The sequence below is a fragment of the Janthinobacterium sp. NKUCC06_STL genome, from assembly GCF_019345455.1.
Taxonomy (GTDB): domain Bacteria; phylum Pseudomonadota; class Gammaproteobacteria; order Burkholderiales; family Burkholderiaceae_D; genus Janthinobacterium; species Janthinobacterium rivuli.
The window spans coordinates 1-56,446 of the sequence record NZ_JAHKQY010000003.1 but is presented as its reverse complement, the minus strand read 5'-3'; the positions used below and the strand labels follow the sequence as shown (position 1 = coordinate 56,446).

The 56,446-nt window shown below is 63.1% G+C and carries 52 protein-coding genes, 1 tRNA gene and 1 rRNA gene (1 of these 54 cut by a window edge); 22 read left to right on the top strand and 32 right to left on the bottom strand.

Annotated features, from left to right (window positions below; genetic code table 11):
- The 7 genes from KO539_RS12780 to KO539_RS12750 all read right to left on the bottom strand — a co-directional run.
- A protein-coding gene (locus KO539_RS12780) for a heavy metal translocating P-type ATPase (protein ID WP_219309920.1) crosses the window boundary here: on the bottom strand, positions 1-2,247 show its 5' portion. It extends 192 nt beyond the left edge of the window; only the first 2,247 of its 2,439 coding nucleotides appear in the window; it begins with the start codon at positions 2,245-2,247; the stop codon falls past the left edge of the window.
- Positions 2,248-2,269: 22 nt separating this feature from the next.
- Complete coding sequence (locus KO539_RS12775) at positions 2,270-3,025, bottom strand: sulfite exporter TauE/SafE family protein (protein ID WP_219309918.1); 756 nt, start codon at positions 3,023-3,025, stop codon at positions 2,270-2,272.
- Positions 3,026-3,034: 9 nt separating this feature from the next.
- Positions 3,035-4,483 carry an oxygen-independent coproporphyrinogen III oxidase gene (hemN, locus tag KO539_RS12770; protein ID WP_099403893.1) on the bottom strand — a complete coding sequence of 483 codons (1,449 nt, stop codon included), beginning with the start codon at positions 4,481-4,483 and terminating at the stop codon, positions 3,035-3,037.
- A 24-nt stretch (positions 4,484-4,507) separates the two neighbouring features.
- Complete coding sequence (locus tag KO539_RS12765) at positions 4,508-6,175, bottom strand: PAS domain-containing methyl-accepting chemotaxis protein (protein ID WP_219309916.1); 1,668 nt, start codon at positions 6,173-6,175, stop codon at positions 4,508-4,510.
- Between the two features lie 195 nt (positions 6,176-6,370).
- On the bottom strand, positions 6,371-8,482 hold the full coding sequence (locus KO539_RS12760) for an EAL domain-containing protein (protein WP_257626281.1): 2,112 nt from the start codon (positions 8,480-8,482) through the stop codon (positions 6,371-6,373).
- A gap of 41 nt (positions 8,483-8,523) precedes the next feature.
- Positions 8,524-8,955, bottom strand: a complete 432-nt coding sequence (yiaA, locus tag KO539_RS12755) for an inner membrane protein YiaA (protein WP_100874997.1) — start codon at positions 8,953-8,955, stop codon at positions 8,524-8,526.
- An 84-nt stretch (positions 8,956-9,039) separates the two neighbouring features.
- Positions 9,040-9,987 carry a DUF808 domain-containing protein gene (locus KO539_RS12750; RefSeq protein WP_219309914.1) on the bottom strand — a complete coding sequence of 316 codons (948 nt, stop codon included), beginning with the start codon at positions 9,985-9,987 and terminating at the stop codon, positions 9,040-9,042.
- A gap of 177 nt (positions 9,988-10,164) precedes the next feature.
- On the opposite strand from KO539_RS12750, the gene KO539_RS12745 reads away from it, so the two are divergent.
- The 3 genes from KO539_RS12745 to KO539_RS12735 all read left to right on the top strand — a co-directional run bounded on the left by KO539_RS12745 (position 10,165) and on the right by KO539_RS12735 (position 13,027).
- Positions 10,165-10,806 (top strand): LysE family transporter, encoded by a 642-nt coding sequence (locus KO539_RS12745; protein WP_219309912.1) that lies wholly within the window; start codon positions 10,165-10,167, stop codon positions 10,804-10,806.
- A gap of 107 nt (positions 10,807-10,913) precedes the next feature.
- Positions 10,914-12,413: a FecR family protein gene (locus tag KO539_RS12740; RefSeq protein ID WP_219309910.1), complete on the top strand. Its 1,500-nt coding sequence runs from the start codon at positions 10,914-10,916 to the stop codon at positions 12,411-12,413.
- 317 nt (positions 12,414-12,730) lie between these two features.
- The gene (locus tag KO539_RS12735) at positions 12,731-13,027 is read left to right on the top strand and encodes a DUF493 family protein (RefSeq protein ID WP_099403898.1); all 297 of its coding nucleotides are present in this window, start codon (positions 12,731-12,733) and stop codon (positions 13,025-13,027) included.
- Here the strand turns inward: KO539_RS12735 and KO539_RS12730 are convergent.
- Positions 13,020-14,225 (bottom strand): multidrug effflux MFS transporter, encoded by a 1,206-nt coding sequence (locus KO539_RS12730; protein ID WP_219309908.1) that lies wholly within the window; start codon positions 14,223-14,225, stop codon positions 13,020-13,022. The genes KO539_RS12735 and KO539_RS12730 overlap by 8 nt on opposite strands.
- 115 nt (positions 14,226-14,340) lie before the next feature.
- Here KO539_RS12730 and KO539_RS12725 point away from each other — a divergent pair, with 115 nt between their 5' ends.
- The 6 genes from KO539_RS12725 to ung all read left to right on the top strand — a co-directional run bounded on the left by KO539_RS12725 (position 14,341) and on the right by ung (position 19,076).
- Positions 14,341-15,813, top strand: a complete 1,473-nt coding sequence (locus KO539_RS12725; protein ID WP_219309906.1) for a PLP-dependent aminotransferase family protein — start codon at positions 14,341-14,343, stop codon at positions 15,811-15,813.
- Between the two features lie 75 nt (positions 15,814-15,888).
- On the top strand, positions 15,889-16,593 hold the full coding sequence (lipB, locus tag KO539_RS12720) for a lipoyl(octanoyl) transferase LipB (RefSeq protein WP_219309905.1): 705 nt from the start codon (positions 15,889-15,891) through the stop codon (positions 16,591-16,593).
- A 37-nt stretch (positions 16,594-16,630) separates the two neighbouring features.
- Positions 16,631-17,647: a lipoyl synthase gene (gene lipA, locus KO539_RS12715; protein ID WP_034782748.1), complete on the top strand. Its 1,017-nt coding sequence runs from the start codon at positions 16,631-16,633 to the stop codon at positions 17,645-17,647.
- A 120-nt stretch (positions 17,648-17,767) separates the two neighbouring features.
- Positions 17,768-18,037, top strand: coding sequence for a type II toxin-antitoxin system Phd/YefM family antitoxin (locus KO539_RS12710; protein ID WP_100874988.1), 270 nt, complete (start codon positions 17,768-17,770; stop codon positions 18,035-18,037).
- On the top strand, positions 18,018-18,323 hold the full coding sequence (locus KO539_RS12705) for a Txe/YoeB family addiction module toxin (protein ID WP_099377619.1): 306 nt from the start codon (positions 18,018-18,020) through the stop codon (positions 18,321-18,323). The genes KO539_RS12710 and KO539_RS12705 overlap by 20 nt, the downstream gene beginning before the upstream one ends.
- Positions 18,324-18,413: 90 nt before the next feature.
- Entirely contained in the window at positions 18,414-19,076 is a 663-nt protein-coding gene (gene ung / locus KO539_RS12700) for a uracil-DNA glycosylase (protein ID WP_219309903.1), read from the top strand.
- A 68-nt stretch (positions 19,077-19,144) separates the two neighbouring features.
- Here the strand turns inward: ung and KO539_RS12695 are convergent, their stop codons facing one another.
- Together KO539_RS12695 and KO539_RS12690 are read right to left on the bottom strand one after the other, a co-directional pair.
- The gene (locus tag KO539_RS12695; protein ID WP_219309901.1) at positions 19,145-21,298 is read right to left on the bottom strand and encodes a TonB-dependent receptor; all 2,154 of its coding nucleotides are present in this window, start codon (positions 21,296-21,298) and stop codon (positions 19,145-19,147) included.
- Between the two features lie 98 nt (positions 21,299-21,396).
- The gene (locus KO539_RS12690; RefSeq protein WP_219309899.1) at positions 21,397-21,741 is read right to left on the bottom strand and encodes a hypothetical protein; all 345 of its coding nucleotides are present in this window, start codon (positions 21,739-21,741) and stop codon (positions 21,397-21,399) included.
- A gap of 150 nt (positions 21,742-21,891) precedes the next feature.
- On the opposite strand from KO539_RS12690, the gene KO539_RS12685 reads away from it, so the two are divergent.
- The gene (locus KO539_RS12685; RefSeq protein WP_219309897.1) at positions 21,892-23,049 is read left to right on the top strand and encodes a PepSY domain-containing protein; all 1,158 of its coding nucleotides are present in this window, start codon (positions 21,892-21,894) and stop codon (positions 23,047-23,049) included.
- 84 nt (positions 23,050-23,133) lie between these two features.
- Entirely contained in the window at positions 23,134-23,556 is a 423-nt protein-coding gene (locus KO539_RS12680) for a PaaI family thioesterase (protein WP_034752471.1), read from the top strand.
- Between the two features lie 2 nt (positions 23,557-23,558).
- Here KO539_RS12680 and KO539_RS12675 read toward each other — a convergent pair whose 3' ends face one another.
- From KO539_RS12675 to KO539_RS12645, 7 genes are all read right to left on the bottom strand, one after another.
- Entirely contained in the window at positions 23,559-24,254 is a 696-nt protein-coding gene (locus tag KO539_RS12675; RefSeq protein ID WP_219309895.1) for an anti-sigma factor domain-containing protein, read from the bottom strand.
- Positions 24,251-24,841 (bottom strand): sigma-70 family RNA polymerase sigma factor, encoded by a 591-nt coding sequence (locus KO539_RS12670; protein WP_099377611.1) that lies wholly within the window; start codon positions 24,839-24,841, stop codon positions 24,251-24,253. The genes KO539_RS12675 and KO539_RS12670 overlap by 4 nt, the downstream gene beginning before the upstream one ends.
- 85 nt (positions 24,842-24,926) lie before the next feature.
- On the bottom strand, positions 24,927-25,448 hold the full coding sequence (locus tag KO539_RS12665; RefSeq protein ID WP_219309893.1) for a peroxiredoxin: 522 nt from the start codon (positions 25,446-25,448) through the stop codon (positions 24,927-24,929).
- A gap of 82 nt (positions 25,449-25,530) precedes the next feature.
- Positions 25,531-26,214, bottom strand: coding sequence for a BON domain-containing protein (locus tag KO539_RS12660; RefSeq protein WP_219309891.1), 684 nt, complete (start codon positions 26,212-26,214; stop codon positions 25,531-25,533).
- Positions 26,207-26,803 carry a phosphoheptose isomerase gene (locus tag KO539_RS12655; RefSeq protein WP_034752465.1) on the bottom strand — a complete coding sequence of 199 codons (597 nt, stop codon included), beginning with the start codon at positions 26,801-26,803 and terminating at the stop codon, positions 26,207-26,209. The genes KO539_RS12660 and KO539_RS12655 overlap by 8 nt, the downstream gene beginning before the upstream one ends.
- A 57-nt stretch (positions 26,804-26,860) precedes the next feature.
- The gene (locus KO539_RS12650; protein WP_099403908.1) at positions 26,861-27,220 is read right to left on the bottom strand and encodes a YraN family protein; all 360 of its coding nucleotides are present in this window, start codon (positions 27,218-27,220) and stop codon (positions 26,861-26,863) included.
- A gap of 9 nt (positions 27,221-27,229) precedes the next feature.
- On the bottom strand, positions 27,230-28,441 hold the full coding sequence (locus KO539_RS12645; RefSeq protein ID WP_219309889.1) for a penicillin-binding protein activator: 1,212 nt from the start codon (positions 28,439-28,441) through the stop codon (positions 27,230-27,232).
- Positions 28,442-28,606: 165 nt separating this feature from the next.
- Between KO539_RS12645 and rsmI the strand changes: the two genes are divergently transcribed.
- A complete protein-coding gene (gene rsmI, locus KO539_RS12640; RefSeq protein ID WP_034782777.1) occupies positions 28,607-29,515 on the top strand; it encodes a 16S rRNA (cytidine(1402)-2'-O)-methyltransferase in 909 nt (302 codons plus the stop codon).
- Positions 29,516-29,554: 39 nt separating this feature from the next.
- Here rsmI and KO539_RS12635 read toward each other — a convergent pair whose 3' ends face one another.
- Entirely contained in the window at positions 29,555-30,154 is a 600-nt protein-coding gene (locus KO539_RS12635) for a hypothetical protein (RefSeq protein ID WP_219309887.1), read from the bottom strand.
- A gap of 205 nt (positions 30,155-30,359) precedes the next feature.
- Here KO539_RS12635 and KO539_RS12630 point away from each other — a divergent pair.
- Positions 30,360-30,436, top strand: a tRNA-Pro gene (locus KO539_RS12630).
- A gap of 173 nt (positions 30,437-30,609) precedes the next feature.
- On the opposite strand, the gene KO539_RS12625 is transcribed toward KO539_RS12630, so the two are convergent.
- The 11 genes from KO539_RS12625 to KO539_RS12575 all read right to left on the bottom strand — a co-directional run bounded on the left by KO539_RS12625 (position 30,610) and on the right by KO539_RS12575 (position 43,368).
- A complete protein-coding gene (locus KO539_RS12625; RefSeq protein WP_219309885.1) occupies positions 30,610-31,533 on the bottom strand; it encodes a hydroxymethylglutaryl-CoA lyase in 924 nt (307 codons plus the stop codon).
- A gap of 1 nt (position 31,534) precedes the next feature.
- Entirely contained in the window at positions 31,535-32,467 is a 933-nt protein-coding gene (locus KO539_RS12620) for a glyoxylate/hydroxypyruvate reductase A (protein ID WP_219309883.1), read from the bottom strand.
- A gap of 10 nt (positions 32,468-32,477) precedes the next feature.
- Positions 32,478-34,505 carry an acetyl/propionyl/methylcrotonyl-CoA carboxylase subunit alpha gene (locus tag KO539_RS12615; protein ID WP_219309881.1) on the bottom strand — a complete coding sequence of 676 codons (2,028 nt, stop codon included), beginning with the start codon at positions 34,503-34,505 and terminating at the stop codon, positions 32,478-32,480.
- A 160-nt stretch (positions 34,506-34,665) separates the two neighbouring features.
- A complete protein-coding gene (gene bioB / locus KO539_RS12610; RefSeq protein ID WP_046681747.1) occupies positions 34,666-35,712 on the bottom strand; it encodes a biotin synthase BioB in 1,047 nt (348 codons plus the stop codon).
- A 32-nt stretch (positions 35,713-35,744) separates the two neighbouring features.
- Positions 35,745-36,536, bottom strand: a complete 792-nt coding sequence (gene bioD, locus KO539_RS12605; RefSeq protein WP_219309879.1) for a dethiobiotin synthase — start codon at positions 36,534-36,536, stop codon at positions 35,745-35,747.
- Positions 36,526-37,722, bottom strand: a complete 1,197-nt coding sequence (bioF, locus tag KO539_RS12600) for an 8-amino-7-oxononanoate synthase (RefSeq protein ID WP_219309877.1) — start codon at positions 37,720-37,722, stop codon at positions 36,526-36,528. Before bioF ends, bioD begins: the two co-directional genes overlap by 11 nt.
- A gap of 1 nt (position 37,723) precedes the next feature.
- Entirely contained in the window at positions 37,724-39,052 is a 1,329-nt protein-coding gene (gene bioA, locus KO539_RS12595) for an adenosylmethionine--8-amino-7-oxononanoate transaminase (protein ID WP_219309875.1), read from the bottom strand.
- A 31-nt stretch (positions 39,053-39,083) separates the two neighbouring features.
- Positions 39,084-39,872 carry an enoyl-CoA hydratase/isomerase family protein gene (locus tag KO539_RS12590; protein WP_219309873.1) on the bottom strand — a complete coding sequence of 263 codons (789 nt, stop codon included), beginning with the start codon at positions 39,870-39,872 and terminating at the stop codon, positions 39,084-39,086.
- Positions 39,873-39,884: 12 nt separating this feature from the next.
- The gene (locus KO539_RS12585; RefSeq protein ID WP_219309871.1) at positions 39,885-41,507 is read right to left on the bottom strand and encodes a carboxyl transferase domain-containing protein; all 1,623 of its coding nucleotides are present in this window, start codon (positions 41,505-41,507) and stop codon (positions 39,885-39,887) included.
- Positions 41,508-41,547: 40 nt separating this feature from the next.
- Positions 41,548-41,994 (bottom strand): YchJ family protein, encoded by a 447-nt coding sequence (locus tag KO539_RS12580; RefSeq protein ID WP_219309869.1) that lies wholly within the window; start codon positions 41,992-41,994, stop codon positions 41,548-41,550.
- An 87-nt stretch (positions 41,995-42,081) separates the two neighbouring features.
- Positions 42,082-43,368 (bottom strand): D-amino acid dehydrogenase, encoded by a 1,287-nt coding sequence (locus KO539_RS12575; protein ID WP_219309867.1) that lies wholly within the window; start codon positions 43,366-43,368, stop codon positions 42,082-42,084.
- A gap of 347 nt (positions 43,369-43,715) precedes the next feature.
- Between KO539_RS12575 and KO539_RS12570 the strand changes: the two genes are divergently transcribed.
- On the top strand, positions 43,716-44,456 hold the full coding sequence (locus KO539_RS12570; protein WP_035823211.1) for a GntR family transcriptional regulator: 741 nt from the start codon (positions 43,716-43,718) through the stop codon (positions 44,454-44,456).
- Positions 44,457-44,458: 2 nt separating this feature from the next.
- On the opposite strand, the gene KO539_RS12565 is transcribed toward KO539_RS12570, so the two are convergent.
- Positions 44,459-45,592: a nuclear transport factor 2 family protein gene (locus KO539_RS12565; protein WP_219309865.1), complete on the bottom strand. Its 1,134-nt coding sequence runs from the start codon at positions 45,590-45,592 to the stop codon at positions 44,459-44,461.
- Between the two features lie 142 nt (positions 45,593-45,734).
- Entirely contained in the window at positions 45,735-46,793 is a 1,059-nt protein-coding gene (locus tag KO539_RS12560; protein WP_219309863.1) for a helix-turn-helix transcriptional regulator, read from the bottom strand.
- A 187-nt stretch (positions 46,794-46,980) separates the two neighbouring features.
- On the opposite strand from KO539_RS12560, the gene KO539_RS12555 reads away from it, so the two are divergent.
- The 7 genes from KO539_RS12555 to KO539_RS12525 all read left to right on the top strand — a co-directional run bounded on the left by KO539_RS12555 (position 46,981) and on the right by KO539_RS12525 (position 54,450).
- Complete coding sequence (locus KO539_RS12555; RefSeq protein WP_035823205.1) at positions 46,981-47,862, top strand: N-acetylmuramic acid 6-phosphate etherase; 882 nt, start codon at positions 46,981-46,983, stop codon at positions 47,860-47,862.
- A gap of 45 nt (positions 47,863-47,907) precedes the next feature.
- Positions 47,908-49,218: an MFS transporter gene (locus KO539_RS12550; RefSeq protein ID WP_219309861.1), complete on the top strand. Its 1,311-nt coding sequence runs from the start codon at positions 47,908-47,910 to the stop codon at positions 49,216-49,218.
- A gap of 91 nt (positions 49,219-49,309) precedes the next feature.
- Complete coding sequence (locus KO539_RS12545; protein WP_257626279.1) at positions 49,310-50,971, top strand: glycoside hydrolase family 10 protein; 1,662 nt, start codon at positions 49,310-49,312, stop codon at positions 50,969-50,971.
- A gap of 92 nt (positions 50,972-51,063) precedes the next feature.
- Positions 51,064-52,044 carry an N-acetylglucosamine kinase gene (locus KO539_RS12540; protein ID WP_257626278.1) on the top strand — a complete coding sequence of 327 codons (981 nt, stop codon included), beginning with the start codon at positions 51,064-51,066 and terminating at the stop codon, positions 52,042-52,044.
- On the top strand, positions 52,041-52,850 hold the full coding sequence (locus KO539_RS12535) for an N-acetylmuramoyl-L-alanine amidase (protein ID WP_219309857.1): 810 nt from the start codon (positions 52,041-52,043) through the stop codon (positions 52,848-52,850). The genes KO539_RS12540 and KO539_RS12535 overlap by 4 nt, the downstream gene beginning before the upstream one ends.
- 83 nt (positions 52,851-52,933) lie before the next feature.
- Positions 52,934-53,836, top strand: a complete 903-nt coding sequence (locus tag KO539_RS12530) for a LysR family transcriptional regulator (RefSeq protein ID WP_219309855.1) — start codon at positions 52,934-52,936, stop codon at positions 53,834-53,836.
- On the top strand, positions 53,836-54,450 hold the full coding sequence (locus KO539_RS12525; RefSeq protein WP_219309853.1) for a M15 family metallopeptidase: 615 nt from the start codon (positions 53,836-53,838) through the stop codon (positions 54,448-54,450). Before KO539_RS12530 ends, KO539_RS12525 begins: the two co-directional genes overlap by 1 nt.
- Here KO539_RS12525 and KO539_RS12520 read toward each other — a convergent pair whose 3' ends face one another.
- On the bottom strand, positions 54,451-55,830 hold the full coding sequence (locus KO539_RS12520; protein WP_219309851.1) for a sodium-dependent transporter: 1,380 nt from the start codon (positions 55,828-55,830) through the stop codon (positions 54,451-54,453).
- Between the two features lie 523 nt (positions 55,831-56,353).
- Here KO539_RS12520 and KO539_RS12515 point away from each other — a divergent pair.
- Positions 56,354-56,446: ribosomal RNA gene (locus tag KO539_RS12515) — 16S ribosomal RNA — on the top strand; the annotation flags it as partial.

Genomic DNA, 56,446 nt, shown 5'->3' with positions numbered 1-56,446 from the left:
CACGGACACCAATTGGTTTGAGAGCAGCACCGTGTCCGCATGCGCCTGCGCCAGGGCGGCGCCGGAACCCATGGCGAACGACACGTCGGCGCCGCTCAGCACGGCCGCGTCGTTGATGCCGTCGCCGACCATCGCCACGACGGCGCCAGTCGCCTGCAACTGCTGCACGAAATCGAGCTTTTCATCGGGCAGGCATTCGCCGCACGCCGTGTTGATGCCCAGTTCCGTCGCCACGCTTTGCGTCAGCGCTTCCTGGTCGCCACTGAGCAGCACGACTTGCTTGCCGCGCCGGTGGAAATACGCGACCACGTCGCGCGCTTCCGGGCGCAGCGCGTCGCTGAGTAAAAAGCGCGTCAGCCAGCGCCCTTGCGTGCCCAGGTACAGCGGCGTCATGCCCTGCATGCCAACGGCCGTGTCGCCCAGCGGCGGACCGGCGATGGCGGCGACAAAGGCCGCGTTGCCCAGGCGGTAGCGCACGCCGTCGACGACGCCTTCGAGGCCCTGGCCCTGCACTTCCTGCAATTGTTCCGCATGCATGCGCGGCTGCTGTCCTGGCAACCCTTCTGCCGCCGTCAGGATCGCCTGCGCCAGCGGATGGGCGCTGCCCGCTTCCAGCGCGGCGGCCACTTGCAGGCACGCGTCCTCGCTCAGGCTGCCGAGTCCCTCGATTTGCCGCAGCACGGGCCGGCCCAGGGTCAGTGTCCCCGTCTTGTCGAAAACGATGTGGGTGGCGCGGTGCAGGGTTTCCAGCACATGCGGCTGGACGATCAGCACGCCGCGCCGCAGCAGGCTGTCGGTGGCGGCCGCCAGCGCCGTCGGCGTGGCCAGCGACAGCGCGCACGGGCAGGATACGACCAGCACGGCAATTGCCACGGGCCAGGCCTGCGCCGGGTCGTGCCAGCTCCAGAAGGCGAACACGGCGACGGCGAACAGCAGCAGGCCCAGCACGAACCAGGAGGCCACTTTATCGGCCCACTGCGCGATCTGCGGCTTGCCGCTGCCGGCCCGCTCGATCAGTTTCAATAAATCGGACAGGGTGCTTTCGCGCGCCGGTTTGAGCACGCGCAAGATGAGCGCCGCGCTGGCGTTGATCGCCCCGCCCGGCACCTGTTCGCCCGTTTTCCTGCGCTGGGCCGCGCTTTCACCCGTCAGCAGCGACAGGTCCAGCGCACTGCTCCCCTCGACGATGACGCTGTCGGCGGCGATCGCCTCGCCCGGTTTGACCAGAATCACGTCACCGACGGCCAGGCTGCCGGCCGGCACCAGGGTGGTGGCGCGGTTGTCGGGAAAGCCCGCCATCAAGGAAGCGGAGGCGGGCAAGGCGTGCTGCAGGCGTTCGAGCGCCGAGGCGGCCTTGCGGCGCGCCTGCAACTCGAAATAGCGGCTGCACAGCAAGAGAAAAATGAACATCGTGGCCGAGTCGTAATACACCTCGCCGCGGCCCGTAAAGGTCGCCACCACGCTGCCGAAGAAGGCCGCCAGGATGCCCAGCGCGACGGGCACGTCCATGCCCAGGGTGCGTGCGCGCAAGCTGGCCCAGGCGCCCTGGAAAAACGGCATGGCGGAGTAGCAGATGGCGGGCAAGGTCAAGAGCAAACTGGCCCAGCGCATGAGGCTGGCCATATTGTCGTCCAGGGTGCCATCCTCGGCCAGGTAGGACGGCGCCACGTACATCATCACCTGCATCATCGACAGGCCGGCGACGAACAGCTGGCGGCCCAGCGTTTTGCTGGCTTTTTGCAGGCGCTCGCCATGGCGCACGGCGTCATACGGATAGGCCGTGTAGCCCACTTGCCGCACGGCTTGCAGGATGTCGCCCGGTTCGCATTCGGCGCGGCTCCAGCGCACATACAGGCGCTCCGTGGCGACGTTCAGGCTGGCTGCCTGCACGCCGGGCAGGCGAGTTAATTGACGCTCGATCAGCCAGACGCAGGCGGCGCAGCGGATGCCTTCGACGGACAGGGTCGCTTCGCAGCTGCTGGCGTCGCGCGCGAATTGCGCGTCGTCATTGCTGTACAGGCGCAACTCGGGCGGCACCATGGTCGCATCGGCTGCATTGACGGCGTATTCGTCGCGGTCGCGGTAGTACGCGCTCTGGCCGATGTCGACGATGGTTTGCGCCACGGCTTCGCAGCCGGGGCAGCACATGGCGCGCGGCACGTCGTCGATGGTGACGAGCCAGCTGGAACCGGCGGGGACGGGCAAGCCGCAATGGAAGCAGGCGGAGGGTTGTAGAACAGCATTCATAGGTGTGTTTTCATGCGTCTTTTCATGGATGGCCCGTGACGCACAGGGCGTCGAGCCAGCCCAGCGAGACGCCATTCGCGGCGCGCAGCAGGCCCAGCAAGCCAAAGCCCAGCACCAGCAAGCCGCTGGCGATGCGCACGGGACGGCGCTGCATCTGCGCGCGCAGCCGTGTACCGAGCAAGCCCATGCCCAGCAAAGTGGGCAAGGTGCCCAGGCCGAAGGCGGCCATCGTGGCCGCGCCGTGCAGGGCCGAGCCTTGCATCATGGCCGTCAGCAGCGCGCTGTAGACCATGCCGCACGGCACCCAGCCCCACAGGCCGCCGACTGCCAGCGCTTTTAACGGCGTATCCATCGGCATCAGCGGTTTCAGCAGGGGACGCACGCGGCGCCAGACGACGTTGCCGGCCGCTTCCAGATGGGCCAGGCCGCGCCAGGCATCCATCAGGTACAGGCCCAAAGCAACCAGCATCAGGTTGGCCAGCCAGTAGCCGGCCACTTGCAGGGACGCCAGGTGCAGCATGCCCGCGCCCGCCAGGCTGCCGGCCATGGCGCCGGCCAGCATGTAGCTGCCTATGCGCCCGCCGTTGTAGGCCAGCACGCGCAGCACGTTCGATTGCACTGCGGGCCGTGCCACGGCGATGGCGATCACGGGCCGTGTTGGGGCCGGTGCGCCGCCGCCCAGCGACAAGGCGCCGACGATGCCGCCGCACATGCCGATGCAGTGCACGCTGCCGGCCAGGCCGACCAGGAACATGGGCACGAGGCTGAGGGCGTTCATCGGGCGGTGTTACACCGTTTTCGAGTAGCGCAGCGGCTGCACCGCGTCCGGCGCCGTGTTGGCGCGCGCCAGGGTCAGGTAGCGGTCGAAGACCATGCAGATATTGCGGATCAACAAGCGCCCTTTCGGCGTCACCGTCAGCCAGTCTTCCTCGATGACGAGCAAGCCATCGCGCGCCAGTTCGCGCAGCTTCTCCAGTTCGGCGGCGAAATAGCTGCGGAAGGTGACGGGGTGCGCTTGCTCGATGCTGGCGATCGACAGTTCGAAATTGCACATCAGCATCTGGATGATGATACGGCGCAATAAATCGTCCGTATCGAGCTTGATGCCGCGCGCGATCGGCAGCACGCCTTCGTCGAGTTTTTCGTAGTATGCGTCCAGCGTCTTTTCATTCTGGCTGTAGACGGCACCGACGGAGCTGATGGCCGACACGCCGCAGGCGATCAGGTCCGCTTCCGCGCGCGTCGAGTATCCCTGGAAGTTGCGGTGCAAGCGGCCCTGGCGCTGCGCCACGGCCAGGTCGTCCGTCGGCTTGGCGAAATGGTCCATGCCGATGTAGACATAGCCAGCGGCCGTCAGGCGCGCGATGCACAGGCCCAGCATGGCCAGCTTGGTGGCGCTGTCGGGCATGTCGGCGTCGAGGATGCGGCGCTGCGGCTTGAACAGATGCGGCATGTGCGCGTAATGGTACAGGGCGATGCGGTCGGGGCTGGCGTTGATCACCTTGCGCAGGGTTTCCGTCATCGTTTCCAGGTTTTGCTTCGGCAAGCCATAGATCAGATCGATGCTGATCGAGCGGAAACCGGCGTCGCGCGCGGCCTGCATGATGGCCACCGTTTCCGCTTCCGGCTGGATGCGGTTGACGGCTTTTTGCACGTCGGCGTCGAAATCCTGCACGCCCAGGCTGATGCGATTAAAACCTTGCGCGCGCAGCGAAAACACGCGCTCGCGCGAGACGGTGCGCGGGTCGATCTCGATCGAATATTCGCCGTCTTCGTCGGACGCGAACTCGAAATGCTGGCGCAGGTGTGCCATCAGTTCGTCCATTTGCTTTTCGCTCAGGTAAGTCGGCGTGCCGCCGCCGAAGTGCAATTGCTCGATCTGGTTCATGCCGGCAAACAGCTTGCCCTGCATGGCGATTTCCTGTTTTAAATAGCTGAGATAGGTGGCCGCCTTGCTGCGGTCCTTCGTGATGATCTTGTTGCAGGCGCAGTAGTAGCACAGGGTGTCGCAGAACGGCACGTGCACGTACAGCGACAGCGGACGGCGGCCGCCGCGCATGCGCAGGGCGGCCAGGGCTTCGAGGAAGTTGCCATAGCCAAATTCCGCATTGAAACGGTCGGCGGTCGGGTAGGACGTGTAGCGCGGGCCGGACTGGCTCATCTTGCCGATGATGACCGGGTCGAATTCGACGACGGCGTCCAGGTCGGCGGAAGCACTGCTGAGTAGTGTAGGCATGATGTGTATGAAGTCTTGAAAGGTTTAGGCGGCCAGGCGTTTCATGGCGGGTTTGCCGGCGTTCGCGGCGCCCGCGGCGCCCGATTTGCCGCCAGGCATGGCGACGCGGCGCGGTGGCGGCATCTTGCCGAAATTGAACAGGCTCACGGCTTGCGACAGGCTGGCCGCTTCTTCCGCCAGGCGCGTGGCGGCCGCGGCGGCTTCTTCCACCAGGGCCGCGTTCTGCTGCGTCACCTGGTCCATGTGGGCGATGGCCTGGTTGACCTGGTCGACGCCGATGCTCTGTTCGCGCGAGGCGATCGAGATTTCCTGCATGATGGCCGTCACCTGCTTGACGGAGCTGACCACCTGCTCCATGGTGGCGCCGGCGCGGTTCACCTGCAGCATGCCGGCGCCCACCTTGCCGACGGAAATTTCAATCAGTTGCTTGATGTCCTTGGCAGCCACCGACGAGCGCTGCGCCAGGTTGCGCACTTCGCCCGCCACGACGGCAAAACCCCTGCCCTGCTCGCCGGCGCGCGCCGCTTCCACGGCTGCGTTCAAGGCGAGGATGTTGGTCTGGAAGGCGATGCCTTCGATCAGGCCGATGATATCGACGATTTTTTTCGACGAAGTGTTGATGTCGTCCATGGTGGTGATCACTTCGGAGACGATCTCGCCGCCCTGCACGGCCACTTTCGAGGCGGCCACGGCCAGTTCATTCGCTTGCACGGAGTTGTCCGCGTTCTGTTTCACGGTCGACGAGAATTCCTCGATGCTCGAGGCCGTCTCTTCCAGGCTGGCCGCCTGCGATTCCGTGCGGCCCGACAAATCCATATTGCCGACGGCGATCTGCCTGGTGGCCACGGCCATGGTTTCCACGTTGATGCGCACGTCGCGGATGGTGGCGATCAGGTTGCTGTTCATCTGTTGCAGCGCGCGCAGCAATTGCCCCATTTCATCCGTACTGTCCGTTTCAAAACTGCCCGACAGGTCGCCGGCGGCAATCGCCCGCGCGCCGTTCAGGGCCTTGCCCAGCGGTTTCAGCACGGACGTGCGCAAGGTGTACCAGAGGAAAACGTTGATCAGGAAGCCGAACAGGGTGGCGCCGAAGATGGCGTAATTGGTGATCTTGCCGCCGCTGGCGAACAGGCTGATGACGCACACCAGCAGTTGCAGACAGTTGACGATGGACGTGGCGGCCCAGATGCGCAGGTTGAGCGACATGTGCGTCAGCTTGTGCAGCAGATGCGCTAGGCCCGGGCGCACGATCTGCCCGTTCTTGATGACGATGTTGCCGCCTTCCTTGTTGCGGATGGCCGCGTAGGCTTCCTCGGCCGCCTTGACCTGCTCCTTGTCCGCCTTGACGCGCACGGACATGTAGCCGATGGTCTTGCCCGCTTCGCGGATCGGTGTGACGTTGGCGCGCACCCAGTAAAAGTCGCCGTTCTTGCAGCGGTTCTTGACCAGGCCCGTCCACGGCGTGCCGGCCTGGATCGAGGACCACAGGTCGGCAAATGCTTCGGCCGGCATGTCCGGGTGGCGCACGATGTTCTGGGGCGAACCGAGCAGCTCGGCTTCGCTGAAGCCGCTGACCTGGCTGAAGTACGGGTTCACATAGACGATATTGCCGTTCATATCCGTTTTCGACACGATGGCCTGATCGTCCAGGACGAGGACTTCACGGTTAGTCACTGGCAAATTTTGTCGCATGGTCGCGGCTTCCTGATCAGTTAAATAGGCAATTGGTAAGTAAGACTTGCACGATTGCAAGAATGGAGATCAGTGTAAGGAGTCGCCTGCGCAAATTTATTGATGTAGATCAAAATCCTCCAGATTGGTCGTGCTTGCACACATTTAGCGATAGCAATGCGGCATTGTTTTAAAGCTACTGGTTGCCGGTGGTGGCTAATCCACGCCCGCCGTCAGCGGGCGCAGGCTGCCCACGGCGTAGCCTTGCGCGTAGTCGATGCCCAGTTCGCGGATGACGGCCAGGGTGGCATCGTCTTCCACGTATTCGGCCACCGTTTTCAAGCCCATCACGTGGCCCACTTCATTGATGGCCTTGACCATGGCGCGGTTGATGGCATTGCTGGCGATGTCGCGCACGAAGACACCGTCGATCTTCAGGTAATCGACGGGCAGCGCCTTCAGGTAGCCGAACGAGGAAAAGCCGCTGCCGAAGTCGTCGAGCGAGAAGCGGCAACCCATGGCCTTGAGCTTGCGCATGAACACTTGCGCCTTGGGCAGGTTGGCGATGACGGCCGTTTCCGTGATTTCAAAGCAGATTTGTTCGGGCGCGATGGCGAATTGCACGAACTGCTCGGTGATGTAGTCGTGCAAGCCGGCATCGGCCAGCGACATGCCCGACAGGTTGACGGAATACAGGGCCGGTGCGCGGCGCCGGCTTTCCGCCATCGCTTCGACCGGCGGCAGGCTGTCGCGCACGCTTTCGATATGCGCGCAGACGGCGCGGATGACCCAGCGGTCGATGGACAGCATCATGTCGTAGCGTTCGGCGGCGGGGATAAAGGCGCCCGGCAAGATCAGGTCGCCCTGGCTGTTGCGGATGCGGATCAGCACTTCGTCGTGGTGTTCCTGGCTGTCGCGCAGGTGCACGATGGGCATGGCGTACAGGCGGAAATAATCGTGCGCGAACGCTTCGTTCAGGCGTGAGATCCACAGCATTTCGCCATGCCGCTGCGCCAGCATGACGTCGGACTCCTGGTAGACGTGGATGCGGTTACGGCCTTGCTCCTTGGCCAGGTAGCAGGCCTGGTCGGCCGCGCTCAGCAGCTCGCTCATGGACTTTCTGTCCTGGCTGATTTCGACCATGCCGATGCTCACGCCCAGCTCGAAGCTGCGGCTATCCCAGGCGAAACGGAAATCGCGGATGGACTGGCGCAGCTGTTCGCCGATGACGCGCGCGTGATCGAGCGGACAGTGCGGCAGCAGCACGCCCAGTTCGTCGCCGCCGAGGCGCGCCAGGATGTCGCTGTCGCGCATTTGGGCCTGCAGCATTTTCGCCAGCAACTGCAGCAGCACGTCGCCGGCGCCATGGCCGCAGGTATCGTTGATGACCTTGAACTGATCCAGATCCAGGTACAGCAGCGCATGCACATGGCCTTCTTCCTTGGCTGTGTGCAGGGCGCCAGCGACCAGATGCTCGAATTCGCGCCGGTTGATCAGACCCGTCAGGGTGTCGTGCGTGGCGTGCCACGACAGTTGCTGGCTCAGCTTGCGCTCGTGGCTGACGTCGCGGAACACGACGACGGCGCCGAGGATGTCGCCATTGCGCGCCCAGATGGGCGCGGCCGAGTCTTCCACGGCGATGCGCCGCCCGTCGCGTGTGACCAGCTGCGCATGCGTGGAAATGCCGATGGCCTGGCGCTGGCGCAAGCACTTGAGGGCCACGTGGTCGAGCGGCGCACCCGTGTGTTCATCGACGAGGTTCAGGGTTTCCCAGATGTCCATGCCCTGGGCCAGCTCGTTGCTCCAGCCCGTCAATTGTTCGGCCACCCGGTTCAGGTAGCGCGTCTTGCCGAACGGATCGGTGGTGATCACGCCGTCGCCGATGGAGCTGAGCGTCACTTCGGCCAGTTCCCTACTCTCGGCAATCATCAGCTCGCGCGCCATGTGCTCGGTGATATCCCAGATGATGCCCAGGGTGCGGTCGGGCTGGCCTTCTGCATCCGTGAAGATGTGCGCCTTGGCCGCCAGCCAGTGTTCGCTGCCGTCGGGCCAGATGACGCGGTATTGCAGGTCGTAGCCGCCGCGCCGGCGCACGCCATCCTGCAACACCTCGAGTACCTTGCCCTGGTCTTCCGCATGGACGAAGCCGAGAAAGCTGCGGAACGGCTGCGTCAGCGCATGTTCTTCCAGGCCCAGCAAGGCGGCGCCCTTGGCCGACCAGCTGACCGTGCCGTCGATCACCTGGCCGTCGACGATGCGCGAATCCCAGATGGCCATGTGCGCTGCTTCCAGCGCCATCTGTAAACGTTTCTGCTGGTCGCCCATCATCCTCTCCCGACATGGATACAGAATAGATGCGCCGCTGCTGTTTAAGTTCCCGGCGCGTCGGCGGACGTGGCCGGCGTTGCGCGCGCCACATCGCGCACATTCTTTTGCACGGCCACGGCGGAAAACAGGCTCAGCAGGAATGCCATGGCATAGAAACCCTTCTCGCTATTGTGCAGGGTGGCGTTCCACAGGCCCACCGTCAGTAACAGCAAGGCCAGCAGCACGGAAATCCAGCACAGGCCGAAATACATGCCCGTCACGGCGATGCCTTCCGTGCGGTCGCGCACGGATTTTTGCAGCGAGACGGCGGCGAACAGGCCATACATCAGGAGCGTAAAGTAATAGCCCTTCTCGTTGAGGGCCATGCCGGCGTTCCACAGGCCGGTCAAATAGGTGATGGCGCCGATCAGCAGTGCCGCCCAGGAGGCACCGATGAAGGCGCTGCTGGGACGTTGGATGGGGGAAGTCTGCATAGGGTCTCCATGGGCAGCGGACGCCGCCGGCATGGCCGGGGCGGCAGGCACGGATGCGCCTGCCGCCCCATCAGACCAGAAAGTTTATTTGCCTGGCTTGATCATGCGCAATAAAGCTGACACGGCCGTAACGCCGGCCAGCACCAGGCCACCGGCGATGAGGCCGGCCACCGCGTTGATCAGGCTGGGCGTGACGGCGGCCAGCACGGGGCCGATGCCGGCCACGCCGCCGATGGCTTCTTCAGCATGGTGCAGCATGCCGCTGGCCCACGGCCAGCCATGCGTCAGAATGCCGCCGCCGACCATGAACATGGCCAGGGTGCCCACGACGGAGAGAAATTTCATCAGTTTCGGCGCCGCCGACACAAGCATGCGGCCAAAGCCGCGCACGCCATCCATCAGCGCGCCTGCGCCCTTGCGCGCCGCCAGATAAAAGCCCGCGTCGTCGAGTTTGACGATGCCGGCCACCAGACCGTACACGCCCACCGTCATGATGAGCGCGATGCCGACGACGACGGCCACCTGCTCGGCGAAGGTGGCCGCGGCCACCGTACCGAGGGCGATGACGATGATTTCCGCGGATAAAATGAAATCGGTGCGGATGGCGCCCTTGATCTTGTCCTTTTCCAGCGCGACGAGGTCGACCTGCGGGTCGCGCAGTGCCTGCGCCAGCTCGGCCTTGTGGCTGTCGTCCGGGTGCAGGTATTTGTGTGCGATCTTCTCAAAACCCTCGAAGCACAGGTAGGCGCCGCCCACCATCAGCAGCGGCGTGATGGCCCACGGCGCAAACGCGCTGATGGCCAGCGCGGCGGGCACGAGGATGGCCTTGTTCTTCAGCGAACCGACGGCGACGGCCCATACCACGGGCAATTCGCGCTCGGCGCGCACGCCGGCCACTTGCTGCGCGTTCAGGGCCAGGTCGTCACCGAGTACGCCGGCCGTCTTCTTGGCGGCCACCTTGGTCATCAGGGAAACGTCATCGAGGATGCTGGCGATGTCGTCGAGCAGGGCCAGCAGGCTGGAGCCGGCCATCTCAGCGCGCTCCCACAGTGGTGGCAGGCAATTGTGGAGCGAGGAAAGTGTTGTTTTTCATGATGTTATTCTTGGTTGTACGGCAAGGGATGACTGCGATCTTACCCCAGGGTGGGCCGGCAGGGCCGCACTGAGCGGGTTAAAATTGCTCATCGTCCCCCTTTTTTGGGAAACCGCATGCACTTCGCCACCTGGATCACCTTTGTCATCGCCGCCTCCATCATCGCCGTCTCGCCCGGCTCGGGCGCCGTGCTGTCGATGTCGCACGGCCTGTCGTACGGGGTGAAAAAGGCCAGCGCCACGATTCTCGGCCTGCAGCTGGGGTTGCTGGTGGTGCTGGGCATCGCCGGCGCCGGCGTCGGTTCCTTGCTGCTGGCCTCGGAAGTGGCCTTCAATATCGTCAAGACGGTGGGCGCGCTGTATTTGATCTACCTGGGCCTGTCGCAGTGGCGCGCCAAGGTGGCGGTGACGGGCGACCTGCATGCCGACGCCGTGGTGCCGTCCTGGCGCCGGCGCGTGCTGACGGGGTTTCTCACCAATGTGACGAATCCGAAAGGCATCATCTTCATGGTGGCGGTGTTGCCGCAATTCATCAGCCCTGATGCACCGCTGCTGCCGCAATTGCTGATCCTGGCCGTCACCATGTGCACGATCGACCAGATCGTCATGCACAGCTACGCCTTTTTAGCTTCCTCGATGCAGCGCTTTTTCCGCGATGCCAGCGCTGTGAAAAAGCAGAACCGCTTCTTTGGCGGCTTGCTGATGGCCGTCGGCGCCGCTCTGTTCTTCGTCAAGCGCGGCGGCCAGGCGGCGGCGTGAGCCAGATCAACATGCAAACATTTGTAAGCCCGCTTGCGGTACTTGCCCGATAGGACTGTAATCGGCATGTTGTCTTCCTTTCATCTGCGTCCTGCCTGGAGCGCGCCATGCGTCCGACCCTGCCCCTGCTGAAAACCATCTGCGCCGTACTGTTGTCGTCGGCATGTACGCTTGCCCTGGCGCAAGACCCGTCCGCCCGCGTGGGCCGCATTTCCACCGTCGAAGGGCAGGTGCTGGTGCGCGCCGGCGATGGCGAGGCGCAAAACGCCCTGCTGAACTGGCCCGTCACGACGGATAACCGCTTGAGTACCATGCGCGGCGCGCTGGCGGAGTTTCGCGTGGGCGCGGCCGCCGTGCGTCTCGATGGCGATTCGGAGCTGGAAGTGAGCGAGCTCGATGACGACAGTTTCAAATTGCACCTCAGTTATGGCGCGGTCAGCGTGCGCGTGCGCAATCCCGACGCGCTGCGCGGCTTCGAGCTGACCACGGCCCAGGCCCGTGTGATCCTGAGCCAGCCAGGCTGGGTGCGCATCGAGGCGGGGCGCCAGAGCGGCGCCAGCGTCGTCAGCGTGCTCGATGGCGCGGCCGACGTGGAGGGCGCGACGGGCAGCGTGACCTTGCGTGCCGGCCAGCGCGCCGAACTGACGGACGAGGAATTGCGCACGGGCGCCTTGCAGCGGATCGCGTTTGACAACTGGCCCGAAGCCTTGCCCGCCGCCGCGCCGGCCTTGCGCTATGTCACGGACGATACGACCGGCTATGAAGAGCTGGACCGCTATGGCGCCTGGCAGGAAGACGCGCAATACGGCCCCCTGTGGCTGCCCAGCGCGGTGCCGGCCGGTTGGGCGCCGTACAGCGACGGGCGCTGGACGTGGATCGCGCCGTGGGGCTGGACCTGGGTCGACAATGCACCGTGGGGCTATGCGCCCTCGCACTACGGCCGCTGGGTACGGCTGGGCCAGCGCTGGGGCTGGGCGCCTGGCCGCGAGCGCGGCCGCGTGCCCTGGGCGCCGGCCTTGGTGGGCTGGGTTGGCGGAAATCACGCGATGAACCGCGGCCAGCGTCCCGACGTGGGCTGGTTTCCCCTGTCGCCGCACGAGCGTTACGTGCCCGGCTACCGCGCCAGCGCAGACTATGAACGCCACATCAACCGCGGGGCCGAGGGGCGCCGTCCCGTGGCGGGCGAACGCGAACGCCGCAACCGCACCATCCTGCCGGCGCCCGTGCTGCAAAGCATGCCCTTGAGCACGCCGCCTGCGCCGGCCGGCAACTGGCAGCGTCCCCCTGAGGCGCCGCGCCAGCAAGATGGTTTTCGCCGCGACAGGGCCAACCGCCCCGGTCGCCTGCAGACGGACGATGGCCAGACGCAGATGGCGCCGCCGCCCATGCAGCCGAACCGCCCGCCCGTGCCGGCACAGCCACCGCGGCCGCAACAGCCCCTGATGCCGGCGATGCCCGCCTTGCCACCTGTGCAAGACCCGGTGGCGCACCCCGCCTGGCGTGGCGAGCAGCGGCCCCGCGCCGAGCGCGCCAATCCGCCGCGTGAGCGCCACATTGAACGCGGCGCGCCCGGTCGCGCTGGCCGGATGCAGGAAATGGAACGCTGAACGGGCCGCTGGCGCTGGCCGTCTATCCGTCCGGTCATGGATTATCGACGTTCAAGCCGCCAAACCGACAGTTCGTCACATTTCAGCGGTCAAGCCGCGGTGTTTTGTCTACAGTGGCGTCATTGCAAGACAGCGCAAGGCCTTCACGGCTGACAGCACCGATTTTCCGGCTATTTTGTCCAAACGAAATAGTTTTCGCCAGCTTACAAAGCTGGCTTTTTTTTTCCGCGCCCCTGGCGCCATGGCAAGGGGCGCAGGCGCTGCCAAAGTTGGCTACAATACGCCTTTGGCACTGACCGGCACTGATTGGAATCCCCATGCAAACCACCCCTCCCAGCGAACACATTATTCCTCCCAGCGAATCGCTGATCGAATACCCGAGCGACTTTCCCATCAAGATCATGGGCCCGACGCATGTCGACTTCGCGCCGACCATGCTGGAGCTGGTGATCAGCCACGATCCGACCTTCCACGCTGGCCGCATGGAAGAGCGTCCTTCGGGCAAGGGCAATTACACGGGCCTGACCGTCACCGTGCGCGCCATCAGTCGCGAGCAGCTCGACGCCCTGTACATGGCGCTGTCGGGCCACCCGATGGTCAAGATCGTCATGTAAGGCTGGCTGCCGCCACGCTGGCCCGGCTCTTCGTGAGCAGCCAGACGGCGGCAAAGGCGCCACTCGCCGCCGCCGTCACCCACAGCAGCGGCTTTTCGCTGCCGTCCGTGATGGCGGCGATGACGGCGCCGCAAATAGCCGTGATGAGCATTTGCACGAAGAAGAACAGGCCCGAGGCGCTGCCCGCCTGGTCGCCATACGGCTGCAGCACGGCCAGCTGGCAGGCGGGAATCGCCATGCCCACCGACACCATCACCAGCAGCATCGGCGCCACCAGCGACGCCACGTGCTGTGGCGCCAACGTCCCCGCCAGCAACAGGCTGGCCGCGCCCGTTACATTCAGCAGCACCGCCACGCCCAGCATGTAATCGGCGCCCAGGCGCGGTCCCAGCGCGCGAAACAGGCTCGACCCCGCGATATAACCGCTGACCGTCAGCGCGAACACCAGCGCATACGAGTGCGGCGACAGGTGCATGCCCCTTTGCAACAGCACGGACGATTCCGCAATGAACGGGAAGTACGTGCAATACACGCAGCCGATGGCCAGCGCATAGCGCAGGAAGTACCGGTCGCCCAGCAGGCGGCGGTACAGCGCCAGGGTATTTCTTTGTGGCACGATGCTGGCTGGCTTGGTTTCCGGCACGTACGCGGCGATCAGCCCCAGCGACAGCGCGCCTAGCAGGCACAGCACGCCAAACACGGCGCGCCAGCCGAACGCCGCGTCGAGCACGCTGCCGGCCAGCGGCGCGAGGATCGGCGACAAACCCATCACCATCGAGATTTTCCCCAGCATGCGCGCCTGCGTGGCGGCGTCAAAACGGTCGCGCACCATGACCCGGCCGATGATGGTGCCGCTGCAGCCGCCGAACGCCTGCAGCACGCGCGCGGCGATCAGCACGTGCACATCGGTGGTCACGCTGCAGACGATGCTGGCGAGTACATAAATGGCTGTGCCGGCCAGCAGCACGGGGCGGCGTCCGTAGCGGTCGGCCAGCGGCCCGCAAGCGAGCATCGAGGCGGCCGAGCCGGCCATGAACAGGCTCAGGGTCAGTTGCAACTGGGCATCGCTGGCATGCAGGGCATCGGCCATGGCCGGCAGCGACGGCAGATAAATGTCGATGCTGATGCGCGACAGGCAGACCAGCAGCAGCACGATGGCGCCCCAGGCCCACAGGGGAAGTGTTGTTCGTTGATTCATGTTTTTCGGTATGCAAGAGATGGCAGACGCACCAGAACGGTGAGAGTAGGATGTTTGTGGTGTAATGCGAAGTGCCAGTCATCAGAAAATTCATTGGACCACTTGGACGATTATTATGCCGCGAGGAAAATCACCGCACGCCCTGGACTTGCCTCGTCCCACCAGCTGGCTCGACAAGGCGGGCGTCAACAAGCAGGATGGCGCGTATGAAGCGCTGCGCTCGGCCATCCTGACGAAGATGCTGCCGGCGGGCAGCCGTTTGCCGTCCAGCCGCACCCTGGCGGAACGGTGGGAGTTGTCGCGGGGCACCATCGAAACCGTGTTTGACCGCCTGCACGCGGAAGCCTACGTGACGCGCGTGCCCGGTTCCGGCACGCGCGTGTGCGCCGTCGTGCCGGAACGCTTTTTGATGGCAGGATTGGCAGATGCCACCCCGGTCGGGCCATTTTCCGAGCCGGTTCCCGTGTCCGATACGGGCGTGCGCGACGGCTTGCCGTTTGTCGCGCGGCGCGCCGATGCCAGCCTGTTTCCCATGGCGGCCTGGTCCAAGTGCGCCACGCGGGCGCTGGCCGACGCCACGCCGGAGCAGCTGTGCAGCGCCGATCCGGCTGGCTTGCCCCAGCTGCGCCAGCAGATCGCCGATTTCCTCGCCAAGTACCGCGGCATCCGCTGCGACCCGCAAGACATCGTCGTCACGACCGGCATCCGCCACGCGATCGACTTGCTGGCGCGCAGCATCGTGCGCGATGGCGATAAAGTCTGCCTGGAAGAACCGGGCTATCCGGCCGCGCGTGCCCTGTTCGCCCTGGCGGGCGCCGTGCCGGTCGACATTGCCGTCGACGCCGAGGGCATCGATTGCGCCGCGCTGGCCGCGCACGCCGACGCCCGCCTCGCGTACGTGACGCCGGCGCACCAGTCGCCGCTGGGCGTGACCATGTCCGTCACGCGCCGCCTGGCGTTATTGGAGTGGGCGAACGACAGCGGCGCCTGGGTGGTGGAAGACGATTACGACAGCGAATTCAATTACCAGAGCGCGCCGCTGGCGGCCCTGAAGGCGCTGGACCAGTACCAGCGCGTGATTTACTGTGGCAGTTTTAATAAAACCCTGTTTGCCGGCCTGCGCGTGGGTTTCATGGTGCTGCCGCCCGCCTTGCGCCCACCGTTGCTGCGCATGCTGCAGTTGACGGGCAGGTCCGTGGGCGTGACGGAGCAGCTGGCGCTGGCCGCCTGGATGGAGGATGGCGCCTTCGTGCGCCATTTGCGTCAGGCGCGGCTGGCCTACAAGGAGCGGCGCGATCTGCTGCTGGCCTGCCTCGAGCAGACCGCGCCCGGCCGCTACACCATTTCCGGCCAGCAGGCGGGCTTTCATTGCGTGCTGTGGCTGCCGCCGGACAGCGACGAGCGGGCGTTTTGCGCGCGCGCCGCGCAAGACGGGCTGGCGCTGCAGCCGCTCGGCGACTTTTGCCACAGCGCAAAATTGGCGCCGGCCGTGCTGCTCGGCTACACGGCCCTGAATGGAGCCCAGATACGCCATGCTGCACAAAAATTGGGCAGATTGCTGTGGTTGCCAGAGTCCGCCCCGGAATGAAACGGCGGCCTGGCTTATAATCACGGCTTCGCCGCAGCGTCCGCAGGGCGCCGGCAGCTGATTACAGAATCTGTCATGACCACCACCCGCACCGAAACGGCGCTGATCCGCGAGTTGGGCCGCGTCGATTACGAACCGACCTTTGCCGCCATGCGCGCCTTTACCGACGCGCGCACGACGGACACGCGCGACGAACTGTGGATCGTCGAGCATCCGCCCGTATTTACGTTGGGCCTGGCGGCCGACCGCGGCCATTTGCTGGCCGGCGCGGAAAACGTGCCCGTGGTGCAGACGGACCGGGGCGGCGAAGTCACCTTCCACGGCCCAGGCCAGGTGGTGATTTACCTGCTGATGGACTTGCGCCGCAACAAGCCGGGCGGCAAGCTGTATGCGCGCCAGTTCGTGCATAAAATCGAGCAAGCCATCATCAACGTGCTGGCGGCGTATAATCTTGCTGGCGAACGCATCGATGGTGCGCCTGGCATCTATATCGCCGGCGGACCAAGCAAGGGTGCGAAGATCGCCGCGCTGGGATTGAAAGTGCGCGGCAACGGCTGCACCTACCATGGCGTATCGCTCAATGTGGCGATGGACCTGGCGCCGTTTTCCTGGATTAACCCCTGCGGCTATTCCGGCCTGAAGACGGTGGACATGCGCAGCATGGGCGTTTCGGCGCCGCTGGTCGAGGTGCAGCGGGCCCTGGCCCATGAATTGACCGTATTACTCGATGTAAGCGAAGTAAACAGCGCCGCAGGCGCGCCTCAGGCAACGGATGCCTGAGCAAACAAACCAACATGCCCGTCAAGGGCTTGCAGCCATGACTTCTGAGACCATTTCCAGCACCGCCCCCGCCGCGACCGCCGCTCCAGCGTACAACCCGAGCGAAAAGCAAAAAGGCGCCAGCAAGACGTCGCGCATCCCGATCAAGATCATTCCGATCGAGCAAGTCGAGCGCCTGAAAAAGCCGGACTGGATCCGCGTCAAGGCCGCCTCGGCTTCGACCCGTTTCTATGAAATCAAGGACATCCTGCGCGAAAACAAGCTCGTCACGGTGTGCGAGGAAGCCAGCTGCCCGAACATCGGCGAATGTTTCGGCAAGGGCACGGCCACCTTCATGATCATGGGCGACAAGTGCACGCGCCGCTGCCCGTTCTGCGACGTCGGCCATGGCCGCCCTGATCCGCTGGACAAGGAAGAGCCGGCCAACTTGTCGAAAACCATCGCCAAGCTGCGTTTGAACTACGTCGTCATCACCTCCGTCGACCGCGATGACTTGCGCGACGGCGGCGCCGGCCACTTCGTCGAGTGCATCCAGCAAACGCGCGCCCTGTCGCCGAATACCCGCATCGAAGTACTGGTGCCCGACTTCCGTGGCCGCCTGGAAAAAGCCCTGAACCTGTTCAAGGATGGCTTGCCTGACGTCATGAACCACAACCTGGAAACGGCGCCGCGCCTGTACAAGGAAGCGCGTCCCGGTTCCGATTACATGCACTCGCTGAAACTGCTGAAAGATTTCAAGGCCATGTACCCGGACGTGAAAACCAAGTCCGGCATCATGGTCGGCCTGGGCGAGACGGATGAGGAAATCCTGCAAGTCATGCGCGACATGCGCGAGCACGACATCGACATGCTGACCATCGGCCAATACCTGGCGCCATCGAACAGCCACCTGCCCGTGCGCCGCTACGTGCACCCGGACGTGTTTAAAATGTTCGAGGAAGAAGCGTACAAGATGGGCTTCACCCACGCCGCCGTCGGCGCCATGGTGCGCAGCTCGTACCACGCGGATGAACAGGCGCACAGCGCCGGCGTGGAATCGGCGCTGAATTTCTAAGCACTTGTGTTGTATCAAAAACCGTCCGCTTTAGCCGGGCGGTTTTTTTTGCCTGATGGAGGTGATGTACAACATCCTGTACAATTGGTGCATATATTTCCAATGGAGCGGTGGCACGGCATGAATATCCTGACTTTCAGCGAGGCGCGCGCGGGCCTGAAAAGCGTGATGGACGACGTCTGCAACGACCACACGCCCACGGTGATCACGCGCGTGAATGGCGAGCACGTGGTGATGCTGTCCTTGTCGGACTACAACAGTATCGAGGAAACCCTGTATTTGCTGGGCACGGCCAAGAATGCCAGCCGCCTGATGGCGTCCGTGGCGCAGATCAGGGCGGGCAAGGCGACGCCCAGGGAATTGGCGCAGCATGAAAAACAGGAAGACTGAGAACAAGCAGCAGGCGCGCAGCGCCGTGCTGGCCTGGACCGATCATGCCTGGGAAGATTATCTGTTCTGGCAAGAGAGCGATCTGAAAATCCTGCAAAAAATCAATGACTTGCTCGATGAATGCCTGGCCGACCCCTTTAAGGGCACGGGCAAGCCGGAACCGCTGAAAGGCGATCTGACGGGTTTCTGGTCGCGCCGCATCGACCGCCAGCACCGGCTCGTGTACCTGCCCGACGCGGGCTGCATCTACGTGGCCGCGTGCCGTTATCACTACGACGATAAATAAATTTTGCCCAGCCGTACCGTAACGCGGTACCGGACGTGACGCGGCTATACTGATCGATGATGTTTTAAAAACATGATTGACGGGGGAGCCATGGACGTACGCATCGACGCATCGTGGAAGGCGCGGCTGGAAGGCGAGTTTGCCCAGCCCTACTGGGAACGCCTGGCCGCCTTCGTGAAGGAAGAATACGCGGCAGGGCCGTGTTTTCCACCGGGTAAAACCATCTTCCGGGCGTTCGATCTGACGCCGTTCAAGCAAGTCAAGGTCGTGATCCTGGGGCAAGACCCGTATCACACGCCTGGCGCGGCCATGGGTTTGTGCTTTTCCATCCCCGATGGCACACCGCCGCAGCCTAGCCTGCAAAATATCTTCAAGGAATTACACAGCGACGTGGGCGTGGCGCGCACGCGCACGGATTTGTCCGATTGGGCCGGGCAAGGCGTGTTTCTGCTCAACAGCGTGCTGACGGTACGCGCCGGGGCGGCCGGCTCGCATGCGGGCAAGGGGTGGGAAAAATTGACGGACAGCGCCATCCGCCACCTGTCCGCTGAGCGCGAGCACCTGGTGTTCATCCTGTGGGGCGGCTACGCGCAAGCGAAGCGCACCCTGATCGATCCCGGCAAGCACCTGGTGCTGGCGGCGCCGCACCCTTCTCCCTTGTCGGCCAGCAAAGGTTTCTTTGGCAGCAAGCCGTTCAGCCAGGCGAATGCGTATTTGCAGGCGCATGGACAGGCGCCCATCACCTGGGGATAAGTCATGAAATAGTACGGCAACCGACAGCGGCAGGCGTTGCTCCCTGCCGCTGTCTTCGCGCGTAACGGTTAAAAACTGGTCGACAAGCCCGCATAGATGCTGCGGCGGGCGCCATACTGCGGCGCCCCCACGCCCACGCCGGAACCGTCGCGCAGCAGGTACGACTTGTCGAACAGGTTGATCAGGGCCAGCCGTCCCTCGACCTTGCCGACCGGTGTGTTCTTCCACGTATGCGTGAGCGCCGTGTTGACGGTGAAGTAGCCGGGCAAATGGCCGGAATTCGGCGCGCCGCTGTCCGGGGTCATGCGCAGGCCGCTGCCGTAGAGGAAGTCAGCGCTTACTTGCGAATCGCCAAAGTGATAGTGGCCGCCGCCCGACAAGGTGTATTTCTGGTCATGATCGAGGTAGACATAGTGTTGGCTGATGTAGTTCAACTCATCGGCGCCAAACAGGGCTTGCCCCGAATTGATGTTGCGCCCTTGCGCCTTTTGCGTGCTGGCGTTGAGGAACAGGCCCCAGTTTTTCTCGCTGTAGATGGCGGACAATTCCAGGCCCTTGGCGTAGCCGTCCGCATAGTTGAACGGCGTCAGGATCAACGCCTGGCCGAACTGGCCTTCGTCCAGCAGGTTGTTGATTTTTTTATAGTACACATCGGCCGTCACGGTCAGTTTTGCATTCACCTGGTGGCTGATGCCCACGTCGTAGTAATGCGTGCGCTCGGCCTTGACGTTGTCCGACTGGCCGATTTCCGGCGCGTTCGTCGTGTTCGCGTACAGGTCGATGCTGCCTTGCGCCGCCAGTTCCTGCGGCGGCGGCGTGAAGTAGCGCGAATAGCCGGCGTGCAGGGCCGTGCCCGGCGCCAGCTGATACGCCAGGTTGACGCGTGGGCTCCATTGCTGCTCGCTCGTGTAGGCCGACACCTTGTCGAAGCGGGCGCCATAGTTCAGGGTCAAAGGCTTGCTGATATGCCATTCATCCTGCAGGTAAACACTGGCCAGGGTGCCCGTCTTGCCGCTGTTGTCCAGCACCGTGATGGGCGTGCTGGACGTTTGCGCGCCGTCCATGGCGGGGAAGACGGCCACCGTGTTGTCGCTCGTCGTTTTCTGGCGCGTGTAGGCCAGGCCCGCGCGCACGGTGTGGTCCTGGTGCCATTTGTAGCTGGCGTCGAATTGAAAGCCGGAAGCGCTGTTCGCGCGGCGCGAGTCCGAGGCCACGCCGTTGTAGATCAGGTCGCCGATGGCGTCGGGCGTGAAGTGCAGTTCCGAATACTGGTGGAAGGCCGACACCTGGTAATTGACGTCGCCCAGGCTCTTTTGCAGCGACAGCACGAGGAAGCGGTTCACTTCGCGCTGCTTTTCATTCAGCTGCGACGACGGTAACGTGGACGTGCCCGCCTGCGCGTCGCTGTGGCCATTCAGGCTGAAAGCGGGCGCCTGGTCCGGATTGTTCGGGATCTGGAAGCGGCCGTTATAGGTGCCGAACATGGCGCCCAGGCGGGTGTTGTCATCGAGGAAATACGACAGGCTGCCGAACGATTTGTTTTGGCGCGTCTTGTCGTGCAGGGCGCTGCGCGTGTCTTGCGGGTTTTCCACACCCAGCGAATTGCCCAGGTAGCTGCCGGACAGGTAGTAATTGAATTTGCCCACGCTGCCGAAAAATTCGGCACTCGGCTCCACGTGGTCGTGGCTGCCGACCATGATGCCGATGCGCCCGCCAGGCGTCATGCCGCCCTCTTTCGTTTCAATATCGACGATGCCCGCCGTGCGCAGGCCGAACTGGGCCGGCAAGGCGCCTGTCATGAAATCCGTCTTGTCGATCAAACGCGTGTCGATCGACTGGCCGAAGCCGCTGATGCTTTCTGGCAATTGCACGCCATTGATGCGGTATTGCACATTGGCATGGTCGTCACGTACGTGCAGGGCGCCGGAACCTTTTGAGTCCTGCGATACGCCCGGCAGGCGCAGCAGCACTTCATTGAACGGCGTGTTGTCGCCCTGACCCAGCATGTCGACCATGTGGCTGTCGATGCTGTAGATGGTGGTGCCGACTTTCGGCGACAGCTCGATGCGGGCGCTTTTCAAATGGGCGGAGGTGACTTCGACCTTTTGCATCTCTTGTGGTGCGGCATCTGCCGCAGCGGTGGCTTCGGCGGCATGCGCGGAACTCGTAAACAGGCTGGCAAGGGCGAGCGACAGCGCGCTCAGGCGTGGTGTGTGTTGCATGGTAAACCTCAAAATAGTCAACGCCAGGCGGCCCGGCGCGCATGCGGAGGACGCGGCGTGCGGCGGTGCAGCCTGAAAAAGGAAAAACAGCGTGGGAACTACAGTGAGGCGGCAGGCGGGCCGCGCACGGGCGGCAGGATGAGGGCGGCGACGGGCGCCAGGGTGGCGGGCGCGATGGCCAGCAAGCGGTACGGCAGTAACTGGGCGGGCGGCTCGGTGATGGCCGGCGGCACGGCAATGTCGGCCACCTTGTCGATGGCCGTGGCGCACAGCGCGCACTCTTCCGCGTCAAGCGACGTCTTGTGCAGGTGCGAGGCGGCCGTCGATAGCAGGAACACGAGGGCCAGCGCACTAAACAGCGCCACGCACAGCCGCCACGGCGCGCGCGCGAGGGCGGCGGCACCGTGATGAGCAAGCTTGCGGGTGGGCTGGCGGGAAGACATGGGCGCATAGTAGCAAGAAAATCGCCCTGCTGTCAGCGCTTGTTGCAATTCAATTGCGCTGGACGGGCAGGACAGAATGTCAGCTGATAATGATTTTCACTCCGGGCCTTTCATGCTATCGTTTCGCAGCCCAAATTTCCCAAAGTTTCCATGTCGCAACGTTCGATCAAGTGGTTGTTTGCCAAGCTGCACCTGTATGCGGGGCTGTGGTTTGGCGCCCTGTTTGTTTTGCTGGGCTTGACGGGGTCCGCCATCGCCTGGATGCCGGAGCTCGACGCGTATCTGAATCCGACCTTGTTGCAGGCGAGCACGCCCGCGCCCGGCCAGGTGTTCCAGGTGACGCCGCGTACGGTGCAAGCGGTGGTGGACGCTCTCGCGGCCGACCCCGTTTACGGCAAGCCGAGCCAGCTTAATCCACCGGCCGATGCGCGCGACGTGTACGTGGCCTCGTACCGCCAGGCGGACAAACCGTCCCCCTTCAGCCAGGCCATCGTGCGCCAGGTGATGGTCGACCCCTACACCCTGCAAGTCAAAGGCGAGCGCGACTGGGGGCGTTTCGGTCTCACGCGTCCGCTGCTGATGTCGGGCATGTTTCATTTGCACCGCTATGTATTGTCTGGCGAAGTGGGCAAGACGATTACCGGTATCTCGGGCGTGATGCTGTTGCTGATGGCCTTGAGCGGTATCTATCTGTGGTGGCCGCGCCTGCAGTGGACGGCGGTCAAGCGCGCGCTGACGGTGTCGCATGGCGGTTCCTGGCCCCGTTTTCATTACACGTTTCACAAGGCGGCCGGCTTTTTTGCCGCGCCCGTGCTGGCCGTGCTCGCTTTTTCCGGCATCTATTTCAATTTGCCGCAATTGATCGTGCCGCTGGTGGAGCTCGTGTCGACGGCGCCGGACAAGGCCAAACTGAAAAATCTGCAGCAGGATGGCGAGCTGCTCGATGCGGGTCAGGCCATGGCCGCCGCGCAACAGCTGTATCCGCAGGCGCGCGTGTCGCGCATCATGCTGCCGGCGAAAAAGGACCAGCCATATGACGTGCGCGTGCGCCAGCCCGGTGAAATCGCCGAGGGCGACGGCGCCACGCGCATTACCCTCGACGCGCGCAGCGGCTTGCCCCTGCGCATACGCGACCCCTTGCGGGCGCCGGCCGGAGACGTCTTCCTGGGCTGGCAATTCCCCCTGCATTCGGGCCAGGCGTTCGGCGTGGCCGGGCGCGCCTTCATTACCGTCTTCGGTTTGATGCCCTTGCTGTTCCTGCTGACGGGGACGCTGGTGTGGTGGAAACGGCGGCGCGGCCGGAAATAGGCGGCCGCCAGACCGGTGCGGGAAAAGTTGCTATCATCATAGTATTTTCCGGCGTATCACGGATTCACCCGCACAAGGACCAGCATGAGCAATCCCGACATCACCGTAGCAATGTTGAATGAACGCGGCACCGGCCGCCTGCCCGGCCACCTGGGCATCGTCATCACGGAAGTGGGCGACGGCCAGCTGACGGCGGAATTGCCCGTGCTGCCGCACTTGCTGGCGCCTAACGGCTACCTGCACGCGGGCAGCGTGGTGACCCTGGCCGACACGGCTTCCGGCTATGGCTGCATCGTCAACCTGCCCGAAGGCGCCAGCAACTTCACGACCATCGAATTGAAATCGAACCACCTGGGCACGGCCCGCGAAGGCACGCTCACCTGCACGGCCAAGGTCGAGCACAAGGGCCGCAACACGCAAGTGTGGGATGCCGTAGTGAAAAGCAAGGAAACGGGCAAGACGATTGCCCTGTTCCGCTGCACGCAGATGATTCTGTATCCTAAGTAAGGTTAAATTTTTACCCAGTTACCCTTGTACAAGATTGGTCCCGTCGGCCCATTCGGATTCGGCGAACCGCCTTTCGGCTCCAGGGTAACGGCCAGCAAGGCCACGTCGCTACCGATGGCGCGCTGGGACAGGGCCAGTTTCACGTTGCCCTTGTCGGCCAGTAAGCCGAGGGAGCGCGGATTGCCGCTCTTCGGTACGGCCCACAGTTCCAGATCCTTATCGCTCGGCACGGGCGCGTTGCCCACCATGCGCACCTCGAGCGCGCCGTGGCGGCTGTCGGCCGTCAGCAGCAGGGCCGTTTGCGCTTTCTCGTCCGTCAGGCTGGCCACATAGCTGATCTGCGGTGCATCCATCACGCGCGTGGCCACGACGATGACCAGCAGCGCGGCGATGGCGCTCGAGGCCATGCCCAGACCACGCCAGAACGACAGCGAATCGCGGAACAAGGACCAGCCGCCCTGCGGCTTCAGGTGCAGGCGCTGTTCGATCTGCTGCCACACGCGCTTGGGCGGCGCCACGGGCGTGGCGAATTCTGCCATCGGTTCCAGGCGCTGGCGCCATTCGGCCGTGATATTGCGCAAATCGGCGTCATTGTGCAGCCAGCCTTCGAAACGCCGCCGCGCGCCCCCTTTCAGGGTGCCCAGCACGTATTCGGACGCCAGTTTCTGGCGCAGCACGTCATTGCCGCGGATATTCATGATGCCTCCCGTTTCGCCAGACACGTGCGCAGCCGTTCCAGGCTGCGGCGTATCCAGGTCTTCACGGTGCCGATCGGCAGCGACATCTGCTGCGCCACTTCGCTGTGCGACAGGTCATGATAGAAGGCCAGGGCGACCACCTGCCGGTGCAGCCCTTCCAGGGCCGACATGCAAAACGCCAGCGCCTTGGCGTCACCGCTCAGTTGCAGTGATTCGATCGGCGTGGCCTGGGGGTCTCGGAGTGCATTCATGACTTCGCTATCAAACTGTTCGGCATCGATTTCTACGGTATCGTCGCTGCGCCGCAGCACATCGAACGCCTTGTTGCGCACGATGGTGGCCATCCAGGTCATCGGCGCCGCCAGATGGCTCTGGTAAGTGGCGGCGTTGTTCCAGATGGCGACGAACCCCTCTTGCAAGGCTTCTTCAGCGAGCTCTTGCTTATGCAATATACGCAGCGCGAAGCCAAACAGTTTCGATGAGGTGGAGTGATATAGCTGACGGAACGCGGTGGCGTCCTTGTTGCCGGCGGCGAGCAGCCAGGTTTTGAGTTGTTGCGGGTCGAGCGATTGAGCGGCTAGGGACACGGCTGGCCTTCACAAGGGGATTGGAATCACGCCTGGGAAGGTTATAACGGTTTGGCAACACTTGGCAACAAGGTTTTGTGCCGTGTTATCCCGCGATGGCCGATTCCAGCAACTTGTGCAGCTCGGCGAATTCCGGCTTGCCCACGTAGCGTTTCAGGATCTTGCCCTGCTTGTCGAGCACGAAGGTGGTGGGCGTGAGCGCCACGTCGCCATAGGCCTTGGCCGCTTCGCCCGTCACGTCGAGCGCCACCTTGAACGGCAGCTGGCGCGTTTCGGCGAAGTTCAGCACATAGTTGGCCGGATCGTATTTCATGGCCACGGCCACGAATTCCAGTCCTTGCCCCTTGTACTTGTTGTAGGTGTCGACCATGTCCGGCATTTCCGCCACGCAGGTGGTGCACGAGGTGGCCCAGAAATTGACCATCACGACCTTGCCGCGCAAGCTGTTTGAGGTGATTTTCTCGCCATGGATGCCGTGGAAGGTCACGTCCGGCGCGCTTTGCTTGTCATTGAGCGACAGATAAGCGGCTGCCGCCACGCCCGCCACGAAAACGGCGATCAGGGCTGGCTTGACCCAGGACTTGCTTGCGGATGGCGAAGTTGACATGGTTTTCATTTGAAAAGCGCGGCGATGCGGCCATTATAGCCGTATCGCCGCATCAAAGCCGTAGGTCAAACGGAGGAGGCGTTTATTGCTGCGCCGTGTCGCCAGTGCTGGTGGTGCGTGCTGGCGCCGGATCGGGCTGCAACTGCTTCAGTTCCGCTTCCGAAATGTAGTCGAACAGCTTGACCACTTTCTGCACGCCGCCCACGCCGCGCGCCACGTCGGCCGCGACCGTGCCTTCGCGCTGGGTGACTCTGCCCATCAGGAAGACGGTGGCGTTCTCGGTGACGACCTTGAACGAGGCGGCCGAGATGGTTTTCATGTCGACCAGGCTGGCCTTGACCTTGGTGGTGATCAGCGCGTCGTTCGAGCGCGACGTATAGCTGGCCGGACCGGCGATGATCAATTCATTGGCCACCGATTCCACGCCCTCGATATTGCGCACTTCGCGCTCGACGGCATTTTTCATCGCTTCGTCGCGCACTTCGCCCGTCAGCAGGACGCGGCGGTTGAAGCTGGTGACGTTGACGTGGCCCACATCGCCGGTGATGGAGGGGATGCGTGACTCGCCTTTGAGGGCGATCGACTTGTCTTCGGTCTGGGCGCCCAGGGTGCGGCGGTCCGCTGCGGCCACGCCGCCCATCACCGCGCCGCCGACCATCAATTCGATGCAGCCGGTGAGCGAAGTGAGCATGGCGCCGCACAGCAATGCGGTGGCCAATGGGCGTTGCACGCGTTTCCAGCCTGGGCCAGTACCGAATTTAGTCATTCACGTCTCCTCCGAATAGCGCGACGTCGATGCCGTCGCAGATGCAATGTATGGTGGTCAGGTGGACTTCCTGGATGCGCGCCGTGCGCTCGGCCGGCACGCAGATATGCACGTCGGCATCCGTCAGCATCTTGCCGATGGCGCCGCCGTCCTTGCCCGTCAGCGCCACGACGCGCATTTCGCGTTCGAGCGCCGCTTCCACGGCGGCCATCACGTTGGCCGAATTGCCCGACGTGGAGATGGCCAGCAGGATGTCGCCGGCCTGGCCGAAGGCCTGCACCTGCTTCGAGAAAATCTCGCGGTAGCTGTAGTCGTTGGCCACAGCCGTCAGGATCGACGTATCCGTCGTCAGCGCCAAGGCCGGCAGCGGAAAGCGCTCGCGTTCGAAGCGCCCGACCAGCTCGGCTGCGAAATGCTGGCAGTCGGCGGCGGAACCGCCGTTGCCGCAGGCGAGGATCTTGTTGCCGTTGGACAATGCATAAAACATCAGGTCGATCGCCTGCGCAATCGGTTGCGCCAGTACGGTGGCGGCCTGGATCTTGAGTTCGGCACTTTCGTGGAAGTGCGAGAGGATGCGTTGATTATTCATAGTCTGCCGATTATAGTGCAGGCGCGCGGCATGGCGGACAAGCACTGTTAAAAATGCTTACATATCGAGGATGTTCTTCAGCCAGCTGATGCGTCCGCCATCGATGGCCAGCGCGTCGAAGCGGCACGGCGGCACGGTTTTTTGCCTCAGCAGCCAGGTTTGCGCGGCCACCACCATGCGCCGCTGCTTGGCTGGCGTGATGCTGGCCAGGGCGCCGCCAAAGGCCGCACTGCTGCGTAGCCGCACTTCGACGAAGACGACCGAGGCGCCATCGCGCATGATCAGGTCGAGTTCCCCACCCTTGCACAGATAGTTGCGCTCTAGCAGCACCAAGCCTTGCAGCAACAGATACGCGAGCGCATCGTCTTCCCCTTGCCGTCCCCGTGCCTGTTTATTCTGGAAAGGCAGGGGTGGCATGGCATGTCCTTATTGGGCCGGCGGCACAGAGACAGGCGCCGGCACGGCCGGTGGCCAGGTGCCCAGCACGCCCTGCTGGTAGGTGGCGGCCTGCTCCGTGCGTTCGAACACGCTTTGATCATTTTCGAAGCGCACGGCCAGGCGGCCCGTCACGCCATCGAGGGTAAATGGCGCGTTTGGCCGCAGCGCCACTTCGCGCGCCACGCGGAAGGCATCGATGCCCAGCGCGTACAGGCGTTCCATGTCGGCCGTCAGCCGGCGTTCGGCAGGCTGCTCGGGCTGTGGATACACCATCACTTGCGGATGGTCGCGCTGCACCTGCCATGGCAAGTCCAGCAGGCGCGCACCGTCGAGCTCGGGGCCGCTGGCGCCGCGTCCCGTGCCGGGATTCAGGGACGAGGTGCCATACAGCGGCAAATCGCTGCCGATGGCCACGCGCAGCTGGCGCGCCTGGTCGGCGTCGAGCGCGGCAAACAGCAGGCCCGGCGGCGTGGCGGCCAGGCGCGCGCGCAGCTGCACCAGTTCGGCATCGCTCAGGTAGCCATTCGTTGCCGTCAAGTCCATCGTTTCGATCTTGCCGCCCTGGCGCAGCCATTCCTGCTTGAAGGCGGCGCTGATGCGACGCTGCGAGGGCGAACCGGCCGACAGGATCAGCGCGCTGGCGCGAGGCTGTTCGCTGGCGGCCCAGGCGGCGACCTGGCGCGCTTCCGCCTCGATCGACAGGCCCATCACCAGCAGCTTGGCCGGCAGGCGCGCTTCCCCGCGGTTGTCCGGGTGGTTCAGGGCGATCGTTGGTTTGCGCACCAGATCGCTGTTCGCCACGGCCGTGACGGCCGAGCGTGACAAAGGCCCGACGACGATGTCCTGTTCTTCTTGCGCTTGCGCAAACTTGTTCAGCACGTCGCTGCTGCCGTCGCCCGTATCGATCACCGTTACTTCAAAGCCGCTGCGGTCACGCTCGTACGCGGCCATGAAACCGGCGCGCAGCAGTTCGGCGGCCGGCCCCAGGGAAGCCGAGCGCAGCGGCAGCAGCAGGCCGATGTGGTGGACCTTGCCGTCGGACGGTGCCGGCGCCGTGGCGGCCGGCATGTCCTGCGGCGTGCCCGTTGCTGGCTTGCTTGTGGTGGGCGCCAGTGGCGCGCCGTTGCCGTCATACGCGGTAATATCGGGCACGGCCACGGCAAACGTCACCGGTTCGGGCGCGGGCGGCTTGGGCGGCACGGGTGGTGGCAGCGGCTTCGGAGGCGGCAGCGCCCTTGTGTTAGATTCAATAGGCGCGCACAATTGCCCGGGCGCGTCGCAAGGCGTGCTGCAAGCGCTCAGCATGCCGGTCGCGGCACAAACAAGCAGTAACTTCACACTATTAGCAAGCATTTAACCTCCAAAATGACCGTACAAGAAATCAGTTCCATCGCCAGCCTGCCCATCATGACAGAGGCGGCGCACCAGGTCTATCCTATCGCAACATTGTATATAGTGGCCACGCCCATCGGCAATGTGACCGATATCAGCCTGCGCGCACTGCATCTGCTGAGCCTTGCCGATGCCGTCGCCTGTGAAGATACGCGCAACACGGCGCACCTGCTGACGCGCTTTGGCTTGAACAAGCCTCTGATTGCGGCGCATCAGCATAATGAACGCGAAGTGGCGCAGACCCTGATTGCCCGCCTGCACGCCGGCGAGCGCATCGCCCTTGTTTCCGACGCCGGCACGCCCGCCGTGTCCGACCCCGGCGCGCGCATCGTCGACGCCGTGCGCGCGGCCGGCCTGCGCGTGCTGCCCCTGCCCGGCCCGTCGGCGGCCATCACCGCCATTTCCGCCAGCGGCTTGTTGAATGACCAGTTTTACTTTGTCGGCTTCCTGCCAGCGAAGGCCAAGCAGCGCGAAAACATGCTGCACAGCCTGCGCGGCGTGACGGCGACGATGGTGTTTTATGAAGCGCCGCACCGCATCCTCGATTGCGCCACGGCCCTGGTGGAAGCGTTCGAGCCGACGCGCCAGGTGGTGTTCGCGCGCGAACTGACGAAACTGTTCGAGGAAATCCACCGCTGCCCCCTGTCCGAAGCGGAGGCGTGGATACGCGCCGACGCGCACCGCGAAAAGGGCGAGTTCGTCGTCCTGCTGGAAGGCGCCACGGAAGCGCAGGACGCGGAAGACGTGGAAGCGGAGCGCATCCTGAACATTTTATTGGCCGAGTGCAGCGTCAAGCAGGCGGCGAACCTGACGGCGCAAATCACGGGGCGCAAGAAGAATGCGCTGTATGAGCGGGCGTTGCAGTTGAAGGGGCAGGAATAATTTTACAGGCCTGCCCATTGCTGGCGTGTTATTAAATTATTACCACTTGCAGCCGCTATCCTTCTTGTCCAGCAACATCATCACGGGCGCCAGCAAGCCTGCGCCTGAGTAGGCAGTGCGGCAATCGCCGCGCTTGCCTTGCGCGATGTCGCGCGCCAGCTGGGTTTCCGTTTGCAGCGGCTTGTCGGGGATTTGCCCCACGGCCGTACCCACCTTGGACGGGTCGCGCTCGCCGGCCATCTTGCGCGCCGTCCTTCTGGCCGCGTCCATGTCGAACTTTGGCGTCTCTTGCGTGATGGTATCGGCGCTGGCCGCCGGCGTGGCCGGTGATGCCGGCACCACCGTGATGGCTTGCGGGCTCGATGCTGGCGCCGTGGCGGCCGGCGGCGTTTCCCGGACAGTGGCGCGTGTCGGCTTGCTGATGGGCTTGGGTTCGCGCTTCGGCTTGGCGACTTCGACGGGCGGCGGGGGCGGGGAAGGCTTGGCGGCCAGCGGACGTATCCACACGGCGATCGATTCCACGCGCGGGGCCGTGTCCATCCGCGCGGCCGGCTGCACGTGGCGCCACAGAGTGATCAAGGCGCCATGCAGCAGCAAGGACACGGCGATGCCCAGCGCGATGCCGCGGCGGTTCGGCATGGGCCGGCCACCGTCGTTTCTTTCTATCCTGAACTCCATTGCCGTCGTCGCCTTCATGTCTGATCGGGAAAACTTGCCAAGCCAGTGTCGCATATTTCCGGCATGTTGAAAAATACATGGGTCTCAGTGCCGCGCGTAAATAATTTACAGAGAGTTTCACCTGACCCTTGACCGAAGTCGATACGGCCTGTATTATCTTGGTCTTCGGAGTGTGGCGCAGCCCGGTAGCGCACCTGGTTTGGGACCAGGGGGTCCAAGGTTCGAATCCTTGTACTCCGACCAAATTTGTAGAAAAAAACCCAAGAGTTTCGGCTCTTGGGTTTTTTTTCGTCTGTACGATCCACGTAGGTCAGGTAGGTCGGGTTAGCGCGCAGCGCGTAACCCGACAACAGTGTTGGCCATGGCTCTGGTGGCGTCGGATTACGCGTGGCGTTGCCACGCTAATCCGACCTACCTCAAACAGCGGCGCGCTTCGCCGCGATGGCGTTACCCGCCCGGCTGGAACCCTTGCGTCCCAGCTGCTGCGAAATGAACTGGCCTGCGTCGACCACCAGGTCGAGGTCGATGCCGGTGGCGATACCCAGTCCCTGCATCATGTACAGCACGTCTTCGGTCGCCACGTTGCCGGTGGCACCCTTGGCGTAGGGGCAGCCGCCCAGGCCCGAGACGGACGAGTGATAGATGGCGATGCCCGTTTCCAGGCTGGCGTAGATATTTGCCAGCGCCTGGCCGTAGGTATCGTGGAAGTGGCCGGACAGGCCGCCTACGTGGAAGGCGGCAATGGCGCGCTCCATCACCGCCTGCGTTTTGCGCGGCGTGGCCACGCCGATGGTGTCGGCGATGTCGATCTCGTCGCAACCGAGGTCGCGCATGCGGCCCACCACGTCGGCCACGGCGTCGAGCGGCACATCCCCCTGGTAGGGGCAGCCGAAGGCGCAGCTGATGCTGCCGCGCAGGCGCAGGCCGTGTTCCTTGGCTGCCTTGGCCACGCCTTCGAAGCGGGCGATCGATTCGGCGATCGAGCAGTTGATGTTCTTTTGCGAGAAGGCCTCGGACGCGGAACCGAAGATCACCACTTCATCGGCCTTCGCCGCCAGGGCGGCATCGAAACCTTGCATGTTCGGCGTCAGCGCCGAATAGATGGTGCCAGCGCGGCGCGCGATTTTTTCCATCACTTCCGCGCTGGTGGCCATCTGCGGCACCCATTTCGGAGAGACGAAGGACGCCGCCTCGATGTTGGCGAAGCCGGCCAGGGTCAGGCGGTCGACCAGTTCGATCTTGACGGCGGCGCTGATGGTTTCCTTCTCGTTTTGCAGGCCGTCGCGTGGACCCACTTCGACGATCTTGACTTGCTTGGGCAAACTAGCTTGAGCATTCATTTCAATATCCTTGCAAACGGTTGACGATGCCGGCGACGACTTCTCCGGCTTGCAGGCGGCGCATCTTGGCGGCGATCTGCGCCACGCTTTCGCGGCGCAGGGTGGCGGCCGAAATATGCGGCGTGATGGTGATGCGCGGTTCTTGCCAGAACGGGTGCTGCTGCGGCAGCGGCTCGTTGCGGAATACGTCCAGTGTCGCGCCGGCGATATGCCCGGAGCGGATCAGTGTCAGCAGATCCGGCTCGGCGATATGCGCGCCGCGCGCCACGTTGATGACGTAGGCGCCGGGCAGCAGCATCGACAGGCGGGTGCGGTCGAGCAGGTTGTGCGTGTCCGGCGTGAGCGGCAGCATACATACGAGCACGCGCGTGCCGCGCAAAAATGCTTCCAGCCCCTCTTCGCCCGCGTAGCATTGCACGCCATCGGCGTGTTTTGGGCTGCGGCTCCATCCCCGCAGCGGGAATTCGAACTGCGCCAGCGCTTGCAGCACGCGCGTGCCCAGCACGCCCATGCCAAGGACGCCGACGGGGAAATCCATCTTGTCGAACGGGGGCAGCGGCTGCCAGATGCCGGCGCGGCCCTGCGCCTCGTAATCGTCGAAGCGGCGGAAGTGGCGCAGCACGGCGTGGCTCACATATTCGGCCATCTGCACGCCCATGCCCGCGTCATCGAGACGGATCAGCGGCACGCGGGCCGGCAGCGCATCGCCAAATTTCAACAGCGCGTCGACGCCGGCGCCCGTGTTGAAGATGGCTTTGACGTTGGCCAGCTCGGGCAGCATGGCGGCGGGCGGCTGCCACACGACGGCGTAGTCGCACGGCGCGACCGCTTCGCCTTCGCGCCAGAAGGTAATGTCGGCCTCGGGCAGCAAGTCGCGCAAGTCGCTGATCCACGCCGCTTCCTTGCCGTCCGAACGTTGTAACAGGATGCGCATGTGCTTACCTCTATGCGGCAGCCTTGAAGGCCAGCAGCGGTGCGCCATCGGCCACCTGGTCGCCGACCGCGTACAGCACGTCTTCCACCAGGCCGTCGTGCGGCGCGGCGATCGTGTGCTCCATCTTCATCGCTTCCATGATGACCAAAGGCTCGCCCTTCTTGACGTCCTGGCCCTTGTTCACCAGCACGGCGACGACCTTGCCCGGCATCGGCGCCGTCAGGCGGCCGCCTTCCGCTTCCACCTCGCCCGCATGCGCCATCGGATCGCTGTAATGCAGGGTATGGTGCAAGCCGCCGGTAAACACGTGGAACTGTTCTCCATCGCGCAGCACCGTGCCATGCACGGCACGCTCGCCCAGTTTGATGTGCAGCTCGTTGCCTGTGTGCGCCGTCAGGGTGAGGGCTTGGCCGTTGAACAGCCAGCCATCCGTTTTGTAGGCAACGCGCGCCGCGTAGGCCTTGCCCTCGCCGGCCAAGGTGAATTCATCGGCAAACGACAGGCTGCGGCCCAGGGTGCTGTTCAGACGCCAGCCCAGGGCATTGCCCCACGGGTCGGCGCGCTGCAGCGATTGCGCTTCGGCGGCCGCTTTTTCTTCCAGCAGCAGGGCGACGGACGCCAGCGCCAGGGCCGTGTCGGGCGCCGCCTGCAGGGCGGGAAACAGCGACGTTTGATTACGCTCGATCAAACCCGTATCGAGGTCGGCGCTGGCAAAGGCCTGGCCTTCGACCAGGCGTTTCAAAAAGGCGATATTGCTGGCCAGTCCCACGATCTGGTAGTCGGCCAGCGCCTGCGCCATGCGTGCCAGCGCTACGCGGCGGTCCGCGCCCCAGACGATCAGCTTGGCGATCATCGGGTCGTAGAATGGTGAAATCGCATCGCCTTCGCGCACGCCCGAATCGATGCGCACGGCGGCTGGAACTACTGTTCCACCCAGTTCGAACGTGACGGCCGATGGCGACTGCATGTGGCGCAGGGTGCCGATCGACGGCAAAAAGCCCTTCTCCGGATTTTCCGCATAGATGCGCGCCTCGATAGCGTGGCCGTGGATCGTCAATTCGCTTTGTTTTTTCGGCAGCGGCTCGCCAAAGGCGACGCGCAACTGCCATTCCACCAGGTCGGTGCCGGTGATCATTTCCGTCACCGGATGTTCCACTTGCAGGCGCGTGTTCATCTCCATGAAGTAGAACGAGCCATCCTGGTTGGCGATGAATTCCACCGTGCCCGCCCCGACATAGCCGACGGCCTTGGCGGCAGCAACGGCCGCCTCGCCCATGGCCGCGCGTCGGTCGGCTGGCATGCCCGGCGCCGGTGCTTCTTCCAGCACCTTTTGATGGCGGCGCTGCACCGAGCAATCGCGCTCGAACAGGTAGATGCAGTTGCCGAGCGTGTCGGCGAACACCTGGATTTCGATATGCCGCGGACGCGACAGGTATTTTTCGGCCAGCACCTTGTCGTCGCCGAAAGAGCTGATCGCTTCGCGCTTGCACGAGGCCAGCGCAGCCTTGAAATCATCGGAATGCTCGATGACGCGCATGCCCTTGCCGCCGCCGCCAGCGGACGCCTTCAGCAGCACGGGGTAGCCGATCTTGTCGGCTTGGCCGTGCAGGAAATCCGCATCCTGTTCGTCGCCGTGGTAGCCGGGCACCAGCGGCACATTCGCCTTTTCCATCAGCGACTTGGCGGCCGATTTCGAGCCCATGGCGCGCATGGCGGACGCCGGCGGGCCGATGAAGACCAGGCCCGCCGCCTGGCAGGCGTCGGCGAAGTCGGCGTTCTCGGACAGGAAACCATAGCCGGGGTGAATCGCCTGGGCACCAGTGGCCAGCGCCACGGCGATGATCTTGTCGCCGCACAGATAGCTTTCCTTGGCCGGCGCGGGGCCGATCAGCACCGCTTCGTCGCACACGGCGACGTGCTTGGCGTTGGCGTCCGCTTCCGAATACACGGCGACGGTCTGGATGCCCATGCGGCGCGCGGTAGCGGCGACACGACAAGCGATTTCGCCGCGGTTGGCGATCAGGATTTTAGTGAACATGGTCTCTCTCTATTCTCTCAAAAAGGGGCAGCTGTCTCTTGGCGGACCTTGTCTGCTGGTTTGTCGGTTTACGCGCTACGCGCTAAACCGACCTACGCATGGTGAGGCTGGATATCGTAGGTCGGGTTAGCCGGCACGGCGTAACCCGACAAGGCTGTCATCAGCAGCCGCACTTCTCTTTCTGCACCGATTCGAGCATCGCGCCGCGCGTCTGCAAGCCCAGTTTGCCGAGCAGGACGCGGTCGTCTTCCGCTTCCGGGTTGTCGGTGGTGAGCAGCTTGTCGCCGTAGAAGATGGAGTTGGCGCCAGCCAGGAAGCACATGGCTTGCACGGCTTCGCCCATCTGGCGGCGGCCGGCCGACAAACGCACGCGCGCTTTCGGCATGGTGATGCGGGCAACGGCGATCGTGCGCACGAATTCGAACGGATCCAGCGCTTCCAGGCCAAACAAAGGCGTGCCTTCCACCTGCACCAGGTGGTTGACGGGTACCGATTCCGGATACGGATTCAGGTTTGCCAGCTGGGCGATCAGGCCCGCGCGTTGCAGACGCGTCTCGCCCATGCCGACGATGCCGCCGCAGCATACTTTCAAGCCCGCTTCGCGTACGCGGCCCAAAGTATCGAGGCGGTCCTGGTATTCGCGCGTGGAGATGACGTTGTCGTAGAACTCGGGCGCCGTGTCGAGGTTGTGGTTATAGAAATCCAGGCCCGCGTTTTTCAGGCGGTCCGCTTGTCCTTCTTCCAGCATGCCCAGGGTGGCGCAGGTTTCCAGGCCCAGCGCTTTGACTTTGCTGACCATTTCTTCGACTTTGTCCATGTCGCGGTCTTTCGGGCCGCGCCAGGCGGCGCCCATGCAGAAGCGCGTGGCGCCGTTGGCTTTCGCCTGGCGGGCCGCGTCGAGCACCGTGTCGATGTCGAGGATTTTTTTCGCTTCCACGCCCGTGTCGTAGCGGGCCGCCTGCGGGCAGTAGCCGCAGTCTTCCTCGCAGCCGCCCGTCTTGATCGACAACAGGGTCGCCAGTTCCACGTCGCCGTCAGGGAAGTTGATGCGGTGTGTTTGCTGGGCCTTGAACATCAGGTCATTGAATGGCAGGTCGAACAGGGCCAGCACATCATCGATGGGCCAGGTGGCCGCTTCGGGCAGGGTGATGCGCGCCGCAGGGCGGTGCAGTTCGACGGTTTTTGCTGCTTCTTGGACTACGGACATGGTGATTCCTTCGCTTCTATTTTTGAGTTCGTTCAGTTATTTGGATGCTGCGCCGGCCAGTTGGGCAAGCCGGTGAAATCGAGATACGCGGCCGCCGCTTGTGCGCTCGGTTGCGCCAGGCGCGGTACCCTGCCCAGCAGCGGCGCCGGGATGCGCTCGATCAGCGCATCGATATTTTCATCGAGGAAGCGCATTTCCACTTCCAGGGTGTTGGCGACCCAGCCGATCACCGTCAAGCCGCGCGCTTCGATGGCTTCCACCGTCAGCAAGGCCTGGCTGATGCAGCCCAGACGCATGCCGACCACGAGGATCACGGGCAGATCGAGCTGCTGCGCCAAGTCGGCCGAATCAAAGCCGGGCGACAGCGGCACGCGGAAACCGCCCACGCCTTCGACCACGACCGCGTCCGAGGCGGCGGCGATTTCCAGGTAGGCTGCCAGGATCGGCACGGATTCGATGCTCACGCCTTCGAGCGCGGCGGCGATGTGCGGTGCAGCTGGTTCCTTCAGCATGTAGGGCGTCGTCAGGCTGCGCAGCATGGTGACGTTGCCGGCGGCGATCAGGCTGTCGGCATCTTCATTATGCAGCTCGCCGTCGCGCATCTCGGCGCCGGCAGCGACGGGCTTCATGCCGCAGGCGCGCACGCCGCGCGCGACCAGCGCGTGCAGCAGGGCCGACGACGTCAAGGTCTTGCCGATTTCCGTGTCGGTGCCGGTGACGAAACAGGCAAAGCGCGAGGGCAGGCCGGTGGCCGCCGGCGCCGCTTGCACGGCCGGCGCCAGGTCCGCCAGCACTTCCGCCACGATAGGATCATCAAGGCTCATGGCGATTCCTTTCCAGGGTGTTGACTGCGTTGATCAATTGCGCCACTTCCTGCGCCGTATGGCCGGCCGACAGGGTCACGCGCAGGCGCGCCGTACCGACAGGGACGGTGGGCGGGCGGATGGCGCCGACCCACAGTCCCTGCTGGTACAGTTGGGCGGCGACGGCCAGCATGTCCGCATTCTCGCCGATGATGACGGGCTGGATGGCGCTCAATGACGGCAAGGCTTGCCAGCGCTGCAGCTGCAAACCGTCGTTCCATTGCGCCACCAGTGCCGCCAGGTGGGCGCGGCGTTGTTTTCCTTCGTCCCCGGCGATGATGTCCAGGCTGGCCAGCAGTGCATGCGCCAGCGCGGGCGCGGCCGCCGTCGTGAAGATGTAGGGGCGCGCCTTCTGGATCAGGGTGTCGATCACGGCTTCATGCGCGCAAACAAAGGCGCCGCCCACGCCGGCCGATTTGCCCAGGGTGCCCACGTATACGAGGTAGGGCGAATGCAGGTCGAAGTGTTCCAGCGCGCCGCGGCCATTGGCGCCCAGCGCGCCGAAGCCGTGCGCGTCGTCGACCACCAGCCAGGCGCCGTACTGCTCGCACAGTGCCAGCAGCGCGGGCAGCGGCGCCAGGTCGCCATCCATGCTGAAGACGCTGTCGGTGACGACGATCTTGGTTTTCGCCGTGCTGGCCGCCAGCAGGGCCGCCAGGGCATCGAGGTCGGCGTGCGGATACACGCGGGTTTTTACGCGGGCCAGGCGCGTGCCGTCGATCAGCGAAGCGTGGTTCAGCGCTTCCGAAAAAATCTCCGCTTCCGGATCGCTTGCCGACAGGGCCGTCAGCACAGCCAGATTAGCCATGTAGCCGGTGCAGAAATACAGGGCGCGGGCGTTTTCCAGGTTGGCGCCCACGAAAGCGGCGAGCCGCTCTTCCAGCTGCGCGTGGGCGCGGCTATGGCCGCTGATCAGGTGCGAAGCACCGCTGCCGGCGCCATACAGGTCGGCGCCCTCTTTCAGCGCTTCCACGATGCGCGGATGCGCGGCCAGGCCCAGGTAATCATTGCTGCAAAAGGCCAGCATGTCGCGCCCGTCCACTGTCAGGTGCGGCGCGCATGGCGTGTCGACGGTGCGGCGGCGGCGGATCAGGCTGCGCTCTTCCAGTCCGTGCAACTGCTGCTTCAAGCGCGCGATCAGTTCCATCTCAGGCTCCGATCACTTTGTTGAAGACGGCCAGCGTCTGCTGGCCCAGGCCCGCGATTTCGGCGTCGTCGAGGATGTACGGCGGCATCAGGTAGACGGTGGAACCGATGGGGCGCATCAGCAGTTCATGTTCCAGCGCCGTGCTGAAGAAGCGGCGCGAAAAATCGGGTGCCGCGTCCACCGCATCGAAGGCCCAGATCATGCCCTGCTGGCGGAAGTGTTTTACGCGCTCGTGCTGCGCCAGCGGCGCCAGGGCGCGCGTGATTTTTTCGGCGCGCACGCGGTTGGCCGCCAGCACATCGTCTTCCTCAAAAATCGACAAGGTCGCGAGCGCCGCGCGGCAGGCCAGCGGGTTGCCCGTGTACGAGTGCGAATGCAAGAAGCCGCGGCGCACATCGGTGCTGTAGAACGCCTGGTAGATGTCTTCGCGCGTCATCACGAGGGACAGAGGCAAATAGCCGCCACTGATGCCCTTGGAGAGGCAGACGAAGTCGGGCCAGATGCCGGCCTGCTCGCACGCAAAGAAGGTTCCCGTGCGGCCGCAGCCGACGGCGATTTCATCGAGGATCAAATGGACTTGATAACGGTCGCACAGGGCGCGCACCAAGGACAGGTACAGCGGGTCGTGCATGGCCATGCCGGTGGCGCACTGCACCAGCGGCTCGATGATGATGGCGGCGATTTTGTCCGCTTTTTCCTGGAACAGCTGTTCCACTTCACAGGCGGCGCGGCGCGCCACATCTTCAGCCGTTTCGCCTTCGGCCGCCTGGCGGAAGTCGGGCGACATCACCGTCTGCGTGGCGCGCAGCAGGGGGCCGTAGGCATCCTTGAACAGGGCGACGTCCGTGACGGCCAGGGCGCCGATGGTTTCGCCGTGGTAGCTGCCCTTCAGGCAGACGAATTCCTGTTTCTCGCTCTTGCCGCTGTTGCGCCAGGCGTGAAAACTCATTTTCAGGGCGATTTCCACGGCCGACGCCCCGTCGGACGCGTAAAAGCTGTGGCCAAGCACGCCGCCCGTCAAGGCGGACAGCTTTTCCGACAGCTCGATCACCGGTTCATGCGTGAAACCGGCCAGCATCGCGTGTTCCAGCCGGTCCAATTGGTCCTTGAGTTCCGCATTGATGCGCGGATTCGCATGGCCGAACAGGTTCACCCACCAGGAGCTGATGGCGTCCAGGTAGCGTCGGCCTTCGTGGTCATACAGCCAGGCGCCGCGGCCATGGCTGACGGGGATGAGCGGTACAGTCTCGTGGTGCTGCATTTGCGTGCACGGATGCCACACGCTGCGCAGACTGCGTTCGACCCAGCCCGATTGTTTTTCTGCTTTCAACACTGCTCCAATGATATTTTTAATCCATGCGCTAACCCATAAGCCAGCTCGGCTTGCGCTTGTCGAGGAACGATTGCACGCCTTCGCGTCCCTGCTCCGACGCGCGGATCTGCGCGATGCGCTCGGCGGTATCAAGCAGCAGCGCGTCGTCGACCGGCTGGCCAACGATCTCGCGCACCAGCGTTTTCGCTTGCGCCACGGCGTGCGGGCTGTTGCCCGTCAGCGCTTTCAACACCTCGGCGGTTTTCGCGTCCAGCGCGCTTGCCTCGACTACCTCGTGGGCAAAGCCGATGCGCAGCGCTTCCTGGGCGGAGAATCGCTCCGCGGTCAGGAAATAGCGGCGTGCCGCGTTTTCGCCCATGGCCTTGATGACATACGGTGAAATAGTGGCCGGGATCAGGCCCAGCCGCACTTCGCTCAGGCAGAAATGCACGTCTTCCGCAGCCAGAATGATATCGCATGCGGCGACGAGGCCCATGCCGCCCGCATAACAGTCGCCCTGGACCTTCGCCACGACGGGCTTGGGACACAGGTAAATCGTGCGCAGCATCTGCGCCAGCTGCAGCGCGTCGGCCTGGTTTTCGGCATGCGTGTAGCCTGCCATCTTCTTCATCCAGTTCAGGTCCGCGCCGGCGCAAAAGGCCGCGCCATTGGCCGCCAGCACGATGGCGCGCACCATGTCGCTGCGCCCCAGGCCCTCGAAGGCGCGCGCCAGTTCGGCGATCGTCGTCTCGTTGAAGGCGTTGCGCACGTCGGGGCGGTTCAGGGTCACGGTGGCGACATTGCCCTCGATGACCAGCTTTAAGGTTTCAAATTCCATGGTCTTTTCCCCTTACATACGGAATACGCCGAACTTCGTGTCCGGGATTTCCGCGTTCAAGGCGGCCGACAGCCCCAGGCCCAGCACCATGCGGGTGTCGGCCGGGTCGATCACGCCGTCGTCCCACAGGCGCGCGGTGGCATAGTACGGGTGGCCCTGGTGCTCGTATTGATCCTTGATCGGCTGCTTGAAGGCCGCTTCCTCGTCCGCGCTCCACTCGCCGCCCTTGCCCTCGATGCCGTCGCGCTTGACAGTCGCCAGCACGGACGCGGCCTGGTCGCCGCCCATGACGGAAATGCGCGCATTTGGCCACATCCACATGAAGCGGGGAGAAAACGCGCGGCCGCACATGCCGTAATTGCCGGCGCCGAAGCTGCCGCCGATGATCACCGTGAATTTCGGCACGGCAGCCGTGGCGACGGCCGTCACCATCTTGGCGCCATTGCGGGCGATGCCTTCGTTTTCGTACTTGCGGCCCACCATGAAGCCCGTGATATTTTGCAAAAACACGAGCGGGATCTTGCGCTGGCAGCACAATTCGATGAAATGCGTGCCTTTCAGGGCCGATTCGGAGAACAAGATGCCGTTATTGGCGATGATGCCGACTTTCACGCCATAGATATGCGCAAAGCCGCAGATCAGCGTGGTGCCGTAGCGGGCCTTGAATTCGTCGAAATCGCTGCCGTCGACGATGCGCGCAATGACTTCGCGCACGTCGAACGGCTTGCGCGTATCGACGGGGATGACGCCATACAGTTCCTGCGTCGGGTACTTCGGTTCGACGGATTCACGCAGCGCCATCTGCTGCGGTTTTTGACGGTTCAGGTTCGAGACGATGGTGCGCGCCAGCGACAGCGCGTGCAAATCGTTTTGCGCCAGGTGGTCGACCACGCCGGACAAACGCGTATGCACGTCGCCGCCACCGAGGTCTTCTGCCGTCACCACTTCACCGGTGGCCGCTTTGACCAGCGGCGGGCCGCCGAGGAAAATCGTGCCCTGCTCCTTGACGATGATCGATTCATCGCTCATGGCCGGCACGTAGGCGCCGCCGGCCGTGCAAGAACCCATCACGACGGCGATCTGCGGGATGCCTTTGGCCGACAGATTCGCCTGGTTGTAGAAGATGCGGCCGAAATGGTCGCGGTCGGGGAAGACGTCGTCCTGGTTCGGCAGGTTGGCGCCGCCCGAGTCGACCAGATAGATGCAGGGCAGGTTGTTCTGGTCGGCGATTTCCTGGGCGCGCAAGTGCTTTTTCACCGTCATCGGGTAATACGTGCCGCCCTTGACGGTAGCGTCATTACACACGATCACGCATTCTTGGCCCGAGACGCGGCCGATGCCGGTGATGATGCCGGCGGAAGGCGCCGCATCGACGCCCTTGGCGTCCTGGTACATGGCGTAGGCCGCCATCTGGGAAAACTCGAGGAAGGGCGTGCCGGGATCGAGCAGCATCTGGACTCTGTCGCGCGGCAGCAGCTTGCCGCGCGCCAGGTGCTTGGCGGCCGCCGCTTCGCCGCCGCCAGCCGCGATCTTTTCCACTTTGTCGCGCAAATCGTCGACGATGGCTTGCATGGCCGCGGCATTGGCCTTGAAATCTTCACTGCGCGGATTGAGTTTGCTTTCGATGTGCGGCATTGCGGTTCCTTTTTATGATCGCCCGGTCTCTCGGGTCGCGCTATTCGGGAAAACTGCCGTCGAGATAAAACCAGCGCAGGGCGCCGCCGTCACCAGCTTCACGCACGAAGCGGCTCACTTCATGCAGGCGGTGCGCGCGGCCGTTGACCTTGTAGCGGGCCACGAATTCCACGCTGTCGCGGTGTATCTCTTCGGCTTGATCTGCTGATGTTGCTTTACGTTGACGTAAACGTAAAGCAGATTTTACCTCAAGTCCCAGCCAGTGGACTTTTTCTTCTTCGGCAAATAAAGCGTCGGTGGGACGGGTGCTGGCATGCCAGGTGGCCAGCAGATACGGCTCGTCGCGCAAGGTAAACGCCGTGTAGCGCGAACGCATCAGCGTTTCGGCCGTGGGCGGCAAGGCGTCGCCCGCGATGTACGGGCCGCAGCAACTGGCGTAGGAGGCGCCGCCACAGGGGCAGGCGGCAGATGTCGAGAGTGTGGGCATGCGGTGGCGGATAAGGAACAGGGGAACTGAAAAGTTCCGCAATTATCCGCCATATCGGCAGCGGCGCGTGCGCGCCGCCTTGACTGGCTATTTTTTCGGACTGAGGAAGTCCAGCGCGAACGGCGGCGCCTTGCCGGCCATCAGGTCGGCCAGGATGCGCGCCGTGCCGGCGGCAAAGGTAAAGCCCAGCGGGCCATGACCCACATTGAGCCACAAGTTGGCCACTTTGCTGGCGCCCACCAGCGGCGCGCTGTTCGGCGTGGCGGGACGCAAACCGGCCCAGGCCGTGGCCTGGTCGTAATCGGCGCCGTGCGGCATGGCTTCGCGCGCCAGCCGCGTCAGGCCGGCGATGCGGTCCCAGGCTATGCTGTTGTCGGCGCCCACCATGTCGACCATGGCGGCCACGCGCAGGTCGCCGCCGATGCGCGCATACAGTACCTTGCGCTCGAAATCCGTGATGCTGATCTCGGGCGCCCGGTCCTGCGCGCGGATGGGCGCCGTCAGGCTGTAGCCTTTCAGCGGATACAGGGGCAGGTAAATGCCTGCCGTGGCAGCCAGGTCGCGGCTCTGGATGCCGGCCGCCAGCACATAGTGATCCGCTTGCAGCAGGCCCAGGCTGGTGTCGACGCCCGTGATCCTGCCCTTGTGCGTGACGAGGCGGCGCGCCTCGCCTTTTAATATGAGCGAACAATGCGGATGCTGCAGCAGGCGCGCTTCCAGCGCCAGGCAAAAGGCGTGGCAATCGGCCACCGCTTCGCCGGGCGTAAAAATGCCGCCCGCCAGGGAGCCCTGCAGGGCGGCCAGCGCCGGTTCGCGCTGTACCGCCTCCGTCGGCGACAAGACGACGCGCGCCTCTTCCGATTCGGGCCGCGCCACGGCCCGCTGAAAAATCGCCGGCGAGCGGTAGACGATGAGTTTACCCGCATCGCGGCGCGCATACGCTTCCGGCGGCACGGCCAGTTCCAGCTGGGCCATGCCGGCGCGGCTCAGTTCGCCTAATTCCAGCAGCTTGGCCGTCGTGCGGGCGTTGCTGGCGCTGTTGCAATTGCGCAGGAAACTGGCCATCCAGCGCCATTGGCGCCAGTCGGCCTCGGGACGGAAGCGCAGCGGACCATCTTTCTGCAGCAGCCACTGCAAAGCTTTGAAGGGCACGCCCGCGTCCGCCAGCGGGGCCACATAGCGATAGCTGAGTTGGCCGCCATTGCGGTAGCTGGCGGCGATCGCCACCTGTTCATTGCGCTCCAGTACCGTGACCTTGTAGCCGGCCTCGGCCAGCCACCAGGCCGATGTCAGACCGACGACGCCGCCGCCGATGATGATGACGTGTTGCTGCATGTTGCCTCGCTGCGTTGCGCCCCCATGGTGCGGGAGCATTCGGGAAGAGCTTAGAGGCTGGCCGCCAACGCAGCCAATGAAACATCATGGTGCAGCCATAACTTTCAGGAATGCACCATTTCAAGGCAAGGATGGATGGTTGTCCATCGCACCACCGTAGAGTGCGGTGAGGATCAATTCCTCGCTGCGCAGCCAGCATAGGGCTGGATGGTTTCCTACGCTAATGAAAATTGCTTATTTATCTACAATGCAAAGCTATACGTACGGTAAAACATTGTTTTTTTAAGTGTATAACCGTTATTTATGGTCATTTTCCATTTATTCATGGGTGGACGGGCTACGCGCAGGCGCCATCGCTATTACACTAGGAGGACAAGGAGAACTGTATGAGCCAGACCAGCGTAGAACTCAAGGTCGATTTAAATGACAATTCGCCTTTATATATGCAGATCGCCCGCAAGCTGAGCGATGATGTACGCAACGGCCGCTACCAGGTAGACCAGGCCCTGCCATCCGAACGTACCCTGTCCGAACTGCTCGACGTATCGCGCGTGACTGCCCGCAAGGCCATCGACCAGCTCGTCGAGCAAGGCCTCGTCGTGCGCCGCCGTGGTTCGGGCAACTATATTGCCCCGCGCATCGAGCAGCCGCTGTCGAATTTGTCGAGCTTTTCCGAGCAGTTGCAGCAGCGCGGCTACCGTCCCGGCTCGCGCTGGCTCAAGCGCGAAGTCGTCATCGCCAGCAGCGATGAACAGCTGAGCCTGGGCCTGGCGCAGAACACGAAGGTGGCGCGCCTCGAGCGCTTGCGCCTGGCCGACGATGTCGTGATGGCGTATGAGGTGAGCGTGCTGCCGTTCAGCGTGGTGCCGGACCCGGCCGCCATGGGCGACTCGCTGTATGAATACTTGAGCAGCATCAAGAAGGCCCCCGTGCGCGCCTTGCAGCACATCCGCGCCATGAATGCGACGGACGTGCTGGCCAAGCAACTGGGCATCCCCGATGGCCAGGCCGTGCTGTTCATCACGCGCATCGCCTACCTGGAGACGGGCGAAGCGGTGGAACTGACGCATTCGTATTGCCGCAGCGATCATTACGATTTTGTGGCGGAAATGCGCCGCGCTCCATAAATCTACTGTTCGAGCAGGCGGATCATGGACTCCGCCACGCCGACGGACGACTCCCAGCTCATGCCGGTCACCAGCCGGCCATCGACCTCGACGTGGCTCTGTCCGTTGGCGCCGTGCCTGAAGATGCCGCCATGGCCCTTGATGCTGGCTTCCGCCGAAAAGGGATAGGCCTTGTAGACCGGCGATTCCTTGTTGAGATACGCATCGGGGAAGGAGGTGAGCGTCTTGCCCTGGATCAGGAAAGTACCGTCGCTGAGCTTCAGGTTCTTGATGCCCTCGGTGCCATGGCAGATGGCCGCGATCACCCCGCGCTGTTGTTCGTAGATACGCAAGGCGATGTCCTGCAGCGGCTTGTTGTCCGGGATGCCGACGATGGCCGCGCCGCCGCCGACGAAAGCCATGCCCGCATACTCGTCCGCCCTGACCTCGGCGACAGGCCTGGTATGGGCCAGTGCCCACATGAAATCACTGTCATACAGATACTTCTTGAGCAGCGCGTCCGACGTGACGATCATTTCCAGGGGAATGGCGCCTCCCTCGGGACTGACGAAGTCGACCGCGTACCCTGCTTTGCGAAAGACATCATAGGTATAGGCAAGCTCCGGAAAATTATTGCCAGCGTTGATTTTTGTGCCTGGATATTGATGCACGTTCGACACGACCAGCAGCACCTTGCGTGCGTGGCGCGGGGCTGCCGGCTCGCGATCGGCCGACTTGCTGACGATCTTCCAGTTGCCCGCGATCTTTTTCAACAGAAAGACATCCACATAGCGCACCCCTTGCTGGGGAATGTGGATCTCGGCCTTGGCGGTGGCCACCTTGCCGCTCACCTCCACCTTGATCAGCCGCCCGTGGCGTCCATTGAACTGCCCTTTTTTCTCCTCGCTAAAGAGTTTGGCGTATTCCGGACCGCTCAACTGCCATTGCGTATCGTCTTTGCCGTCCAGGTACAGGCGGGCGGTGGCATGGAAGGCCTGGTTGATCTCTTCCTGCACGTTGAAGCTGGTGCCATGCAGATACAAGCGCACGGTTTCGCGGATGGCATGTTCGTCCTGGTCCGCGGTGGCGGCGGTGCCGACGGCGGCGATGCTTAGGAAGCAACAGGCGAGTATCGTTCGCACTAAAAACTGAATCATGGATTTACCCTGCATATAGAACTGCGTTTATCGGAGCAACGACTATTTCAGATCGCTGGTGGTCGATAAGTTATCGAAATGCAGGGGAATTGATGTCGCCAAACAGGATGTCAGACTCCGGAATGGCGATTCCGGAGCGGTTTTACGCGGAAATGGCCCCGGCCGCCTGGCTGGATTGGGCGCGGAAGCTGGCGGGAGTCTGCCCGGCCACTTTCTTGAAGGTCGAGTAGAAGGTGGAACTGGAATTGAACCCGCAGCGCTCGGCAACGGTATCCATGTTCAGTTGTGGCTCGCCGGTCAATACCTGTTTTGCTTCGGCGATACGGTATTCGTTGACGTAGGTAGTGAAGCTCTTGCCCAGCTTGTCATTGAGTACCTGCGACACTTGCGCCTGCGTGCATCCGGCCCGCTTGGCCAGTTGGGCCAGGGTCAGATTCGGATTCAGATAGGATTGTTGCCCGCTCATCTGTTGTTCCAGCGCAGCAAGTACGGCAAGCGCATCGTCTTGCGCCAGGCGGCTATGCTGGTATTTCTGCTTTGGCTCGGCAGGCGTCAAGCTTTCCTTTCTCAGCAGAAAGAGCATGACCGCGACATGCAGCGAGAAGGTGAACGACAAGGCGCCAACAATATAGGACGTGAACGGCGTGCTCGCGTACGCCGCCAGCATGACACCGCTGCCTGCAAAGACGCTCAGCAGGAGCACGCTGCTGGTCGCCATCCGCTGTCCGTCATTCCACCACGTGCGGCGGCTGTGCCAGAGCAGCCTGGCGCTCGCCAGCAGGTAGCCTAGCCAGAACACATGAATCGCATGGCTCGACTGGTCCCACACAGAACGATACGCGGAATAGGGAAAAGCAACGCCAATGCCAATGATCAGGAAGGACAGGCCCAGATGCCAGCGCCATTGTTGTCCGGCAGGCAGTTGCGCGCGCCCGGCCAGAAAAGCGCGCACATAGAGATAGGTCAAGGGACCGATCAGCAGGCAGGCCGACAGGCCCAACTGGCGGAACTCGATGGCGATCGCAGGGTTGAAGTAAAGAAAGGCGGATTTGGCGGTGCGCACTCCGACGGCCAGCAGCAACGCGCCCAGCATGCAGTCGGCGAGGCAGCAAGGCCGGCGGCTGAAAAAATAGACGGCCAGGAAAATGCCGTTGATGGCGCCAAGGGCGCTAAACAGGAACAGCAATTGGCGAGCGATCATGGGGCGTGTCGTGGATGTTGGCGTCGAACCCAAGTATAGACACAAACGGGGGCGTATCGAAGTACAACTAATACACCACGTTCCTGCATCAGCCATAAACGCCCGTTATGCCCGCCCGTCATCCTTTCATGGCTGATCTTGCTCGTTGGTATTAAACTGGTTTCACCTTCAATCATGTTCTGAAATCATGTTGAAAACTGAAACCCCGAGCCGGCGGCATCCGGATCTGGACCTGTATCCGGTGGAGCAACTGGTGGCGGCGCTGGTCGATGACCAGTTCTGGGCTGTCGAGGCCGTGCGGCTGGCGTCGCCCGACATCGCCGCCGCCATCACGGCCGCCCTGCCCCGCATCGCCGCCGGTGGCCGCCTGCTGTATGTGGGCGCGGGAACGTCGGGCCGCCTGGGCGTACTCGACAGCGTTGAACTCAATCCCACGTTTTCCTGGCCACCGGAACGGGCCGTCGCCATCCTGGCCGGCGGCGCGGGCGCCATGTTTACGGCTGTGGAAGGCGCGGAAGATGATTTATCGCAAGGTGAGAAGGATTTACTGGCCCTGCAGCCGCAGGTCAATGACGTGGTGATTCTGCTGGCCGCCTCCGGCGCCACGCCGTATGTGCTGGGCGCCTTGCTGGCCGCGCGCCAGGCGGGCGCCTTGACGATAGGAATTGCCAACAATGTGGACGCTCCCGTGGCGCACGAGGCGCAATGCGGCATCGTGCTCGACACGGGTATGGAAGTCATTTCCGGCAGCACGCGTTTGAAGGCGGGCACGGCGCAAAAAATCACCCTGAACACGATTTCCAGCGCGCTGATGGTGGGTTTGCATAAAACTTACGGAAACTTGATGGTAGACTTGAAGCCGACCAACGCCAAACTGATCTGGCGGGCGGTGCGTCTGACCATGCACGCCACGGGCGCCAGCGAAGTGCAGGCCAGGACCGTGCTGGAGCAATGCCACTATCACGTCAAGGTGGCGATTGTTGCCTTGATCAAAAAAATCAACACAAACCAGGCACAGGCATTGTTGGCCGGCGCGGACGGCAGTGTGCGGGCGGCACTGGCGGCGTGATCCGATGGCGCGGCATTCTTCTGTCTGGGAGACAAAGAAGGATGTATGGAGCTAGTGAAACAAACCGCCCCGGCGCGCGCGAATACGCCGTCAAATAAGCCGTGGCTGTGGATCCCTTCCCTGTATTTCGGCCAGGGCATTCCCTATGTAGTGGTCATGACCTTGTCCGTGATCATGTACAAGAACTACGGTTTCAGTAATACCGATATCGCGCTGTACACCAGCTGGTTGTACTTGCCGTGGGTCATCAAGCCCCTGTGGTCGCCCTTCATCGATATGTACCGCACCAAGCGCTTCTGGATCGTCGGCTTGCAGCTGGTGATCGGCGCCGCGCTGGCGCTGGTGGCCCTGACGACCTCGCTGCCGCACTTTTTCCAGATCAGCCTGGCCATCTTCTGGCTGATGGCCTTCAGTTCCGCCACGCATGATATTGCCGCCGACGGCTTTTATATGCTGGGCCTGGAAGAGCACCAGCAAGCGGCCTTTGTCGGCGTGCGCAGCACCTTTTACCGCCTGGCGATGATCGCCGGCCAGGGCGGCCTCGTGTACCTGGCCGGCTATCTGACGCATGCGACGGGCAATGTGCAGCTGGCCTGGTCCGTCGTGTTCGCCATTCTGGCGGGCCTGTTCATCGCCCTCTTCCTGTATCACTATTTTGTCTTGCCGAAACCGAAGGATGACCGCCCCAGCATCCAGGGCGCCGGTGTTTCTCCGTTGCAGGAATTCGTCGCCACCTTTGCTTCCTTTTTCAAGAAGAAGGATATTGCCGTCATCCTGGGCTTTTTGCTGCTGTTCCGCCTCGGCGAAGCGCAACTGCTCAAATTGGCCGCGCCTTTCCTGCTCGACCCCGTCGCCAAGGGCGGCCTGGGCCTCAGCACGGAACAGGTGGGCCTCGTCTACGGCACCATCGGCGTGATCGCCCTGACCCTGGGTGGCTTGCTGGGAGGATTCATCATTTCCCGCTTCGGCTTGAAACGCTGTTTGTGGATCATGGTGTTGTCCGTCCACCTGCCCGACCTGGTGTTTGTTTACCTGGCCAGCGCCTTGCCCAGCAGCATTTATGTGATCGCCGGTGGCATTGCGTTGGAGCAATTCGGCTATGGCTTCGGTTTCGCCTCCTACATGTTGTACATGATCATGGTCTCCGATGGTGCGCATAAAACGGCCCATTACGCCATCTGCACGGGTTTCATGGCTCTGGGCATGATGTTGCCGGGCATGGCCAGCGGCTGGATCCAGCAAATGCTCGGTTACCAGCATTTCTTCATCTGGGTCTGCATCGCCACCATTCCGGCTTTCATCATGGCCGCGCTGGTCAAGATCGATCCCGAATTCGGCAAGAAGGCCGAGGCCTGATTCTTTTGAACTGTGCGCCCGCATGGATGGCGGGCGCACAGTAAAATGCCCGCACCGATAGACCTGCGCTTCACCACTGCAAGGAATTGTTTTGTTGTCTACTTTCAAAAAACGCCTGGGCGCCAGCGCCGGCGTATTGGCCGCGCTGGCCACCGCCACATTGCTCAGCAGCTGTACCAGCACCAAGCTGCCGTCCGCAGTGACGCCGGGCGAAGCGGGTTTGCCGGCCGTGCCGCCCGTACAGCACATCACGGGCGAAGTGCCGCCGCCGGCGCCGCGCGAGTTCCGCGCCGCCTGGGTCTCGACGGTCGCCAATATCGACTGGCCCAGCCGCAGCAATTTGCCGGTTGCCAAGCAGCAAGCCGAAGCGCTGGCCATCCTCGATCGCGCCAAGTCCTTGAATCTGAACGCGATTGTGCTGCAAGTGCGCCCTAGCGCCGACACGATTTACCCATCGCAGCTGGAACCGTGGTCGGAATACCTGACCGGCAAGCAAGGCCAGCCGCCGTTACCGATGTATGACCCGCTGGCCTTCTGGGTGGCGCAGGCGCATGCGCGCGGCCTGGAGTTGCACGCCTGGTTCAACCCCTACCGTGCCCGTCACGCCACGGCCAAGTCGCCGCTGGCGCGCGACAGTTTTGCGTCCACCAATCCGGCGTCCGTCAAGCAATACGGCCGCTACCTGTGGATGGATCCGGGCGACGCCGCCGCGTCCAAGCACACGACGGACGTGGTGCTCGACGTGGTGCGCCGTTACGATATCGATGGCGTGCACATCGACGATTACTTTTATCCGTATCCGATCGATGCGCCTGGCGCCGGCGCCGGCGCGGAAACAGCCGCGCTGGACGCGGGCAATGGCGGTGCCAAGCGCGAATTGCCGTTTCCCGATGAGCCTTCCTGGCAGCAATACCTGCTGGCCGGTGGCCAGCTGGACCGCCCTTCCTGGCGCCGCCAGAACGTCAACCAGCTGATTGAAGCCTTGTATACAGGCATACACCGCGAAAAGAGCTGGGTGCGCTTCGGCATCAGCCCGTTCGGCATCGGCCGTCCGGACCGCCGCCCTGCCGGCATCGTCGGCTTCAGCCAGTACGATAAACTGTATGCGGATGCGGAACTGTGGCTGGCCAAGGGCTGGCTCGACTATCTGTCACCGCAGCTGTACTGGCCCGTGGCGCAGGCGCCGCAAGCGTTTGGCGTGCTGCTTGACTACTGGCTGGCGCAAAACCCATATGGCCGCCACGTGTGGCCAGGCCTGTACACGAGCCGCATCGACAATTCCGCCAAGTCTTTCACGCCGCAAGAGATCATCAAGCAAGTCGAAGTGACGCGCACGCGCCCTGGCGCGAATGGCCAGGTGCATTTCAGCATGGTGCCTCTGATGCAGAACCGCAAGGGTGTCAGCGACCAGCTCAAGGCGAGCGTGTATCAAAGCCCTGCCCTGATTCCCGCCACGCCATGGCTGGGCAAGGACGCACCGGGCACGCCCGTGCTGGCCTTGCGCCGCGATTCCAGCAGCCTCAACATCAAATTGACGGCGGGCGGCGGCAAAGCCGTGGCGCAATACGCCGTCTGGGCCCGCTATGGCGAAGACTGGCGTTTTACCGTGGTCACGGGCGTGCAAGGCGAGCTGACCCTGGTCGACGATGCCATTGGTAAAGTCAATGCGGTGGTGGTCAGCGCTGTGGACCGCCTCGGCAATGAAAGCCCCCGCGTTACCGTGCGCGCACCGTTTACGGTCGCTGCCAAGTAATTTTGCCGGTTACCGGCAATCCATAACCTGCAGGCATGAAACATGCGCAAGCTTTCATGCCTGCAAGCTCCGCTTGGCTTTACACTCATGCCATGATTTTCTTCCCTGCAACCAATATTGACACTGCCGTGCTCGGGCTGGGCATCGACGCGGGTGGCACGCAAACGCGCTGGGCTTTGGCCGGCGCGGATGGCGTCATCGTGGCGGACGGGGCCGTGCAAGGCTTGTCTGCCTTGCAAATGAGCAGCGAAGCAGGCCGCGCAGCCGTGCACGCCACGTTTGCGAAACTGTCTCAGGCTGTGCTGGTTATTGCTCAGCCGCGCGCCGTGGTGGCGGGCTTGACGGGCTTTGGCGGCGACGATGTGACGCTGGCGCAAACGCTGGCCACCTTGCTGGCGCTGGACGCCGTTGACGTGACGATCTGCAATGATATCGACATCGCCTATCGCGACAGTTTTGAACCCGGCGAAGGTTATCTGGTCTACGCTGGCACTGGCTCGATTGCCGCCTGGATCGATGCGGGTGGCGTGTTTCACCGCGCAGGCGGGCGCGGCGTGCTGCTTGACGATGGCGGCGGCGGTTACTGGATCGCGCGCGAAGCCTTGCGTCACATCTGGCGCCGCGAAGACGAGGCGCCCGGCAGCTGGCAAGCGTCGCCCATGGCCGCAGCCGTGTTTGCGCAGCTGGGCGGCAGCGACTGGTCATTGTCGCGCGCCTTCATGTATGGACAGGACCGGGGCGCCATCGGCCGGCTGGCGCTGGCCGTGGCCGCCAGTGCCGATGCCGACCCGCTGGCGCTGGACATCTTGCAGCGTGCGGGACAGGAACTGGCGCGCCTGGCGCTGGCCCTGACGACGCGCTACGGACCCCGTCCCGTGGTGCTGGCGGGCCGCGCGGCGCAATTGCACCCGGCCATCGCTTCAGCCATGCGCGCCGCTTTGCCTGTATCGTTGACGATGGAGCAGAAAGTTGCCCGTCCACATGAAGCGGCGGCCAGGATCGCCGTCAAGACGGCCGTCAAGAAACAGGCCAAGACTGAACATTTTATTAACCCGAACACGGATCTTTCATGAAAAAAATCGCCCTCGCCCTGCTGGTGGCCCTGCTCTCCGCCTGTACCACGCCCGCGCCGCACCTCGACCACAGCTTGAACGCGCGCAGCCAGAGCCCGCGCGTGAAATTCATCGTCATCCATTACACGGTCAGCGACCTGCCCCGCTCGATCAAGATCCTGACGGAACAAGTGGTCAGCAGCCATTATTTGCTGACGGACACGGACAAGCCGAAGTTTTACGTGCTGGTCGATGAATCGCGCCAGGCCAATCACGCGGGTGTGAGTAACTGGAAGACTTATACACAGTTGAATGTCAGCTCGATCGGCATCGAGATCGTCAACCCCGGTTACAAGGACACGCCGGAAGGCCGTCTCTGGTACCCGTTCCCGCAGGCGCAGATCGATGAGCTGATTCCGCTGCTGAAAGATATCCAGGCCCGCTACAACATCGCGCCGGAAAATATCCTTGGTCATAACGAGATCGCGCCGCAGCGCAAGCAGGATCCGGGTCCGCTGTTCCCATGGCGCCAGCTGGCCGATGCGGGCCTGATCGTCTGGCCCGACGCGAACCGCGTGGCCGCGCAGCGAATCATGTTTGAGCAGCAAGTTCCGGACGCCGTCTGGTTCCAGAAAAAGCTGGCCCAGCACGGCTATGCGACGCCGAACACGGGCGTGTTCGACGAAGCGACGCGCAATGTGCTGATCGCCTTCCAGATGAAATACCGTAATACCTTGTTTGACGGTACGCCCGATGGCGAAACGGCGGCCCTGCTGGAAGTGCTGACGACGCCAGTCCCAGCGGCCCCAGCTGTTGTTGCAAAGTAGCATGGCCGTTCCTGCCCATGACTTTTTCTTATATGCTGAACGTTGACGGCCCAGGCGGCCACGGCAAGGTAAAGGAATAGCTCATGCGGCTGCGTCATATCGAAGTGTTTCACGCCATCATGCAAGTTGGCACCATCAGCGGCGCTGCCCAGGTGCTGCATATCTCGCAACCGGCCGTAACCAAGGTCTTGCAGCATTGCGAGTTGCAACTGGGCATGCCGCTGTTCGAGCGCGTGCGGGGCAAGCTGTACCCGAAGCCGGAGGCGCACCGGCTGTTTGTCGAGACGGAAAAGCTCAACCGCGATTTACTGGGCATCCGCCGCCTGGCGGCCAGCCTGAAGGGCCACGCGGTGGAAACCATCCGTTTGGTTTCCACGCCGACGATTGCCATCAGCGTCTTGCCGTTCGCCATGACGCAGTGGCGGCGCGACTTCCCCCACACGCGTTGCCAACTGGCCACCCATCACACGGGCGAGATCGTCAATACCCTGCGCCTCGGTGAAGCGGACCTGGCCGTGTCGCTGCAAGACCCGCGCCATCCGGGCATCGTGGCCGAACCGATCGCGCAGGGCGTCATGACGGTGATCGCGCCGGCCGGCACGTGGCACGCGGCCGATTGCGGCACACCGTTGACGGCGCATGGTCTGAATGGCGAGCTGATCGGCCATGCGGACAACGATCCGCTGGGCGAACTGGTGGTGGCCGCCTGCGAAGCGCAGGATATCCACCCTGTGTTTTCCACCGTGGTGCAAACCTATCAAATCGCCCGTTCGCTGGTGGAAGCGGGCGCTGGCATGGCCGTCGTCGACCCGTTTACGGCCGCGTCAGGCTCGCCCGAGCGGCTGCAGCGCCGTCCCTGGGCGCCCACGATCCCGATCCAACTGTATTTATTGACGGCGAGCCACTCGCCGCTGTCGCATGGCGCGCGGCGCCTGGCCGACAGCATCGGCGTGGCGGCGCGCAACTGCCTGGAAAGAGGAGTCTGATGTCTGTTGCAAGTTTGCAATTGGAAGCGGTCGGCAGCGATCCGCAATTTCGCCACCTGAGCAGCATCGCCGGCATCGCCGTCGACTTGCGCTATGCCACGCCCGATAATTTCGTCGGCCGCGACTTATACAGCCCCATCGATTGCGCCTGGCTGCACCGCGATGCGGCTGCGGCCCTGGAACAGGCAGTGGCCTGGCTGGCCGAGCGGCATCCCGATCATCATCTGCTGGTGCTCGACGCCCTGCGTCCGCAGCGGGTGCAGCAGCAGCTGTGGGATGCGCTGCAGGGAACGGAGTTGCTCGGCTATATCGCGGAACCGTCGCGCGGCTCGATCCATTCGTTCGGCATGGCGCTCGACATCACTATCGTCGGCCCGGATGGACAGGAACTCGACATGGGCACTGGCTTTGACGACCTGAGTGAGCGCTCGCACCCGGCACTGGAGCTGGCGATGCTTGAAAAGGGAGAAATTACACAGGAGCAAGTGGACCATCGCCGATTGTTGCGTGACGCCATGTTCCAGGCGGGCTTTTTCGGCATCAACAGCGAATGGTGGCATTTTGATTGCGGCGACCGGGTGCTGGTGCGCCAGACCTACACCCGGGTACTCTGATTAGAAGGCCTTCAGGCCTTTCAGCATCACGATCAGGATCAATACGGGCGAGACAAAGCGCAGCAGGAACAGCAGCACATGCGCCAGAGTTCTATTCTGCAACTGGCCATGATTGCTGATCGCCTCGATGAAATGCTGCTTGCCCCAGGCCCAGCCGGTAAACAAGGCAATCGCGATGCCGCCAACCGGCAGGAAGATATTCGATGATACAAAGTCGAACAGATCAAACATATTCAAATTAAACAGCTTGAAGTCTGCCAGGGTGCTGTTACTCAGCGCGCATACGGAACCGAGCACGGCCAGCAGCAGCATGGTCACGATGGTGGCCCTGGTGCGTGTCCAGCCGAAACGTTCATGGAATATCACCACGGGCACTTCCATCAGCGACAGCATCGCGCCCGTGGCGGCCACGGCGGCCAGGATAAAGAACACAACCATCAGCGCTTGTCCCATCGGAATTTGCGAGAACACGGCGGGAATCGTGATGAACACCAGCGATGGTCCCGCGCTGGGCGCGAAGCCGAACGTGAACACGGCGGGGAAGATGGCGATGCCGGCCAGCATGGAGACACCGAGGTCGGCGGCCATCACGCGTAAAGTCGTGACGGGAATATTCTGGTCATCGCGGAAATAGCTGCCGTAGGTCATCATCGTACCCATGCCGACGGACAATTTAAAGAAAGCCAGGCCCATGGCCGTCAGCACGACGGAGGCCGTCAGCTTGGAAAAATCAGGACGGAACAGAAACGCCAGGCCTTCGCCCGCTTTATCGAGCGACAGGCTGACCGCGCAGAGCAGGAGCAACAGCAGGAACAGCAGCGGCATGAGTTTCTTGGCGATCGCCTCGATGCCCTTGGTCACGCCCAGCATCAAGATGCCGCCGATAAACAGCAGCACGCCCCATTGCCACAACAGCGATTGCAAAGGATTGCTGATCAGCGAGGCGAAAGCCGCTTCCGTCACCAGCTTGTCGCTGCTGAGAATGGAGCCATCGATGGCCTTGGCGATATAGGCGAATACCCAGCCCACCACTTCCGAATAGAACGCGACGATCAGGAAGGCGGCCACCATGCCGATCACGCCAACGAGCCACCAGGGTTTGCCTTTCGGTGCCAACTGTTCCATGGTGGAGATGGGATTGACCTTGGCCCTGCGTCCCAGGGTGATTTCCGCGATCATCACGGGTAGTCCTACTAATAAGGTAGCGAGCAGATAGATGAGCAGGAAGCCGGCGCCGCCATTGGCGCCTGTCAGGTAGGGGAACTTCCAGATGTTGCCGAGGCCGACTGCGGAACCGAGGGTGGCGGCGAGTACGCCGAAGCCAGTGGTAAAGCCAGCCCGTTTCAGGGTCAGGCCTGATCCTTGAGCTTGTTGTTTCATGGTGAATCTTCTATGGTGGGACGCGAATTTGCGCTGAGGGGGCGAAATTGTAGCAGTTGGCCGCAAATACCCGGGAAAAGCCTTGCTACTACGGGGGCGCTTTGCTATAGTTCGCCTCCCCAATGAGACGCAGTCACTGCGGCAGTTGAGGATCACCGGAAACGGCGATGAGTAGTAAAGAAGGAGTTGACGGATTTAGCGAAATGCTTCATACTCTTCCTTCTTCGCAGCTGACAAACACAACGCTTTGTCGATAGCGCGAAAGTAGTAAATAAGCAGTACCGAATACAGTTCTTTAACAATTAACAGTCGATAAGTGTGGGCATTTGATGTAAGTGCAGCGTCAATCTTCGGATTGGCGTCTAACTTAAAATATCAAATGTTCACAAGAAATAATGAAATAGGATACTTCTTCGGAAGTAGCCTGTCAGTTTTTTGAGTGAGCAAACACCTCGCAATGCGAGGGGTTTGAACTAGTTAAATAGTTCGACCATGCCAATAAAATGGCAAAGTAACAGAGATTAAACTGAAGAGTTTGATCCTGGCTCAGATTGAACGCTGGCGGCATGCCTTACACATGCAAGTCGAACGGCAGCACGGAGCTTGCTCTGGTGGC

Excerpts from the sequence above, each read along its gene's own strand:
- KO539_RS12655 (WP_034752465.1), bottom strand. The coding sequence starts at position 26,803 with ATGAATAATCAACGCATCCTCTCGCACTTCCACGAAAGTGCCGAACTC.
- KO539_RS12765 (WP_219309916.1), bottom strand. The coding sequence starts at position 6,175 with ATGCGACAAAATTTGCCAGTGACTAACCGTGAAGTCCTCGTCCTGGAC.
- KO539_RS12680 (WP_034752471.1), top strand. The coding sequence starts at position 23,134 with ATGAGCAATCCCGACATCACCGTAGCAATGTTGAATGAACGCGGCACC.
- KO539_RS12635 (WP_219309887.1), bottom strand. The coding sequence starts at position 30,154 with ATGCCGAACCGCCGCGGCATCGCGCTGGGCATCGCCGTGTCCTTGCTG.
- KO539_RS12685 (WP_219309897.1), top strand. The coding sequence starts at position 21,892 with ATGTCGCAACGTTCGATCAAGTGGTTGTTTGCCAAGCTGCACCTGTAT.
- KO539_RS12695 (WP_219309901.1), bottom strand. The coding sequence starts at position 21,298 with ATGCAACACACACCACGCCTGAGCGCGCTGTCGCTCGCCCTTGCCAGC.
- KO539_RS12520 (WP_219309851.1), bottom strand. The coding sequence starts at position 55,830 with ATGAAACAACAAGCTCAAGGATCAGGCCTGACCCTGAAACGGGCTGGC.
- KO539_RS12585 (WP_219309871.1), bottom strand. The coding sequence starts at position 41,507 with ATGCCGCACATCGAAAGCAAACTCAATCCGCGCAGTGAAGATTTCAAG.
- KO539_RS12660 (WP_219309891.1), bottom strand. The coding sequence starts at position 26,214 with ATGACTAAATTCGGTACTGGCCCAGGCTGGAAACGCGTGCAACGCCCA.
- KO539_RS12540 (WP_257626278.1), top strand. The coding sequence starts at position 51,064 with ATGATTTTCTTCCCTGCAACCAATATTGACACTGCCGTGCTCGGGCTG.
- KO539_RS12760 (WP_257626281.1), bottom strand. The coding sequence starts at position 8,482 with ATGATGGGCGACCAGCAGAAACGTTTACAGATGGCGCTGGAAGCAGCG.
- KO539_RS12575 (WP_219309867.1), bottom strand. The coding sequence starts at position 43,368 with ATGCTCCCGCACCATGGGGGCGCAACGCAGCGAGGCAACATGCAGCAA.
- KO539_RS12560 (WP_219309863.1), bottom strand. The coding sequence starts at position 46,793 with ATGATCGCTCGCCAATTGCTGTTCCTGTTTAGCGCCCTTGGCGCCATC.
- KO539_RS12590 (WP_219309873.1), bottom strand. The coding sequence starts at position 39,872 with ATGGAATTTGAAACCTTAAAGCTGGTCATCGAGGGCAATGTCGCCACC.
- KO539_RS12550 (WP_219309861.1), top strand. The coding sequence starts at position 47,908 with ATGGAGCTAGTGAAACAAACCGCCCCGGCGCGCGCGAATACGCCGTCA.
- ung (WP_219309903.1), top strand. The coding sequence starts at position 18,414 with ATGGACGTACGCATCGACGCATCGTGGAAGGCGCGGCTGGAAGGCGAG.
- yiaA (WP_100874997.1), bottom strand. The coding sequence starts at position 8,955 with ATGCAGACTTCCCCCATCCAACGTCCCAGCAGCGCCTTCATCGGTGCC.
- KO539_RS12735 (WP_099403898.1), top strand. The coding sequence starts at position 12,731 with ATGCAAACCACCCCTCCCAGCGAACACATTATTCCTCCCAGCGAATCG.
- KO539_RS12565 (WP_219309865.1), bottom strand. The coding sequence starts at position 45,592 with ATGATTCAGTTTTTAGTGCGAACGATACTCGCCTGTTGCTTCCTAAGC.
- KO539_RS12555 (WP_035823205.1), top strand. The coding sequence starts at position 46,981 with ATGTTGAAAACTGAAACCCCGAGCCGGCGGCATCCGGATCTGGACCTG.
- KO539_RS12740 (WP_219309910.1), top strand. The coding sequence starts at position 10,914 with ATGCGTCCGACCCTGCCCCTGCTGAAAACCATCTGCGCCGTACTGTTG.
- KO539_RS12750 (WP_219309914.1), bottom strand. The coding sequence starts at position 9,987 with ATGGCCGGCTCCAGCCTGCTGGCCCTGCTCGACGACATCGCCAGCATC.
- KO539_RS12745 (WP_219309912.1), top strand. The coding sequence starts at position 10,165 with ATGCACTTCGCCACCTGGATCACCTTTGTCATCGCCGCCTCCATCATC.
- lipB (WP_219309905.1), top strand. The coding sequence starts at position 15,889 with ATGACCACCACCCGCACCGAAACGGCGCTGATCCGCGAGTTGGGCCGC.
- KO539_RS12775 (WP_219309918.1), bottom strand. The coding sequence starts at position 3,025 with ATGAACGCCCTCAGCCTCGTGCCCATGTTCCTGGTCGGCCTGGCCGGC.
- KO539_RS12620 (WP_219309883.1), bottom strand. The coding sequence starts at position 32,467 with ATGCGCATCCTGTTACAACGTTCGGACGGCAAGGAAGCGGCGTGGATC.
- KO539_RS12730 (WP_219309908.1), bottom strand. The coding sequence starts at position 14,225 with ATGAATCAACGAACAACACTTCCCCTGTGGGCCTGGGGCGCCATCGTG.
- KO539_RS12570 (WP_035823211.1), top strand. The coding sequence starts at position 43,716 with ATGAGCCAGACCAGCGTAGAACTCAAGGTCGATTTAAATGACAATTCG.
- bioD (WP_219309879.1), bottom strand. The coding sequence starts at position 36,536 with ATGAGCCTTGATGATCCTATCGTGGCGGAAGTGCTGGCGGACCTGGCG.
- bioF (WP_219309877.1), bottom strand. The coding sequence starts at position 37,722 with ATGGAACTGATCGCGCGCTTGAAGCAGCAGTTGCACGGACTGGAAGAG.
- KO539_RS12665 (WP_219309893.1), bottom strand. The coding sequence starts at position 25,448 with ATGTCAACTTCGCCATCCGCAAGCAAGTCCTGGGTCAAGCCAGCCCTG.
- KO539_RS12530 (WP_219309855.1), top strand. The coding sequence starts at position 52,934 with ATGCGGCTGCGTCATATCGAAGTGTTTCACGCCATCATGCAAGTTGGC.
- KO539_RS12535 (WP_219309857.1), top strand. The coding sequence starts at position 52,041 with ATGAAAAAAATCGCCCTCGCCCTGCTGGTGGCCCTGCTCTCCGCCTGT.
- KO539_RS12615 (WP_219309881.1), bottom strand. The coding sequence starts at position 34,505 with ATGTTCACTAAAATCCTGATCGCCAACCGCGGCGAAATCGCTTGTCGT.
- KO539_RS12710 (WP_100874988.1), top strand. The coding sequence starts at position 17,768 with ATGAATATCCTGACTTTCAGCGAGGCGCGCGCGGGCCTGAAAAGCGTG.
- hemN (WP_099403893.1), bottom strand. The coding sequence starts at position 4,483 with ATGCCTACACTACTCAGCAGTGCTTCCGCCGACCTGGACGCCGTCGTC.
- KO539_RS12725 (WP_219309906.1), top strand. The coding sequence starts at position 14,341 with ATGCCGCGAGGAAAATCACCGCACGCCCTGGACTTGCCTCGTCCCACC.
- KO539_RS12705 (WP_099377619.1), top strand. The coding sequence starts at position 18,018 with ATGAAAAACAGGAAGACTGAGAACAAGCAGCAGGCGCGCAGCGCCGTG.
- KO539_RS12580 (WP_219309869.1), bottom strand. The coding sequence starts at position 41,994 with ATGCCCACACTCTCGACATCTGCCGCCTGCCCCTGTGGCGGCGCCTCC.
- KO539_RS12675 (WP_219309895.1), bottom strand. The coding sequence starts at position 24,254 with ATGAATATCCGCGGCAATGACGTGCTGCGCCAGAAACTGGCGTCCGAA.
- KO539_RS12525 (WP_219309853.1), top strand. The coding sequence starts at position 53,836 with ATGTCTGTTGCAAGTTTGCAATTGGAAGCGGTCGGCAGCGATCCGCAA.
- lipA (WP_034782748.1), top strand. The coding sequence starts at position 16,631 with ATGACTTCTGAGACCATTTCCAGCACCGCCCCCGCCGCGACCGCCGCT.
- rsmI (WP_034782777.1), top strand. The coding sequence starts at position 28,607 with ATGACCGTACAAGAAATCAGTTCCATCGCCAGCCTGCCCATCATGACA.
- KO539_RS12690 (WP_219309899.1), bottom strand. The coding sequence starts at position 21,741 with ATGTCTTCCCGCCAGCCCACCCGCAAGCTTGCTCATCACGGTGCCGCC.
- KO539_RS12650 (WP_099403908.1), bottom strand. The coding sequence starts at position 27,220 with ATGCCACCCCTGCCTTTCCAGAATAAACAGGCACGGGGACGGCAAGGG.
- bioB (WP_046681747.1), bottom strand. The coding sequence starts at position 35,712 with ATGTCCGTAGTCCAAGAAGCAGCAAAAACCGTCGAACTGCACCGCCCT.
- KO539_RS12625 (WP_219309885.1), bottom strand. The coding sequence starts at position 31,533 with ATGAATGCTCAAGCTAGTTTGCCCAAGCAAGTCAAGATCGTCGAAGTG.